Source organism: [Flexibacter] sp. ATCC 35208, from assembly GCF_001975825.1.
Taxonomy (GTDB): domain Bacteria; phylum Bacteroidota; class Bacteroidia; order Chitinophagales; family Chitinophagaceae; genus Chitinophaga.
The window spans coordinates 10,158-67,828 of the sequence record NZ_MTKN01000040.1 but is presented as its reverse complement, the minus strand read 5'-3'; the positions used below and the strand labels follow the sequence as shown (position 1 = coordinate 67,828).

General features: G+C 44.5%; 46 protein-coding genes (1 of these 46 only partly in view). 32 read left to right on the top strand and 14 right to left on the bottom strand.

Annotated elements, in window-relative coordinates; genetic code table 11:
* Positions 1-1,198: the 3' portion of a citrate (Si)-synthase, eukaryotic gene (locus BW716_RS22725; protein ID WP_083726305.1), read on the top strand. The gene continues 122 nt to the left of window position 1, outside the view; the window shows 1,198 of its 1,320 coding nt (coding positions 123-1,320); its start codon lies off the left edge, out of view; it ends in the stop codon at positions 1,196-1,198.
* Positions 1,199-1,281: 83 nt separating this feature from the next.
* Here the strand turns inward: BW716_RS22725 and BW716_RS36225 are convergent, their stop codons facing one another.
* A complete protein-coding gene (locus BW716_RS36225; RefSeq protein WP_179091231.1) occupies positions 1,282-1,485 on the bottom strand; it encodes a hypothetical protein in 204 nt (67 codons plus the stop codon).
* On the opposite strand from BW716_RS36225, the gene recG reads away from it, so the two are divergent.
* From recG to BW716_RS22675, 10 genes are all read left to right on the top strand, one after another.
* Complete coding sequence (recG, locus tag BW716_RS22720) at positions 1,472-3,589, top strand: ATP-dependent DNA helicase RecG (RefSeq protein WP_143708977.1); 2,118 nt, start codon at positions 1,472-1,474, stop codon at positions 3,587-3,589. The genes BW716_RS36225 and recG overlap by 14 nt on opposite strands.
* A gap of 299 nt (positions 3,590-3,888) precedes the next feature.
* The gene (locus BW716_RS22715; protein WP_143708976.1) at positions 3,889-7,557 is read left to right on the top strand and encodes a PKD domain-containing protein; all 3,669 of its coding nucleotides are present in this window, start codon (positions 3,889-3,891) and stop codon (positions 7,555-7,557) included.
* A gap of 5 nt (positions 7,558-7,562) precedes the next feature.
* On the top strand, positions 7,563-8,585 hold the full coding sequence (locus BW716_RS22710) for a PorP/SprF family type IX secretion system membrane protein (RefSeq protein WP_083726333.1): 1,023 nt from the start codon (positions 7,563-7,565) through the stop codon (positions 8,583-8,585).
* A gap of 140 nt (positions 8,586-8,725) precedes the next feature.
* Entirely contained in the window at positions 8,726-9,301 is a 576-nt protein-coding gene (locus tag BW716_RS22705) for a hypothetical protein (protein WP_143708975.1), read from the top strand.
* A gap of 773 nt (positions 9,302-10,074) precedes the next feature.
* Entirely contained in the window at positions 10,075-10,773 is a 699-nt protein-coding gene (locus BW716_RS22700; protein WP_083726297.1) for a TIGR00730 family Rossman fold protein, read from the top strand.
* Positions 10,774-10,824: 51 nt separating this feature from the next.
* A complete protein-coding gene (locus BW716_RS22695) occupies positions 10,825-11,469 on the top strand; it encodes an O-methyltransferase (protein WP_083726295.1) in 645 nt (214 codons plus the stop codon).
* Between the two features lie 64 nt (positions 11,470-11,533).
* Positions 11,534-13,495, top strand: coding sequence for a glucosaminidase domain-containing protein (locus BW716_RS22690; protein WP_083726293.1), 1,962 nt, complete (start codon positions 11,534-11,536; stop codon positions 13,493-13,495).
* A 22-nt stretch (positions 13,496-13,517) separates the two neighbouring features.
* The gene (hpt, locus tag BW716_RS22685; protein ID WP_083726291.1) at positions 13,518-14,060 is read left to right on the top strand and encodes a hypoxanthine phosphoribosyltransferase; all 543 of its coding nucleotides are present in this window, start codon (positions 13,518-13,520) and stop codon (positions 14,058-14,060) included.
* Positions 14,061-14,268: 208 nt separating this feature from the next.
* Positions 14,269-16,239 (top strand): von Willebrand factor type A domain-containing protein, encoded by a 1,971-nt coding sequence (locus tag BW716_RS22680; RefSeq protein ID WP_083726289.1) that lies wholly within the window; start codon positions 14,269-14,271, stop codon positions 16,237-16,239.
* Positions 16,240-16,426: 187 nt separating this feature from the next.
* Complete coding sequence (locus BW716_RS22675; RefSeq protein ID WP_083726287.1) at positions 16,427-17,548, top strand: glycosyltransferase family 4 protein; 1,122 nt, start codon at positions 16,427-16,429, stop codon at positions 17,546-17,548.
* Between the two features lie 228 nt (positions 17,549-17,776).
* Here BW716_RS22675 and BW716_RS22670 read toward each other — a convergent pair whose 3' ends face one another.
* The 4 genes from BW716_RS22670 to BW716_RS22655 all read right to left on the bottom strand — a co-directional run bounded on the left by BW716_RS22670 (position 17,777) and on the right by BW716_RS22655 (position 21,645).
* Complete coding sequence (locus BW716_RS22670) at positions 17,777-18,817, bottom strand: glycosyltransferase (protein WP_083726285.1); 1,041 nt, start codon at positions 18,815-18,817, stop codon at positions 17,777-17,779.
* Complete coding sequence (locus BW716_RS22665; RefSeq protein WP_083726283.1) at positions 18,814-19,758, bottom strand: class I SAM-dependent methyltransferase; 945 nt, start codon at positions 19,756-19,758, stop codon at positions 18,814-18,816. Before BW716_RS22665 ends, BW716_RS22670 begins: the two co-directional genes overlap by 4 nt.
* Positions 19,759-19,857: 99 nt before the next feature.
* On the bottom strand, positions 19,858-21,021 hold the full coding sequence (gene dnaJ, locus BW716_RS22660; protein ID WP_083726281.1) for a molecular chaperone DnaJ: 1,164 nt from the start codon (positions 21,019-21,021) through the stop codon (positions 19,858-19,860).
* Between the two features lie 66 nt (positions 21,022-21,087).
* A complete protein-coding gene (locus tag BW716_RS22655; protein WP_083726279.1) occupies positions 21,088-21,645 on the bottom strand; it encodes a nucleotide exchange factor GrpE in 558 nt (185 codons plus the stop codon).
* Positions 21,646-21,844: 199 nt separating this feature from the next.
* On the opposite strand from BW716_RS22655, the gene BW716_RS22650 reads away from it, so the two are divergent.
* On the top strand, positions 21,845-23,017 hold the full coding sequence (locus BW716_RS22650) for a class I SAM-dependent rRNA methyltransferase (RefSeq protein ID WP_083726277.1): 1,173 nt from the start codon (positions 21,845-21,847) through the stop codon (positions 23,015-23,017).
* Positions 23,018-23,064: 47 nt separating this feature from the next.
* Here BW716_RS22650 and BW716_RS22645 read toward each other — a convergent pair whose 3' ends face one another.
* From BW716_RS22645 to BW716_RS38085, 4 genes are all read right to left on the bottom strand, one after another.
* A complete protein-coding gene (locus BW716_RS22645) occupies positions 23,065-23,418 on the bottom strand; it encodes a T9SS type A sorting domain-containing protein (RefSeq protein WP_083726275.1) in 354 nt (117 codons plus the stop codon).
* Between the two features lie 215 nt (positions 23,419-23,633).
* Positions 23,634-24,104, bottom strand: coding sequence for a redoxin domain-containing protein (locus BW716_RS22640; RefSeq protein WP_083726273.1), 471 nt, complete (start codon positions 24,102-24,104; stop codon positions 23,634-23,636).
* Between the two features lie 47 nt (positions 24,105-24,151).
* Positions 24,152-25,183, bottom strand: a complete 1,032-nt coding sequence (locus tag BW716_RS22635) for a PorP/SprF family type IX secretion system membrane protein (RefSeq protein ID WP_083726271.1) — start codon at positions 25,181-25,183, stop codon at positions 24,152-24,154.
* Between the two features lie 38 nt (positions 25,184-25,221).
* Entirely contained in the window at positions 25,222-30,093 is a 4,872-nt protein-coding gene (locus BW716_RS38085) for a PKD domain-containing protein (RefSeq protein ID WP_083726269.1), read from the bottom strand.
* A 248-nt stretch (positions 30,094-30,341) separates the two neighbouring features.
* Here BW716_RS38085 and BW716_RS22625 point away from each other — a divergent pair, with 248 nt between their 5' ends.
* Complete coding sequence (locus BW716_RS22625; protein WP_179091230.1) at positions 30,342-30,968, top strand: rhodanese-like domain-containing protein; 627 nt, start codon at positions 30,342-30,344, stop codon at positions 30,966-30,968.
* A 181-nt stretch (positions 30,969-31,149) separates the two neighbouring features.
* Here BW716_RS22625 and BW716_RS22620 read toward each other — a convergent pair whose 3' ends face one another.
* The gene (locus tag BW716_RS22620) at positions 31,150-32,658 is read right to left on the bottom strand and encodes a carboxypeptidase M32 (RefSeq protein WP_083726265.1); all 1,509 of its coding nucleotides are present in this window, start codon (positions 32,656-32,658) and stop codon (positions 31,150-31,152) included.
* 50 nt (positions 32,659-32,708) lie between these two features.
* Here BW716_RS22620 and BW716_RS22615 point away from each other — a divergent pair, with 50 nt between their 5' ends.
* The 5 genes from BW716_RS22615 (at position 32,709) to BW716_RS22595 (ending at position 38,774) form a co-directional block, all read left to right on the top strand.
* Positions 32,709-33,803: a Nif3-like dinuclear metal center hexameric protein gene (locus BW716_RS22615; RefSeq protein WP_083726263.1), complete on the top strand. Its 1,095-nt coding sequence runs from the start codon at positions 32,709-32,711 to the stop codon at positions 33,801-33,803.
* 9 nt (positions 33,804-33,812) lie between these two features.
* Positions 33,813-34,568: a zinc ribbon domain-containing protein gene (locus BW716_RS22610; protein WP_083726261.1), complete on the top strand. Its 756-nt coding sequence runs from the start codon at positions 33,813-33,815 to the stop codon at positions 34,566-34,568.
* 45 nt (positions 34,569-34,613) lie between these two features.
* Positions 34,614-36,182: a lipopolysaccharide assembly protein LapB gene (locus BW716_RS22605; protein ID WP_083726259.1), complete on the top strand. Its 1,569-nt coding sequence runs from the start codon at positions 34,614-34,616 to the stop codon at positions 36,180-36,182.
* Positions 36,183-36,243: 61 nt separating this feature from the next.
* Positions 36,244-37,893 (top strand): DNA repair protein RecN, encoded by a 1,650-nt coding sequence (gene recN, locus BW716_RS22600; RefSeq protein ID WP_083726257.1) that lies wholly within the window; start codon positions 36,244-36,246, stop codon positions 37,891-37,893.
* Between the two features lie 68 nt (positions 37,894-37,961).
* Positions 37,962-38,774 (top strand): enoyl-ACP reductase, encoded by an 813-nt coding sequence (locus BW716_RS22595; RefSeq protein ID WP_083726255.1) that lies wholly within the window; start codon positions 37,962-37,964, stop codon positions 38,772-38,774.
* Positions 38,775-39,061: 287 nt separating this feature from the next.
* Here BW716_RS22595 and BW716_RS22590 read toward each other — a convergent pair whose 3' ends face one another.
* Positions 39,062-39,283 (bottom strand): DUF2795 domain-containing protein, encoded by a 222-nt coding sequence (locus tag BW716_RS22590; protein WP_012794455.1) that lies wholly within the window; start codon positions 39,281-39,283, stop codon positions 39,062-39,064.
* A 100-nt stretch (positions 39,284-39,383) separates the two neighbouring features.
* Here BW716_RS22590 and BW716_RS22585 point away from each other — a divergent pair, with 100 nt between their 5' ends.
* Positions 39,384-40,034: an ABC transporter ATP-binding protein gene (locus tag BW716_RS22585; protein ID WP_083726253.1), complete on the top strand. Its 651-nt coding sequence runs from the start codon at positions 39,384-39,386 to the stop codon at positions 40,032-40,034.
* A 10-nt stretch (positions 40,035-40,044) separates the two neighbouring features.
* The gene (locus BW716_RS22580; protein ID WP_083726251.1) at positions 40,045-40,608 is read left to right on the top strand and encodes a cob(I)yrinic acid a,c-diamide adenosyltransferase; all 564 of its coding nucleotides are present in this window, start codon (positions 40,045-40,047) and stop codon (positions 40,606-40,608) included.
* 168 nt (positions 40,609-40,776) lie between these two features.
* Here BW716_RS22580 and BW716_RS22575 read toward each other — a convergent pair whose 3' ends face one another.
* Together BW716_RS22575 and gatC are read right to left on the bottom strand one after the other, a co-directional pair.
* A complete protein-coding gene (locus tag BW716_RS22575; protein WP_083726249.1) occupies positions 40,777-41,490 on the bottom strand; it encodes an ABC transporter ATP-binding protein in 714 nt (237 codons plus the stop codon).
* Between the two features lie 57 nt (positions 41,491-41,547).
* Positions 41,548-41,838, bottom strand: coding sequence for an Asp-tRNA(Asn)/Glu-tRNA(Gln) amidotransferase subunit GatC (gatC, locus tag BW716_RS22570; RefSeq protein WP_083726247.1), 291 nt, complete (start codon positions 41,836-41,838; stop codon positions 41,548-41,550).
* 138 nt (positions 41,839-41,976) lie between these two features.
* Here gatC and trpS point away from each other — a divergent pair, with 138 nt between their 5' ends.
* The 10 genes from trpS to BW716_RS22520 all read left to right on the top strand — a co-directional run bounded on the left by trpS (position 41,977) and on the right by BW716_RS22520 (position 55,777).
* Complete coding sequence (gene trpS / locus BW716_RS22565; RefSeq protein ID WP_083726245.1) at positions 41,977-42,975, top strand: tryptophan--tRNA ligase; 999 nt, start codon at positions 41,977-41,979, stop codon at positions 42,973-42,975.
* Positions 42,976-43,097: 122 nt separating this feature from the next.
* Complete coding sequence (locus BW716_RS22560; protein ID WP_083726243.1) at positions 43,098-43,733, top strand: deoxynucleoside kinase; 636 nt, start codon at positions 43,098-43,100, stop codon at positions 43,731-43,733.
* Between the two features lie 103 nt (positions 43,734-43,836).
* Positions 43,837-44,595, top strand: a complete 759-nt coding sequence (locus BW716_RS22555) for a hypothetical protein (protein WP_143708974.1) — start codon at positions 43,837-43,839, stop codon at positions 44,593-44,595.
* Positions 44,596-44,618: 23 nt separating this feature from the next.
* Positions 44,619-46,142 carry a helix-hairpin-helix domain-containing protein gene (locus BW716_RS22550; RefSeq protein WP_179091229.1) on the top strand — a complete coding sequence of 508 codons (1,524 nt, stop codon included), beginning with the start codon at positions 44,619-44,621 and terminating at the stop codon, positions 46,140-46,142.
* A 637-nt stretch (positions 46,143-46,779) separates the two neighbouring features.
* Positions 46,780-49,977, top strand: coding sequence for a SusC/RagA family TonB-linked outer membrane protein (locus BW716_RS22545; protein ID WP_083726237.1), 3,198 nt, complete (start codon positions 46,780-46,782; stop codon positions 49,975-49,977).
* A gap of 40 nt (positions 49,978-50,017) precedes the next feature.
* The gene (locus tag BW716_RS22540; RefSeq protein ID WP_083726331.1) at positions 50,018-51,454 is read left to right on the top strand and encodes a SusD/RagB family nutrient-binding outer membrane lipoprotein; all 1,437 of its coding nucleotides are present in this window, start codon (positions 50,018-50,020) and stop codon (positions 51,452-51,454) included.
* Positions 51,455-51,830: 376 nt separating this feature from the next.
* A complete protein-coding gene (locus BW716_RS22535) occupies positions 51,831-52,145 on the top strand; it encodes a DUF3467 domain-containing protein (protein WP_083726236.1) in 315 nt (104 codons plus the stop codon).
* A gap of 49 nt (positions 52,146-52,194) precedes the next feature.
* Entirely contained in the window at positions 52,195-53,268 is a 1,074-nt protein-coding gene (locus BW716_RS22530; protein WP_083726234.1) for an Ldh family oxidoreductase, read from the top strand.
* A gap of 69 nt (positions 53,269-53,337) precedes the next feature.
* Positions 53,338-54,660, top strand: a complete 1,323-nt coding sequence (locus BW716_RS22525; RefSeq protein WP_083726232.1) for an aspartate kinase — start codon at positions 53,338-53,340, stop codon at positions 54,658-54,660.
* A 442-nt stretch (positions 54,661-55,102) separates the two neighbouring features.
* A complete protein-coding gene (locus tag BW716_RS22520; RefSeq protein ID WP_179091228.1) occupies positions 55,103-55,777 on the top strand; it encodes an SdpI family protein in 675 nt (224 codons plus the stop codon).
* 80 nt (positions 55,778-55,857) lie between these two features.
* Here the strand turns inward: BW716_RS22520 and BW716_RS22515 are convergent, their stop codons facing one another.
* Complete coding sequence (locus BW716_RS22515; protein WP_083726229.1) at positions 55,858-56,322, bottom strand: hypothetical protein; 465 nt, start codon at positions 56,320-56,322, stop codon at positions 55,858-55,860.
* Between the two features lie 113 nt (positions 56,323-56,435).
* Between BW716_RS22515 and BW716_RS22510 the strand changes: the two genes are divergently transcribed.
* Positions 56,436-57,188: a LexA family transcriptional regulator gene (locus BW716_RS22510; protein WP_083726227.1), complete on the top strand. Its 753-nt coding sequence runs from the start codon at positions 56,436-56,438 to the stop codon at positions 57,186-57,188.
* Positions 57,189-57,381: 193 nt separating this feature from the next.
* The coding region (locus BW716_RS22505; RefSeq protein ID WP_083726225.1) for a cupin domain-containing protein at positions 57,382-57,671 on the top strand (290 nt) is incomplete at its 3' end.

Below are 57,671 nucleotides of genomic sequence, written 5' to 3'. Positions count from 1 at the left end.
GGGACAACGCGGTATTACCGGTTTGGTTACAGAAACTTCGTTACTGGATGCAAATGAAGGTATCCGCTTCCGCGGCTTCAGCATTCCTGAGCTGCGCGAAAAACTGCCGAAAGTGAAAGGCGGAGAGGAGCCATTACCGGAGGGACTGTTTTATTTGATGTTAATAGGAGAGTTGCCCACCGAAGCAGATGTACAGTATTTATCCGCCCAGTTTGCACGTCGTTCGCATGTGCCGACGCACGTATTTGCTGCGATCGATGCATTGCCTGTGAGTACCCACCCAATGACCATGTTCACTGTAGGGGTGATGGCGTTGCAGACAGAATCTGCTTTTGCCAAAGCTTATGCAGAAGGTATCAATAAAAAAGATTACTGGAGCTATATGTATGACGATACAATGGATCTCATTGCCCGTCTGCCTCGTATAGCTGCTTATATATACCGTCGTAAATACAAGAACAATTTACATATTCAGCCAAATGGTCTGTTGGACTGGGCTGGTAACTTCGCACACATGCTGGGTTATGAAGATGAGGCCTTCCGTGAGCTGATGCGTTTGTACATGGTGATTCACGCTGACCACGAAGGTGGTAACGTAAGTGCGCATACCACTCACCTGGTAGGTTCTGCACTGAGCGATGCATATCTGTCATTTGCTGCAGGTATGAATGGTCTGGCAGGTCCATTGCATGGCCTGGCTAACCAGGAAGTGATTAAGTGGATCCTGAAGATGCGTGAGGAACTGGGTGTATCAAATCCTTCAAAACAACAGATTGAAGAATATGTACGCAAAACCCTTGCAGATGGTAAGGTAGTACCAGGTTATGGTCACGCCGTACTCCGTAAAACAGATCCTCGTTTCACAGCACAGATGGAGTTTGCAAAGAAACATCTGGCTGATGATGAACTGGTGAATATTGTATGGAATGTATATGAAACTGTACCACCGATCCTGGAAGATCTGGGTAAGGTAAAGAACCCATGGCCTAACGTAGATGCACATTCTGGTGCACTGTTGGTACATTATGGTTTGGTAGAGTATGAATTCTATACAGTATTGTTTGGTGTATCCCGCGCATTGGGAGTTTTAGCCTCGCTTTGTTGGGATCGTGCACTTGGTTTCTCACTCGAAAGACCAAAGAGTGTTACTACTGAGTGGATGAAGCAGTTTGTAGAAGGGAAGGTGGAAGCGGAGTAATTCTTTAATAAAAATAAATTTTAAAGAGCGAACTAAAAGAACCTGCGAAGGGACTTTAGTTCGCTCTTTTGTATTTCCGGCATTTACCAGTCTTTTTCAGTCTTTTCAGGCAATTGAATTTTGCCAGAGGCAAAATTCAATTGCCTGCTCGCGAAAATCGAGGATTTGCTGAAAGCAAATCCTCGATTTTCGCCAATTGGATAAACAGCTTTTCCGCCAATTGTATAAATGGCTTTTTTAAAGGCGCGACTTCCGCTATTTTTGTATTTCATCATGGAAGCCTCCATTCGAACTGCCATATTATCCAATCCAATAGAGTACCTGAAAGGCGTCGGCCCTCAACGGGGAGAACTCCTGCGCAAAGAAGCCGGTATCCACACCTTCAGGGATCTGCTGAGTTATTTCCCCTTCCGCTACGTAGACCGTACCAAAGTGGAAAAAATCATCAGCCTCCATGCTCAAATGGATTTCGTGCAGATCAGAGGCCGCATCACCAGCATTGAAACCGTCGGCGAAAAACGTGCAAAACGCCTCGTCGCCACTTTGCGCGACGACACCGGCGAAATACCTCTCGTCTGGTTTCAGGGACATCAATGGATGGAAAAATCCCTCCAGCAACACACCAACTACCTTGTATTCGGACGCCTCTCCGTATTCAACGGCTACCTGCAAATGTCCCACCCGGAAATGGACCTGGTCACAGAAGAAACCGTCACCGGTAAACCAACGCTGGAACCAGTCTATTCCACCACCGAAAAATTAAAAGCCAGGGGATTAACTGCAAAGGCTATTGGCAAGCTCACTAAAAATCTGCTTGAACAACTGTCTCCGCACGAGATCCCTGAAAATATCCCACTCCCGGTCATTCACCAATACCGGCTGATGGAAAGATCAAAATCCTTCTTCAAAATTCACTTCCCTGCCAGCGAAGAGGATGCAGCACAGGCCAGAAGAAGACTGAAATTTGAAGAACTGTTCCTGGCCCAGATCCGCATCTGCCGGCTCAAGATCAGAAGGCAAGCGGCCTCACACGGATTTTTGTTCACAAGCGTAGGTGATACGTTTAATACTTTTTACAACGAACACCTCCCGTTCTCTCTGACCGGCGCACAAAAAAGAGTACTGAAGGAAATCAGGCAGGACACCGCCACCGGCCGTCAGATGAACCGGTTAGTGCAGGGAGATGTAGGTAGCGGCAAAACCATGGTAGCCCTGCTTACTATGCTCCTCGCCATCGACAACGGATTTCAGGCCTGCCTTATGGCACCCACCGAAATCCTCTCACAGCAGCACTACAAAAGCATTGCCGAACTCCTTGAAAAAATGGACCTGAAAGTCGCACTGCTCACCGGCAATGTAAAAGGCAAAGCTCGCAAACAGATCTTAAAAGATACAGAAGAAGGAAACATACAAATTCTCATCGGCACCCACGCCCTGCTGGAAAATCAGGTGGTTTTCCGCAACCTGGGCCTCGCCATCGTAGATGAACAACACCGTTTTGGGGTAGCGCAGCGCGCAAGGTTATGGCAAAAAAACACCATGCCTCCGCACATCCTTGTTATGACAGCAACACCCATCCCCCGTACACTGGCCATGACCGTTTACGGTGACCTGGATGTGTCTGTCATCGATGAACTACCTCCCGGCCGTAAGCCTATCACCACAGTACACCGTACAGAATGGCAGCGCCCTTCAGTAATGAATTTTATCAAAGATGAAATCAAAAAGGGCCGCCAGGCATACATTGTGTACCCATTGATCGAAGACTCTGAAACCCTTGATTATGAGAATCTCATGAAAGGGTATGAAGAGGTCAAGGCTTTCTTCCCGGAACCACAGTACTTTATCAGCATGGTACATGGCAAGCAACCGGTGGATATGAAGGAAACCAATATGCATCGTTTCGTAACCGGCGACACCCAGATCATGGTGGCTACTACTGTGATAGAGGTAGGGGTAAACGTACCCAATGCCTCTGTAATGGTGATAGAAAGTACGGAAAGATTCGGCCTTTCCCAGCTGCACCAGCTCAGAGGCCGCGTGGGTAGGGGCGCAGAGCAGTCCTACTGTATCCTCATGACAGGCAACAAACTGGGGGCTGACTCAAAAGAACGTATCAATGTAATGGTACAAACCAACGATGGATTCCTTATTTCAGAAAAAGATATGGAACTGAGAGGTCCCGGTGATATAGAAGGTACCCGCCAAAGTGGGATACTGGATTTAAAACTGGCTGATATCGTGGCCGACAAAGCCATTCTCGAAGCCGCCCGTGCCAGCGCAGAGAAAATTTTACAGGAAGATCCCGATCTTACATTGCCTGAAAATCAGGCGTTACAGCATTATCTGGCCGTGCAGCAAGGGAAATCACAGTGGAGCAAAATCTCCTGACCCGTTACCCAGGAAAATAACTTGAGAATGCAAAATTTACTGCCGGGTTTTTACGTTTATCTATAAATGAGCCCCGGTTTACTGGTATAATAGAAAGTTTAACTTAAACTCCCCCGGGGGGGGCTATCTAAATTCCCGTAGCTGGAAGGTTGGGATAATACTATACTAAAGGTTGGCGCTGTTATTGCGGTAACATATGTACCGACGTCTGCGTTAAAGCTTAGAGACATTGATCAGAAACAAAATACTCCTTATCCATTGATATCCCAGTGGATAAAAACAAGAAATATACAATACGGATGAAATGTAGTTTCCCTATAGGCTGCTTAGCTTTTATAATTTCGCTTTTTGTAGGCGAACGTGTAATGGCACAGACGGCGACAGCGCAGGAAATGTATTATAGCAGAGCCCTGCAATTCACAGAGAATAAAGGGCAATGGACAGGCGATTTCCTATACAAAGCAGATATGGGTGGTGGCGCCGTATTCCTGAAGCGCACCAGTTTTATGTTCTTATTACAGAACAAAGACGACATGTTTGCACTGGCTGAAAAAATGCACGGTCATGCCCGCACCAACGATACCACGTGGCAATTCGTTCCGGGTACAGTGACCACCAGCACCAGCTCTGTATCCCGTTCTTCATCCTCTTCCACCAGCAATACTTCCGATTCCCTCCCTGTGATCAGAAGCCATGCTTACGAAGTGACCTTCTTAAATGCCAACAATCCTGAGATCTCCGCAGATAAAGCAGCAGACAGCTACTCCAATTACCTGATCGGAAATGATAAGTCTAAATGGGCCTCTCATGTAAAATCTTATGGATTGGTCAATTACAAATCACTGTACACCGGTATTGATATGCAGGTGTATTCAGATGCAGGTGTTTTGAAATATGACCTGATTGTACAACCCGGTGCAGATCCATCACAGGTACAGTTACAATATTCCGGCGCCAATAAAGTGGAAGTGAAGAAAGGAAACCTGATCATCACTACCTCAGTAGGTACGGTGACAGAACAGATGCCGCTGGCTTATCAGTATATCGACAACGAACGTGTAACAGTAAAAGTATCCTACTCCCTGAGTGGCGATAAACTGAAATATAAAGTTAGCGGTGATTACAACAAGGCATATCCGCTCATCATTGATCCGAGTTATATCTTCTCTACCGTATCCGGTTCTACAGCTGACAACTGGGGCTTTACCGCTACCTACGATGGTGCGGGTAATTTTTATGGAGGCGGTATCGTGTTCGGCACAGGTTATCCTGTTACTACCGGTGCTTTTCAGACACAGTACAACCACAGTGGTACATTCGATATCGGCATCAGTAAATTCAGTTCCAATGGCCGTCAGTTAATTTATGCCACATATCTTGGTGGTAGCGGCAAGGAACAACCACATAGCTTATTCGTAGATGCAAATAATAACCTCGTTATATCAGGCAGAACGACCTCAACCGACTATCCTTATTCCAAATTGATTGGTACACAGGGTGGCTGGGATATCGTCGTGACAAAACTGAATGCAGATGGTTCAGCTTATATCGGTTCTTTGATGATTGGGTCCTCTTCTGATGATGGGGTGAATATTCGTGAAGACAGAACGCAGGGTTCAAGTTTACTACTCCGCAACTATGGCGATGATGCACGTAGTGAAGTGGTGATTGACGATGCCGGTTATATCTACGTAGCCAGCTGTACCCGCGGTAGTAATTTTCCGGTGACAACAGGCGTACTCCAACCCACTTTTGGTGGTAAACAGGATGGCGTGATTATGAAATTGAATCCTACCTGTACAGATATGGTATGGGCTACATTTATAGGTGGCAGCAATGAAGATGCAGCATTTGTATTAGCATTGAATGGCACCAGCAGTCTGTATGTAGCAGGGGGTACTGCCAGTACCGATTTTCCTATCAAAGGAAGTACACTTTATACATCCTACAAAGGTGGTGCATGTGATGGCTGGATAGCACACATCACAACAGACGGTAAGACCATCACGCAAAGTACCTACATGGGTGCTTCTACTGCCGCTGCCGATCAGGTATATGGCATACAGATGGATGACAAAGGTTTTGTGTACATCATGGGTACAACAGAAGGCACCTGGCCGGTGGTACAACCTACAGGTACGACCTCTTTCTACAATGATAATTCCAGGCAGTTCATTGCAAAACTGCAACCTGACTTGTCTGCATTTGTATACAGTACCACATTTGGTAAATCCGCTTCCACGCCTAGTATTTCGCCGGTAGCCTTTCTGGTAGATCGTTGCGAGAATGTGTATGTATCCGGATGGGGTGGTGGTATTGATGTGAGTCTGCGTTATCCTAACTCGAATACGAGTGGAATGCCGATCAAAAATCCATTGCAACGTACCACGGATAGTCAGGATTTTTACTTCTTCGTGTTGCAAAAAGATGCAACGGATATCCTCTTTGGTAGCTACTTTGGAGGAAATGGTACATACGAACACGTGGATGGTGGTACCAGCCGTTTCGACAGAAATGGGGTGATCTACCAGGGTATTTGTGCATGGTGTGGAACAGGTACCAGCTACAGGCCAAGGTACCCCACTACACCCGGAGCATATGCTACGACAGCACCACCTGATGATAAGTGTAACCTGGGTTGTTTGAAGATTGCATTCAATCTCGATGGGGTAAGAGCAGGTATCAAAACAGAAGATAGAAAAACAAATTATTGTGTGCCCGCCACCATAACATTCATAGATACAACGGGTACAAGTGCAGTGACCTGGACTTGGAACTTTGGTGATGGAACAACCGTTACCGGTACTGATGATACAGTGACACATACTTACAATAATTCAGGGAACTATACAGTGACCCTGATCAAATGTGATCCGGCCAGTTGTAATGGTTGTGATACGTCTACACTGGAACTGCGTATCAGAACAGACGAAGCGGTATTCGACATGACAGCGGCCAGACAACCACCATGTGAATCGCTGAGTTACCTTTTTGACCTGGTGAGCACACCACCCAAACCTTATCAGAGCAATTCATTCACATTGAATTTTGGTGATGGTACTGCACCAGTGACAGTAGGCCCATCTGACTTCCCATATGCACATTCATTTGCTGCAGAAGGTGTGTACAATGTAACGCTGACACTCGTAGATACAAACTATTGTAATGCCCCGGATGTAGATACAGTGACACTGCGCGTAGCGGCAAATGTGAAAGCATCGTTCATTGTGGCAGACAGTAGTTGTGTACCTGCAACACTGGACTTTAATAACACAACATCTGGTGGTGAAACATTTACCTGGGACTTTGGTGATGGCGGTACATCGACAGATGTAAATCCAACACACACTTACTATACAGCAGGTGAGTATACCATCAGTCTGCATGTGGTAGATAACAACACCTGTAACAAGGAGGATGATACCACCGTTACAATACATGTATTCGATGCACCAACAGCGGACTTTACATATTCGCCGGTGACACCGATAGAGAATACACCGGTTACATTTACGAATCAATCTTCTGCAGATGCGATCAGTTTCGACTGGGAATATGGAGATGGCAATGGTTCTACAACAACGAACCCGGTGTATCAGTATAATTCAACAGGCGTGTATGATGTATCACTGATAGCTGTAAATGCAGCAGGATGTAAGGATACAGCTGTGAAGCAGGTAAGTGCGATCGTGATACCATTGTTCGATATTCCTTCCGCTTTCTCTCCGAATGGAGATGGGGTGAATGATGTGTTCCTTGTGAAAGGATTTGGTATCTCTAAGTTCAACATGAAAATTTATAACCGCGTAGGCCGGTTGGTATTCGAAACGAATGATGCGAATATTGGCTGGAACGGGGTATACGCTGGATCCATTCAGCCAATGGATGCCTATGCCTTTGTCATCAATGTACAGTTCAATGATGGCACTTCGGCGACAAAGAACGGTAGTGTAACCTTGTTAAGATGATGTACATGAAGCAGTTTGTAAAATTTATCGCGGGTTGTATAATGCTGTTGGGAACAGCATTACAGGGAAATGCGCAGGACATGCATTTCTCGCAGTACTTCAATGCACCATTGCTGACTAACCCGGCCAATACAGGTTTTATACCCGATGGTAACTACCGGTTGGGAGTTACTTACCGCGATCAGTGGGCGAGTATACCTGTGCCCTATAGAACCATGTCTGCATTTGGCGATTTTCAGTTGTTTCGCGACAAGCTGGAATATGGCTGGGTAGGCGTGGGAGGTGTGCTGTTGCGTGATGTAGCAGGTTCGGGCAATCTGACTTCTACAAAGGCGTATGCGTCTGTCGCATATCACCAGTTGTTGGGCCAGAGTAGTTTGTTGTCATTAGGGTTTAATGTGGGTAGTGCAAACAAGAGAGTGGATGTAACCAAACTGACATTTGGCGATCAGTGGAATGGAAAATTCTTTGATGCCCAGGTGCCGACATCAGAGCCTTTCAGTGCAACGAGTGTGACTTACTATGATATGCAGGTGGGTATGAACTATGCATATTTCCCAACAGAAAATATTTACATCAATGCAGGTGTATCCGCACAGCATGTGAATAAGCCACGTGAGACTTTTTATGAAGGCAATACCATCATTCCAAGGCTCTATACAGGTTTTATCAATGCCAGCATAAAGATGAGTGATAAGGTGATTATTAACCCTTCGGCTTATTATGCAAGACAGGCGGGATCGAATGAGGTAGTGATGGGTGGTCACCTGGCGTATAATCTTTCAGAGCATGGGGAGACACAGTTGTATGGTGGGGCGTATTATCGGGTAAAAGATGCGGCAGTATTGCTGGTGGGATATCAGTTGAAAGGAGTGAAGATGATGTTTAGTTACGATGCAACGATGTCGTCGCTTGCTGCTGCAAATAGCCACAGGGGCGCTTATGAGATAGGGATTGTATATACAGGATTGTATACGAACAGGTCATTTAGCAATGCAAAACGCATGACGATTTGTCCTAGTTTCTAATGATATTTTAATGTTGAAAAACCGTTTTTACCACAGGTAAAAGCGGTTTTTTCATTATATCCAAATGCAGTAACTTGCTGCTTATCACCATCGTTAAACTATTGGTGGTTTCAACAATCAAATAATACTCAAAGTATACTATGAAACGATTATTATTTTGCTTATTCCTGTTAGTTACCGTGCAACTTACGCAGGCACAGTACTACAAAACAGACACCGCAAGAAAGAAAGAATTCGACGCATCCCGTCTTATGATTGGTGGGTCAGTAGGTCTTGCTTTTGGGGATTATACCAATATTGATTTTTCTCCATTGATAGGTCTGCGTATTAATCAAATGTTTGCAGCAGGTGTGGCACTCAATGCACAGTACGGTTCGGAGCGCTTCCGTTACTATGATGGTACCACCTCTCAGCGTAACCAGTATTCAATATTAGGTGGCGGGCTCTGGGGGCGTTTTTATCCTTTTGATTTCATGTTTATCCATATACAGCCTGAATATAACTTTATCAATGTAAAGACAACGTTGTATGATCCAAAGGAGACGTATTCAGATCATTATGGGGTACCGAGTTTGCTGATGGGTGGAGGTTATGTACAACCGATCAGTGACAAGGCGGCTATCAATATCATGGCATTGTATGATGTAATACAGGATAGCAGATCACCTTATTCGAATGGATTGATCCTGCGGGTAGGAGCTACGTTAGGGTTGTAATCCTATTAAATTCGTAAGAAGGGCTGACTGGTTTTCTGGTTGGCCCTTTTTTATTTCCCTTTACCAGCTGTATTTTAGCGTAGATAAATTGTAGGATTGACACGGTTATTTAATTTGTTATCACAGCTGTCATGATTATTTCAGCGTCATAATTGTTTTTATGGGTTATTATCAGTAATTTTTGTAGAAATTGGCCTTCCACGTTGCCTGGCCAAAAGGATAAACCACGTTAGGATGAAGGCATTGTACTGTACACAAAGCTGCTGCGGCAGAGAGCATATTATTATTTGAGGAAAAACCCGAAGTGACCAGCACCTGTGCTGTTTTTTGTTATGCTATATACTTAGTGATTGTGTCAATCCAGCATAAAGATATTTAAGGTAGTGCGGTAGGCCTTATGGCTGCTGCATGTTCATAACGTGTTAAATGTTAAGCGGGTTTCTTTCAAGTTACCTGCTTCCTTAAGCTTATTGTTATTATAGTTCAAATGGAATTAACTATTTAGGGTAATATAAGGCCCCTTTCCTCCTCTTTCTCTTCAGTCCTTTAGATTCAAAAACGCCTCTTCCTGCTCCTGGAATCAGCCTGAGGATTGTCTTTTCCTTTCTCTTCAGTCCTTTAGATTCAAAAACGCCTCTTCTATGCTGCCGCAGGCCAATTCCCCTTATTCATATTACTCATATGAGAAAAACCCACTTTTAGCCTGTCCCATATCACACCCCTAATCCCCAATTCTCCGTATTTTAGCTTATATAAAAAAATCCATAGCTATAATGAACGATCGTTTAATGAATTTGAAAGAAAGGGACTGGACAGAAACCAAAGCACATTCCAGCTGGCAGATTTTTAAGATCATGGCCGAATTCGTAGAAGGCTTCGAGGCCATGGCCAAAATGGGTCCTTGCATCTCCATTTTCGGTTCTGCCAGAACCAAGCCTGGCAATAAATATTACGAACTCGCCCACGAAATAGGCCGTCGCCTGGCCGACGAAGGTTTCGGTATCATCACCGGCGGTGGCCCCGGCGTTATGGAAGCTGCCAACCGCGGTGCCCAGGAAGCAAAGGGTAAATCAGTAGGTGCAAACATCACCTTGCCACACGAGCAGTTCCCCAATCCATACGTAGACCACGACAAAAACCTCCATTTCGACTACTTCTTTATTCGTAAAGTCATGTTTACCAAGTACTCCCAGGGCTTTATCATGATGCCAGGTGGTTTCGGTACCATGGATGAATTCTTTGAAGTAGCCACCCTCATCCAGACCAAGAAGATGACAGAAACGCCGATGGTACTGGTAGGCAAGGAATATTGGAGTGGCTTGCTGGAATGGATCCGCACCACCATGATGGAAAAGGAAAGCAATATAGCACCTGAAGACCTGGGACTCTTAAAGTTATTCGATACTGCTGACGAGGTAGTAGAGTATTTTAGGGTATTCTACACCACCAACAAGCTGCGGCCGAACTTCTAAAACCGCATTCCTTCCCGGTATTTTCTGTAGGTTTGCAAAAATTAAGCGTAAATGGATATAATTCCAACCAACGTGGAAGCGTTTGCAGAGAAGTACACCACCCCGGAAAGCGAGGTGTTGCGACAGTTGAACAGGGAAACAAATCTGAAGGTAGAGCAGCCACATATGCTGAGTGGTCACCTGCAGGGGCAGTTCCTTAGCCTGGTTAGCCATATGCTGCGCCCGGAAAGGATATTGGAACTAGGGACATATACAGGATATTCCGCCATTTGCCTGGCGCAGGGCCTCACGCCTACAGGTGTATTGCATACGATAGACATTAACGAAGAAAGGGAAGATATGTGCCTGCGTTACTTTGAGAAAGCAGGCCTTTCAGATAAGATCAAAATGCATATTGGCAAAGCAGCGGATATTATTGCGCAGTTTGACGAGGTATTTGATCTGGTATTTATTGATGCAGACAAAGTAGGGTATGAGAAATATTATGATCTCGTGTGGGAAAAATTACGTCCCGGCGGGATCATTTTAGCAGATAATGTGATGTTTCATGGAGAGACTTTGCTGGAGAGTTCACAGCAGAGCAATAACGCGAAGGCGATGGTAAGGTTTTGTGAGAAAGTGGCTGCAGATGGGCGTTCCGAACAGTTATTGCTCACCCTGAGAGACGGATTGCTGATGATCAGGAAAAAGAGTTGAGGCAAATTCACCAACACGCAGAAAATGCAGTTAAAACAAAGACTAACCCATCAAATTCATATACATGCAACTAAGGAGAGCCTTTTTCACGGTCAGTTTTCTAATTGGCTGCATGCCACTGGTGAAAGCGCAGACCACGTCGACACCGCAGTACATTGCGATGTATAAGGATATCGCGATCGATGAAATGAAGCGGAGTGGAATTCCTGCTTCCATCACCCTTGCACAGGGGGTCCTGGAAACACAGTCAGGTAATAGCTGGCTGGTACAGAATTCCAATAATCACTTTGGTATCAAATGTAAAAACAACTGGACAGGCGCTACCGTGAATTATGATGACGACGCCCGCCAGGAATGCTTTCGCAAATACACCACAGCTGCTGATTCTTACAAGGATCACTCTGACTTCCTGAAGAATAACCCACGCTATAGTTTTCTCTTCTCCTTTCAGCTGGAAGATTATAAATCATGGGCATATGGTTTAAAACAGGCGGGTTATGCAACAAGCAAAACATATCCTCAGCAGCTGATTAAGGTTATTGAAGATTATAACTTACAGCAATATACAAAGGAAGGAGAGGGCCTGGTACCAAGGTCTACGCCATCAACTTCCGCTTCCACCACCACAAAACCTTCCACCACTACTACCGGAAAAGGCAATACAGCAACTGCTGATAAGCCTATTCCAACTGGCATATTTGAAATCAATGGTCGTAAAGTAATTTATGCACAGGCAGGTACTGCATTGATTCAATTAGCGAGTGAAAAGGATGTGAAGCTGCGTAATCTCGTGAAGTATAATGACCTGGAAAATGATGATCCTTTGCCAAAGAGTAATTATATCTTTTTGGAGAAAAAAGGGAAGTCAGGGAAGAATGATTTTCATGTAGTGAAACAGGGTGAAACCATGTACGATATTTCTCAGGCAGAAGGTATACAGTTACGTTGGTTACGCCGTCGTAACAAAATGAAGGAAGGTGAGGAGCCGGCAGCAGGCCAGAAACTGGCGCTGCAGGGATTTGCAAGCGTAAAACCTGAACTGGCGAAGAATGCACCGGTAGAAGATCCGACAGAAGGAGATCTGAATCCAAAGGAGATAGTGGATGATGTGAAGACAGAAATGGAACGTCAGCAACAGTTGGCGCAACAGCAACAGGTACAGCAACAACAGGCACAATCACAACAGCAGGTGAATAAATTGCCTGATGGGATGGTGGATGATTTGAAGAAGATAGGAGAGGTGACACCAGCTGGTACAAGCACTTCTGCAAAACCTGCGGCAACAGCCACTAAAACAACACCAACTTATAATCCGGCACCGGCTGCAACAGGAACAGTTACTGCAACAGCGCCAACAGCTCCTGTAGTAAATGCATCTGCAAGCGTAGGTACATCCGCCTCAACACCAGCTAAAGCAACACCAACCTACAATCCGGCACCGCCAGTAACAACAGGAACAGTTACAGCAACAGCTCCAGCAGCTCCTGTAGTAAATGCATCTGCAAGTGTAGGTACATCCGCGGCTGCACCAACTGCTCAGGCATCAACACCTACCTACAATCCGGCACCACCGGTAGCAACAGGTACGGTTACTGCTACCACACCAGCATCACCAGTAATAAATGCATCTGCAAGTGTAGGTACATCCGCGGCTGCACCAACCGCTCAGGTATCAACACCTACCTACAATCCGGCACCACCGGTAGCAACAGGTACAGTTACTGCTACCACACCAGCAGCTCCTGTAGCACCATCACCGGCTACACCAACAGAGGCACCAGCCACGCAGTCACCTGCTCAGCCAGTAGCCACCACACCCAATACCCCACCTCCTCCTGCATCCAACGGATTGCCTGAGGGAACTATTCAGGTAGGTAATTTGTTGTACCACGACGTCACTTCCAAAGAAACATTATATGGCATAGCCAAACGCTATAACGTAACCGTAGAGCAGTTACGGGAATGGAATCATCTGGAAGCCTACGACATTAAAATCGGTCAAAGGCTTTTAGTAGGAAAAATTTAAACAATCGTAAATAAGGAAACACATGTCTGTTATACAGGTTCATGACAAGCAATTCACACCCTACATCAACGCAGATAAGCTGCAGGCGCGTATTCAGGAACTGGCAGCTGCTATCAGCAACGACCTGAAAGGTGAGAAACCATTATTCATTGCCATCCTCAACGGCTCCTTTATGTTTGCCGCTGATATTTTTAAATACCTGACCATAGAAGCGGAGATCTCGTTTATCAAACTCGCTTCTTACAAAGGCATGAAGTCGACTGGAAATGTAGTGCAGGCGATTGGTCTGGATGAAGATCTGTTTGGCCGTACGGTAGTGATCCTGGAGGATATTGTGGATACAGGAAAGACATTGAGTCAGTTCCTCCCACAGTTAGAACATCAGCAACCAAAGAGACTGTTGGTGACTTCTCTGCTTACTAAACCAGAAGCGATGAAGTACCCGATCAAGATTGATTATTTAGGTTTTAGTGTGCCTAACAAGTTCCTCCTTGGTTATGGTTTAGACTATGATGGATTAGGAAGGAATTTACCGGAAATTTATCAGTTAGTAGAACAGGCTTAAGGCAATTCAAAGGAGCAGAATTCCTTGCAGCAGAAAAGTCCCCCTCTCCAGGCATCAGCCTAAAAAGAGAAAGCTTCCATGCTGCCGCAGGTCACCTTCGAGGACATCCCTCCATCTGGTGTCAGTCAAATAATAAAGCAAAAATCTCTTCTGCCTAAAAAGCAGAAGAGATTTTTGCTTATATTACACTAACTGATGCAAAACCCACATGGTAAAGCTTCTCATGCTGCTCGCCAGCCTGCTACTCCTTGTACCTGCGAATGCACAGAAAATTTACATCACCGGAGCCGTAGAGGACAGTATTTCACACAATCCCTTACCCGGTGTATTAATCTCAGTGATCAATGATACCGTAAAAGTCGCTACCAATCAGTACGGTCTTTTTCGGATTGCGGTGCCTTCTCAGGACGCTATACTACTCTTTCAACTGGACAAATACCGTCCTAAAAGAATTCCTATAGGTGTGTACAACCGCATCCTCGTTCAACTCGACGCCCTCGACAACCCCCAGGACGCCATCGCCAAAGCCAAAGCCATTGCCCGCAACCGCTCTTCCAGCGGTTCCAACCCAAACTATGGCAACACCAGCATGGGCACCCGTGTCTTCTTCGATGAAACCTACGGCGCCCTCTACGAAAATCAATTCATGAAAACCCTCATCCGCAGCCATTCTACTTTCGCTGTAGATGTAGACAGAGCTGCCTATAGCAATATCCGCCGTTTCATCCACCTCAAAGAAAAGATTCCTGTCGATGCCGTACGCATTGAAGAAATGCTCAACTATTTCAACTACCATTATCCTCCTCCGAAAAAAGGTCAGACCCTCGCCCTCTACAGCAGTTACGCCACCTGCCCCTGGAAACCTGAACACCGGTTACTGCAAATTGTGGTAAGGGGTGAAGTCATGGATACAGATAGTCTGCCTCCCAGCAATCTCGTATTCCTGATTGATGCCTCCGGCTCAATGGCTCCCGCCAATAAACTACCATTACTACAAGCTGCCTTCCGCATCCTTGTCAATAACTTAAGAAAGAACGACCATGTCGCCATCGTTGCTTACGCTGGTGCCCCAGGCATCATTTTGCCAAGTACCCCTGGCGATCAGAAAGATAAAATCCTCAATGCTATCGACAACCTCAGTGCTGGTGGCGCCACTGCCGGCGAAGCGGCTATCAAACTCGCTTACCAGCTGGCACAGGATAACTTTATTAAAGATGGCAACAATCGCGTCATCATGGCTACTGATGGGGATTTCAATGTAGGTCAGACCAGCGATCTGGATATGGAACAACTCATTGTCAGCAAAAAGGAGAGTGGGGTACTGCTCACCTGCCTGGGTTTCGGCATGCGTGATTATAAAGATAGCAAACTCCAAACCCTATCCAGTAAAGGCAACGGCAACTTTGCCTATATCGACAACCTGGAAGAAGCCAGTAAAATTTTCGCTAAAGAATTTGGGGGTACCTTGTTCACTGTTGCCAAAGATGTACAGGCAGAAGTTTACTTCAACCCTGCTATGGTCAAGTCTTACCGCCTGATTGGATATGAAAATAAAGTGATCAGCAATGCAGATACAACTGGTGGGCGTGTTTCCGGAGGGATTGTGGGTGCAGGGCATTGTGCGATTGCGATGTATGAAATAGTGCCAGGTACTGAACTTCGCAATCTATCTGGCAGTGAAGGTCACTTTCTCACTGGCAGTAAAGAAGGGCAATCCCTTCCCGGTACGAAAGAAGGCCAATCCCTTCCCAATACTGAAGACCTCTCTCTCCCTGGCTCTAAAGAAAGCCAATCTCTTCCCAATCCCGAAACTCACTCCTTCCCCAATTCCGGCACCCACCCCCGTCCCGACACCGATGCCGTATTTAACTCCCACGACACCCTATTAGCCCAAATCCGAATCAACTACCAACTCCCCACAGACTCCTCCTCCCACACCATCTGGCACCAGATACACAATTTCTGTATAGACTTCCAGGATGCAGACGTCGATTTCCGTTTTGCAACCTCCGTTGCATTATGTGGCATGCTTTTAAGACATTCTGCCTACAAAGGAGATGGAGATAGCAAAATGGTATTAGAAATTGCAAAAACAGCATTGGGAGACGATCCGGGTAATTACAGAAAAGAATTTATCAAGCTGGTAAAAGACCTGAAAAAAAATAAAAGCATCAATTAGTATTATTATTCTAGGGATATATACTTGATTTATAGTCAATTAATACGCAATATGAATAGGGGAATTCTTGCCTCAACTGTTATTTATTGTTAAAAGTTTACCTTGCTAATTAAACTTTGCATTATTTGTGCATCTAACCTTTCGTCAATTCAACCTATTGTGTAAGAACTAAAAACTTGGGAAACCTATGCATGGCAAGTCAGTAATGATTCTTGAACTAAACTTCGAGCGTGGATGGCGTGGTGGAGAACGGCAAACTATGTATACCATGTCCGGTTTCAAAGAAGCCGGTCTTAATGTAGAACTACTCTGTAGAAAAAACTACCCGCTGGAAAAAAAGGCAAATGAGAAGGGGTTTAAAACGCAATCATTTGCAAACATTTTTGGCGTACTCTTCTTCCTGATCTTCAAGGGAAGCCGTTATGATGTGCTTCATGCGCAATCTTCCCACATCCTCACTTATGCTATTCTTTCCAAGCCCTTCCACAGGGCTAAGATCATTTTTACCCGTCGCGTGGATTTTGTTCCCCACGGAAAGATGACGTTAATCAAATATAAACTCACTGACCAGGTCGTTGCTATCAGCCACGCCATCAAACGTATATTGACAGACTTTGGTGCTAAAGATGTCCGTTTGATATCCAGTGCTATTATGGCAAAGAAACTGGATAAGTCCAGGGCAGAAAAGATACTCACTGATGCCGGCGTTGATCCGTCATTACACCTGATCGGCACCACGGCTGCACTTGTACAACACAAAGATCCACTCACTATGATCGAAGCCATCCGTGAACTGGCAACTGTACGTCGTGATTTTGTATTCCTGCACTTTGGAAAAGGGGAGCTGGAACAACAAATGCGTGATAAAATAGCTGAATACGGTTTGGATGATGTGTATAAACTGATGGGCTTTTATGATAATGTAGAGGATATTTTCTCTGTGTTAGACATCTTCACCATGAGTTCAGAACAGGAAGGATTAGGTAGTAGCGTACTGGATGCCTTTATGTATCGCGTACCTGTAGTTTCTACAAATGCAGGTGGCTTGTCAGATCTGGTACAGGGTGGGAGAGCAGTTTCCTGCGAAGTACATCAACCGCAACAACTGGCTGCCGGTATACAGTCGTTACTGGAAGAACCTTTGAAAAGAGAGTCAGTGGCCAGACGTGCATTTGCCTACACAACTGAAAGACATAGCCTCAATTGTATTACACGTTCTTACCTGGAATTGCTGCATGAAATGGGCACCCGGATTGATCTGAATATTGTTGAAAAATTAGCACATACAATGCAGCCTACGCAGGCATAATGGATCTTAGTATAAAGGGGATAATGGATCAATGTAAATGCTTTACCTGTAATCACGCACGCTTAATTTCGAGAGCCAGAAAAATGCAGCCTGCGCAGGCATAATGGATCTTAGTATAAAGGGGATAATGGATCAATGTAAATGCTTACCTGTAATCACGCATGCTTAATTTCGAGAGCCAGAAAAATGCAGCCTACGCAGGCATAATACACCTTAATATAATCACACCTACTGAATTTCCAGTGCCAGATTATATACCAGCTGCCCAATTGCACGATGATTATACTTCGTGCAAATAGCCTCGGATGCACCTTGCGCCAGTTGCGCCCTCAGCACCACATTCTCCTTCAATAACAAAATCTTTTCTGCAATCGCCGATGGTGTATTTGCTGTCAATAAAATGCTTTTCCCATTTTCAAACACCTCCTTTATCGCAGGAGACTCTTTACTAATGATCGCCTTCTTCAACGCAGCATAATGAAATATCTTATTCGGTATCACTAAATCCGCTTTCAGCGTCTCTCCAAATATCCCCAAACAAATATCAAAATTATTCATCTCCCCTGCCAATTGATCATAAGCTACCCAACCCGGTAAACTAATATTACTCAATTGATATTGCGCTACTAATTGCTGTATTACTTTATACTCAAAACCATTTCCAATCAACCGGAAATGAATATCTGCATGATCCTTTAAAACATTCGCCGCCTCCACAATCATACGTGTGCCCTGCAAAGGAATAAAACCACCATAAAACCCCACTACAAAAGTATCCCGTAATCCAATAGCAGGTGCCGGTGGAAATTCATCTGTATTCACCCCCACTGGCACTACCCGCAATTTCCGCAAAGGAATACTAAAAGTCCTATGATAATAATCCCGATGCCCTTCTGTATCGCAAATAACAAGGTCCGCCATGCGCATAGAAAGCTTATCCTTCAGATAATTTTTCAATGCTCTCGGAGAATACCTGTTCACCTTCTTATAATCAAACACTTTAGACAGATACCTTGAGATCAATGGATCAAACAACACCGGCTTGCCGGAAAGCATCTTAATCATCGCCACATCCTGGTGTGTAAATGCAGGCAAAAAGATCACATCCGCATCCCCACACGCTTTGCGCAGGGCCGCGAAATTCCATTTACGTTGCTCCTTATAATTGTAAAAAGAAAGCGACACAGCAGGAATAGTACGTAAACCATCCAGGATAATTTTCGTACGATTATAATCAGCTTCAAAATCTCCGGCTACCAGTATTCTCATTTGATGATCTTATAACATTTCCTGATCAGCTTCTGCTGAAAATCAAACGGCATCGTCTGCCCGGTAATATCCTTGATCGTACCCGCCTGAATCTGTTCCGTATCCAGCTGAAACTTACGATAGTTATTACTAAAATACACCACCCCCCCAGGTTTGGTCGCATGCAATACCTTATTCAAAATAACCACATGATCTCTCTGTATATCGAGGAATTCCTTCATGCGCTTGCTATTAGAAAAAGTGGGAGGATCAAGCACTACCAGATCGAAATAATCAGCAGGCAATGTATCCAGGTATTGCAATACATCTGCATGTACAAACTGAAAATTACCTTTCAGATCATTCAGCTGCATATTCTCTTCCGCCCATGCCAAATAGGTCTTAGACAAATCTACAGACACCACTTCGCTGGCACCACCTGCAGCAGCATACACAGAAAAGGAACCTGTATAACAGAAGAGGTTCAGCACTTTCATATCCTTCGCACTCTCCCGGACCATGCCCCTTGTAATACGGTGATCCAAAAAGAGACCTGTATCCAGGTAATCAGAAAGATTGACTTTGAATTTCAGCCCTGCTTCATGCACCACCACCTCATGGCTTTCAAAAGAAAGCTTCTCATACTGTTCCTGCCTGCTGGCTTTTCGCTGTCTTTGCTTCACCCATATCTTGTTCAGTGGCACATCCAGTACCTTGCCTACTACTTCCAGAGAGCTATCCAGCCACGTCTCATGGGTCTCCTCATCCATACCATGTGGGCGATCGTATTCTGCCACATAGATATGATCGTCATAGCGATCCACACTGAATGGAAATTCATTGATATCATCATCATACACCCTGTAACAGGTGATGTTCTGGCGGCGGGCAATTTTACCAATATGGCGATAAACCTTTACCAACCGGTTTTCTAGCATTTGTAATTTGGAAGGATCGAACATGGGGAGTAAAATTATGGCTAAAAAGCGAAAAATCCGTTGATCACATAGCGATCAACGGATTTTTCGGGCCGGGCAGGTCACCTGCCACAAGCTATAACCTTAGCTAAAAATGTCTCTTACTTTTTCAAAGAAGCCTTTCTCAGACTTATCCGGCTTCGGCTGGAAGTTGTCTGAACTCTGTACCTTTTCCAGGAAAGTTTTCTCCTCACTGTTCACCTGCTGAGGTGTCCATACATTCACATGGATCAGCTGATCGCCTTTCTCATAAGAATTCACGGAAGGGAAACCTTTACCTTTTAACCTGAATACCTTACCGGATTGTGTACCAGCCGGGATCTTGATCTTTGCCTTACCATCGATGGTCGGCACCTCTACCGAAGTACCAAACACCGCATCAGGGAAGGAAATGTACAGGTCAAAGGCTACATTCAGCCCATCCCTTTGCAGTTCCGGATGTGGTTCCTCTTCAATGAGGATCAGCAGATCCCCGGGAGCACCCCCTCTTTCACCGGCATTACCTTTACCGCTCATGCTCAGCTGCATACCTTCCTGTACACCTGCCGGAATGTCGATGCTTACCATTTCTTCACCATACATACGGCCTTCACCTTTACAGTGTCCGCATTTGCTGGTAATGATCTGGCCTTCGCCATGACAGGTTGGACAGGTAGCTACTGTCTGCATCTGACCCAGGAAAGTCTGGGTTACTTTTCTTACCTGACCGGACCCATGACAGGTATTACAGGTCTGGAAAGCGTTTTTATCTTTCGCACCCAATCCGCCACAATGCTGACAGGGTACATGTTTTTTAACCTTGATCTTTTTATTGGCACCTTTGGCGATCTCTTCATAGGTCATGCGGATCTTAATACGAAGATTGGAACCACGTGTACCTCTGCCACGTCTGCCAGCACCGCCGCCGGCACGGTTACCACCGAAGAAGCTGCCAAAGATATCGTCTCCGAAAATGTCTCCGAAATTGGAGAAGATATCATCCATGTTCATGTTACCGCCACCGTAACCGCCACCGCGATTACCCATACCCGCGTGACCAAAACGGTCATACTGGGCACGCTTGTCCGCATCGCTCAATGCCTCGTAGGCTTCAGCTGCCTCTTTAAATTTTTCTTCTGCTTCCTTATTGTTGGGATTGCGGTCAGGATGGTACTGCATAGCTACCTTACGGTATGCCTTTTTAATTTCATCCTGGGAGGCAGACTTGGCGACGCCCAGTATTTCGTAATAATCTCGTTTGGTAGACATATATCGCACTATAGCCGGCGTTTCGCCGGCATGGTTAAAGAAAAACTATTCTGTCAGAAAGTCACTTTATTTCCCTACAATAACCTTTGCATGACGGATCAATTTGTCATTCAGCATGTAGCCTTTTTGCAACTCATCCAGTACTTTCCCTTTCAGTTCTTCTGTAGGTGCAGGTATTTCTGTGATAGCGTCGTGAAGATCTGCATTGAATTCAGTGTGCAAATTCTCCATAGGTTTCAGGCCTTTGGCTTGTAGTGTTGATTTCAATTTATTGAAAACCAGCATAACGCCTTCTTTAATGGCAGTAATGTCGGTGGTGTTTTCCAGCTGTTTGGTGGCGCGTTCACTGTCATCCAGTACATCCAGCAGGGAAATGATCGTTTCCTTGTTGGCAGTCTGCATCAACTCGATCCTTTCTTTGGCAGTGCGTTTTCTAAAGTTGTCAAACTCAGCAACCAGACGGAGATACTTGTCCTTCATCTCATCCAGCTCCTGTTGTTTCTTGTCGAATTCGCTTTCATCCGCCAAGGCATCGTTAAGGTGGGAAGTGCCGGCCATGTTCTCATCTGCATTAATATCTGGCATACCTTTACCGTTTTCGGTGTCCTGTCCGTTTGTCTGCATATGGTAGTGTTTTCGTTTATTAACTTAAAATGTACAAAGGTACGTTAGACAATTTACTTGCCAAGCGCTCAAATGCCGCCAAAATGACAAACATCTTATATAAAGGTGTCATTTTGAAAGTTGAGTTCGTTCTCCATTCTATATTAACCATGTAAGATGCCTTCCTTTTCTTTACCTTTGCGCCTTCGAACTATTGATAATGACCAAAGTTTTTTTAAAGAAAAAAATACAGAATCGCGTACTGCAGGGACATCCATGGATTTTTGGCAACGAAGTCGGAGAGATCCAGGGACCGGTAGATGCCGGCGATATTGTGGATGTATTCACGCATCAGGGCCACTTTCTGGGTAGAGGGTATATAAACCCACAATCTCAGATCCTGGTTCGCCTGCTAACCCGTGACAAAAACGAGATGATCGATGCCGGGTTCTTCTACCGCCGATTGCTCAAGGCATGGAAATACCGCCAGCAGCTGGGCTATGTGGAAAACTGTCGTTTAGTGTTTGGAGAAGCTGACGAAATGCCGGCGCTTGTCATAGATAAGTTCAATGATTACTTCGTATTACAAACCCTGGCATTGGGTATGGAAAAGTGGAAAGGTGCAATCGTCGATGCCCTGAACAGAATTTTCTCTCCAAAAGGAATCTATGAGCGTAACGATGTGCCGGTAAGAGAACTGGAAGGTATGCAACAGCAGAAAGGTTTCCTGAGTGCTCCTTTTGATACGAACATCATTATTAATGAGAATGGATTAAAGTTCCATGTAGATATCGAAAATGGCCAGAAAACCGGCTACTTCCTGGATCAGCAGGATAACCGCAGAGCTATACAACATATTGTAAAAGATGCAGATGTACTCGAAGCGTTCTGTTATACAGGTACTTTCTCCTGTCATGCAGGCCACTATGGTGCAAAGAGCGTATTAGGCCTGGATATTTCTGAGCATGCAGTGAATACCGCCCGCAAAAATGCCCAGCTGAATAACCTCGAAGATAAATGTAAGTTCCAGGCAGTCAACGCATTTGACGTGCTGAAACAATGGACAAAGGAAGAGAAGAAGTTTGATGTGGTGATCCTGGATCCACCGGCATTTACCAAAAGCCGTGAGAATATCCAGAAGGCAATTACGGGTTACAAAGAGATCAACCTGAGAGGAATGAAGCTGCTGAAACCGGGTGGTTTCCTGGTTACAGCGTCTTGTACAAACCTGGTACCGCCATCTATGTTCCTGGAAATCATTGATATGGCTGCGAAAGATGCGAAGAAGAAACTGAGACAGGTGACCTTCCAGACACAGGCGCAGGATCACCCGATATTATGGAATATTGAGAATACAACTTATCTGAAGTTCTTAATAGTAGAAGTACAATGAAAAAAGGCTGTCTTACGACAGCCTTTTTTCATATAATATCTTTAAAATTACTTGACGACATTGAACTTTCCAGACTCTATCAGGTTCCCCTGCCTATCTCTCAACTGGAAAATATACAACCCACTATAATAGTTATCCAGCTCCACCGTAGTCTTGTTACTCACATTCTTTACCTGCCCTACCATCTTTCCGAGAAAATTGAATACAATAAGATCATAAACCTGCTCGTTATTATGCTGTAATTCAAAATTAATTCTCGAGGATGCAGGATTAGGGTACAACTTCACAATTTTACTCACTCCATCAGTACCTGATGAAGCAGGTTTATACGTCTGCGCCTTAGAAACTAAGGTCGTCAGGAGTATAAAGCATGTAAGTAAAAGAGTAAAGGTTTTCCACATACCCGTAAAGATAAAGATTTTTTCGAATATCTATTAATTTTCGTTCTGAAATAGCGGGTGATGACACAATAAAAATTATCTTTTATATTAGATATATTTATTATCACATCGGAACCCACTTTACCAATTCTATCATTGTAAAAATAACAAATGGCAGGCCAAAAAGGAAGCACTGCCATTAGTTTTTAACAAAAATTAACGCTTTTGGGCAATTTTTATTGCAACTCAGCCAGTGTTTTCTTTATTGCTTCAAAATCTGGCAGATCACCAGCAGACTCGAGCACCTGTGCATACTTCACAGTACCTTCTTTGTCTACTACGAAAGCCGCTCTCTTGGATACCCCTTTCAGGTCCAGTACAAAGTTGTCATAATAAGCACCATAAGCCTGGGATGCCTCCTTATTGAAGTCAGACAGCAATGGGAAGTTCAGGTTCTGCTCTGCCTTAAATTTACCCAGGGTGAACGGAGAGTCTACAGAAATACCTACTACCGCAGTATTCAAACTGTTATAAGTAGCCAGGGTATCTCTTACACTGCACAGTTCTGCTGTACATACACTGGTAAATGCCAATGGAAAGAAAAGGATAACCAGATTCTGTCCTTTGAAATCTTCCAGGGTTACTTTTTTCTTCTCAGTATCATTCAGAGAAAAAGCTGGTGCTTTTGTGCCGATTGCAATGCTCATTTTATATTTTTTAGACTGGCAAATATAGTAAAGGATTAATAAGGGAATTAAAATCTTGGACAATGCACTGCATCCAACGTACTGTTCCTGCTATTCAGGAACCCTTTGAATACCAGTGCCAGCTCAAATCCCCCAAAACTCTGACTCGCCGTTTTCAGTTTTGAAATATTACAGTCGTATGTCATACTGATCTCGTACTTGTCCATATCCAGGCGCATGGTAGGAATGATCGCATCTCCCCACCGCACAAACAATCCGCCGTATATACCCCTTGTACTTTCCAGACCCTCGTCATATAACATATAACCCAGAATGGCACCTCCATTATACTCCGAATACGACCCTTCATGAATCTGGTTGTACTGCGCAATCAGTTTCAACCTGTCTTCCATTGGAATGGTAATACCCGCATTGAAGGTATACTTTGGATCCATCACAATACTATTGTCCTTATAAAAGGACACCCTTGGACGTGTAAAGTGAAACATGGCCGCACCTATATAATAATTGACGTCTTCACCAATTGTACTGTTGAAACTAATACCTGCACCGGCATCCCAGTAACCATATCCACGCAGTGCCAGTCTGCCTTCTTCACCACTGGCTACAGAGGGATCATAGCGACCATTGGTATACTGGTTATTGAAAGTGAGCTTGGTGGCATCGAACTGTCTTTGCACAAAACCTCCCATGAAACCAACTGAGAGGAACATGTTCTTCACATCACTCATTGACTTATGGTAGTTGATGGCTGGCAAAATCTGCACAGACTGTAATCGTGCCGTACCAGCTCTGTCATAAGTGAATTGCGCACCTGTGGTGAGAAAATCCTCTCCACGGCCTACCGGAAATTTCAGTTCCCCGCTCACTGCCCCTGTCTGGTAGGGAATAGTCACACTGTTCCACTGGTTCCTGTACACTGCCTGTACGCGGTAGTCTCCGTTAAAGATGCCTATCAGCGCAGGGTTACGCAGAATGGGGGTTTCATAAAATTGCGACAGGTGAATATCCTGTGCCATCAGTCTGGAACTCAGACATAAACAAAGTGCCACAAACAGCTTTCTACAAGTCCTTCTCATGCTTGGCAAATTTTAAATAGGAATCTGGTAATCGCCGTTTAACGTAACAGCATCACGTTACCTTTCAGGGTAAAGTCTTCATTTGTATCGCACACTACCTCGGCTACATATACAAACACATCCGGGTTCACAAGTACGCCTTTCACTTTTCCATCCCATCCACTTGTAATGTCTTCTACGCTAAAGTTTGTCCGCTCAAATACAAGTTGTCCCCAACGGTTATATATTCTCCATGATTTTACGGTTTTGATCCCCTTACCTCTGATGTAGAAGATATCATTCTGTCCATCGCCATTAGGTGTAAAGGTATTTGGCAGCCAGGTATTGCCTGATTCACATACCATCTTGATGGTAATATCATCCACACCCTTACAGCCATATGTATTCGTCGCCGTTACAGTATAAGTCGTCGTCGTCTTTGGTGTAGCTGTAGGTTGCAGACAGTCTACACAATCCAGGTAATTCACCGGCCACCATTCAATGTTAGTAATATCAGCACTACCTGTAGTCGGAATCAGGTAACTGTTACCTGTAGCCAATGTCAGATCCGGACCTGCATTCACTACCGGCAACGCATGTACAGTTACCAACGCTGTCGCCTGCGAAGTAAAGCAGGCGTCCTTACCATATCCTGTCACCGTATAAGTAGTGGTCGTATCCGGGTAAGCCATCGGGTTCTGACCCGCAGCATTGCTCAACCCTGTAGCAGGAGACCAGGAATAAGAAGTCGCACCTGATGCATGCAGTTGTGCAGAACCACCTTTACAGATAAAGGTATCTGTAACAGTTACCTGGAATGGTTGAGATACCATAACCGGTACATCTCCTTCCACCTTACAACCTGCTGCATTTACCACTGATACATGATAGGTCGTATCTATTTCCGGACTGACTACCGGACTTGCACTATGAATGTCATTGATCTTATAATCTGTCCAGTTGATAGTCACACCGGCATCTGTATTTGCATTGAGTGTGATAGAAGCACCACGGCAAATGCTGGCGCTCGCCGGGTTCGGATTCAGTGCAGGATAATCTAATACACTCACCGTTCTCGTAGCTGTGCTGCTACAAATACCGCTGGCAGTAGTGATCGTCAGTGTAATTAACTGATCTCCTGCCTGGTTAAAGGTGGTAGCAGGTGGTGTTTGTACTAAATAGTTTTGTCCCAGTATCTGCCAGCTCCATTTGGTATCAGGTATATTCTTAGTTTCATGACCCACTAGCTGCATAGTCGCACCTGTACACAATGGCCCCAGTGTATCGATCACCGCTACTGGTTTAGGTTCTACCACAATCGCTTTTTCGATAGTGCTCACACAACCATAAAAACTGGTCGTTGTCAGTTTCACATTGTAAGTACCTGGCGCATCATATATATAAGAAGGTGTCTGATCTGTACTCACATCATCAGTTTTGGTAGTGACACCAAAATCCCATGCATAGGTCATAGCCATACCCAGTTCTGAAGAAACGCTGCTGGATGAATCGGTGAAGAATACAGTACCACCATCACAAGCCTGGGTAACATCCGTACCAAAGTTAGCCGCCACTTTATCAGCAATTACTTTTGAATCACCATCTGCCGCTACGCGACAACCTCTGTCATCTTCCAGCAATACAACCGGGTAATACACACCTTCCTGTGGATAAGTGTAAGATGGAGAAGTCGGTGTAGTGGTGGTGGCTGAATGACCATCGCCAAAGTCCCAGATATATTTAATAGCCGCAGTAGAATTGGCATTCATCGTCACCGTCAGTGGATAACATCCTGTTTCAGGTGCAACAGTGAAGCTACCATTTGGTCCGGCGATAGAAATAGTTTTTGGTCCTGCTACCGCGCTCGCACAACCACCCTGTGAATAAACTGTGAGTGTGATATCAAATGTACCTGGCTTAATATAGTTATGCAGCGGATCCTGTTCTGTAGAACTACTCACGTCTCCAAAGCTCCATGCAGAACTTACATAATCAGAGGAGAGGTTGGTAAACTGAATTTTTACTGGCGGACATACATCAGCCGCTACCGGCGGGAAGCTGAAGTCAGCAATCGGGTCAGGTACACGCAGGTAGTCAACAGTAGTGATCGTATCGCTACAACCAGTAGTGTTAGCTATGATCAGCGATACCGTATACTTGCCTGGCAATGTATAAGTATGTGCAGGAGTCGCATCTGTACTGGTCGTGCCATCACCAAAGTCCCACTGGTAAGTGAGTGGTGTTGTAATGGATGAGTTAGAGAACTGATATGGAGTATTCAGACATGCAATGCTGTCCGGACCACCAAATGCCGCAATCATATTTGCAATACGTACAGTTGCTGTATAACTGTCTTCACAACCGGTATTGTCTTTTACGGTCAGTGTAACAGGGTAGTCATTGATCGCTGAATAAGTATGTGTGATATTGGTAGGTGCAGTAGTGTAAGTCTCCGGAGTGCTGCCATCTCCATAATCCCATGTCCAGGATACAATGGTATTACCTGTCTTGGTAGTAGATTGATCAGTAAAGCTCACCGGAACATTTCTACACTGTTTGGTATCAATGCTGAATTTCGCATTTGCGCCATTCACAGAAATCGGAATCGTATTGGAAGTGTGCAGACAACCGTATACATCTGTCAGCACCAGGCTGGCCGTATAATCGCCAGGTGTGGGATATACATAACCGATAGGGCCCTGTGCCGGTGCATTGTAAGTATTACCATCGCCAAAGTTCCACAGGTAGCTGGCGAAATGGCTGGCCGTTACGGGATCCATGGCGAAATTCACGGTACCATTTTTACAAATGGTAGTGACATCTGAATAGATCTTGGGTGTTTCATCAATGATGGTCACTGTCGTTTTGTATACTGACTGACAGCTACCATTATCGACTGTGAGCGTCACAGTATATGTACCACCTGCAGTATACACATGTGTTGGACTCTGGGCGGTAGAAGACGTACCATCGCCGAAATCCCAGTTCCATAATTTAGTCGTACTTGTACCAAAGTCAGATTTATCGGTGAAAGTACGGGAGTAGATATTCGCACAATTCACTGTTTGTACAAGGAATGCAGCAGATGGCGGATAGATAGTGATCAGATCCGTTTTGGTGAGTGTCTGCCGGCAACCATTATTGATAACCGTTAGTATCACCGTATGTGTACCGATGCTTGTCCATACATAAGTCGGATCTTCCAGAGAAGAAGAACCATTGCCGGTATTGCCTGATTCCTCGAAAGTCCATTCCCATGCAGTACCCGCAGGAACAGATGTATTAGTGAAATGGAAAATAGTTGGTTGACAACCAGTTGTTTGATCTACTGTGAAATCTACTGCCACTGGTGTGCCCACCTGCACCGGGAAAGTAGCGGTCTGCGTACAACCACCCTGTGTAGTAATCGTTAAGGTAACGATATAATCACCTTGTGCGGTGAAAGTATGTGTCGGTATCTTTGCTGTAGAAGTGCTGCCATCGCCAAAATCCCATGACCAGCTGACTACCGGATCGGCAGTAGCCACGATAGGAGTGAAGGTATCATCCAACGGCACACAACCATTTGGTAAACCATCTATACTCAGAATTGGTTTCTGTACAGAGATGGTTTGGTAGGTGGTTGTTGTACAACCCGCAGCATTGCTGGCTTGCAGGGAAACGGTATAACTGCCTTCGGCAGTATAAGTATGTGTAAGATTTTGTACAGTAGAAGAAGTACCATCGTTAAAATCCCATTCCCAGCTGGTAGCACCGGTGGTTACACCCGTAAAGCTCACATTGGCAGGAACGGCACATGCGGTAATGGGTGCTGCGGTAATCGTAGCTGTAGGAATATCCGAGATGGTGAAAGTCTTTGTCACATTTGCCTGACAACCATCCTGTGTCAGTGCCTGTAATGTGACCGTATAGGTACCAGTAGTATTAAAAGTCTTGACTGCGTCAATTGTATTTTGCACATCGCCATCTGAAAAAGTCCAGGTAGCGGTCTGCGGAGCTGGCTGAGTAGTATTGGTAAAATGGAGAGTCGTTCCCTTACAAAGACTCTCTGCTATAGTAAAGTCCGCTGCGATCGTAGCGATCTGGATATACTCCGTTTGTGTGAGCGTTTGTGAACATCCATCCGCGGAAGTAGCCGTTAGCGTAACGGTGTATTTTCCTTCTGCCGTGTACGTATGAATCGGGTTCATGTCGCTGCTGGTACTACCGTCTCCAAAGTTCCAGAGGTACGTAATGCCCGGATTTCCAGTGGTATTGATCGTCGTATTGTTAGTAAAAGTAACGTTCAGCGGCGCTTTACAGCTACCCTGGGTATTGCTGGTAAATGCTGTCTGAGGGGTAGCGTTCGCATGAATAATCTGTGAATAGCTATTGGTACAACCATAGCTATTGGTCACGATAGTCGTAGCAGAATAGTCGCCTCCTACATTATAAGTATAGTTAGCAGTACTACCCGTAGCTCCGTTACCATCCCCAAAATCCCAGTTCACACTACTAATCGTACCATCACCTGCGGTAGACTGGTCTGTAAATTTAACAGGTAAAGGTGTACAACCACTGGTAACATCAGTAGTAAACTGTGCTGTTGGTTTTTTATATACATTTACAGTATGGGTAGCGGTCCCTTTAGTACCGTCTGCAAACGTAACTGTAAGAGTTACAGTGTATGTACCAGGTTTAGTAAAGGATCGGGTTGGGTTCCAGAGTATCGATTTGGCTCCTCCATCCCCAAAATCCCAGGAAGCTGTGCCTCCTGTAGTAGACTGATTAATAAATTGTACATAGGCAGTCCCACATCCTGTAAAATTATCAGCAGTAAATGCTGCTGTGTTTTGTGCCTGGACGCTGAAGGCAGAGAGCAGGACCATTACACACGTGTATGCAACAGCATACCAGGTGCGGACAAAAAGGCTTAGGCGTTGGTGTTTCATTCTCCGGATATGGCTAGTGTCGTTCGGCTTCCGACAGTAGCATAGGTTTTTAAAAAATAAAGGTTCAATTTTTTAACGTTATACCCGTATAAGTCTAACGTTAAGTAAACGTAAACAAATTGTTAATGGTTCAGAGTAGAAAAGAAAATCACACAAAAGTTATTCCAGCTTTAACTGTTGGCACGAGCTCAACAATATACAGCAAATTTACGATGTGTAAGTATATAATATGCTTTTTCATTTTATGTGTGAGTACTGCTGTATATGCGCAGAATAACAATGTGGTAAAACCTGACGTATTTCAGACAGGAATTAAACAATCGGGTGTACAGGTATTTGATGTACGTACCTTGGCAGAGTACAGTAGTGGGCACCTCCCGCATGCTATGCAGGCTGACTTTACACATGACGAAGAATTTAATGAGAGAATAAAATACTTGAATAAGGAGCAGCCTGTATATGTGTATTGCCTGAGTGGACCGCGTAGTAATGCCGCCGCAAAGAAAATGCGCGAAGCCGGATTCGCAAATGTTGTAGAACTGGACGGTGGTCTGACTGCCTGGAAACAGGCGGGTCTTGCAGTTGAAGGAGGCGTAAATACCCCTCAGCTTACACTGATCGACTTTACCGGTAAGGTCTCTGAAGGAGATGTATTAATCTATATAAGCGCTGATTGGTGTCCTCCCTGTCAAAAGATGGAGCCAGTAGTAGCTGCTTATTTAAAAGCAAATGCAGGTGTAAAGCTGTTAAAAGTAGACGGTAGTAAAGACACGAACGTGATTAAAACACTAGGTGCTACTACCTTACCTACATTTATCCTGTACAAAGAAGGACAGGAAGTCTGGAGAAAAACAGGCATCGTAGAATTAAACTAACGTCATCTATGGCAAGCCGAGGCCAATTGAATTTATTTTATTGCTATTAGCTGGACCGTATCCCTATACCAGCAAGCCATTATCCAAACAAAAGAGGTGATATCAACCTCCTGAGAATTGTTTAAACACCTGCGTGAATAAAAGATGGTGTATCATACTAATGATACACCATCTTTTTGTTTTATACATTATAAATGTGGTGATACTTTTCTGTAGCGTAATCCAGGAAGTATTTAAACGCCAGTGGTTCTCCCGTTACTTTTTCACACAATTCATTGCTGGTGTAATACCTGCCGTGGTGGTGGATTTCATCACGTAACCATGTGAGTAACTGCTTATAATCTCCTTTTGTAATCTGCTCAATCAATCCCGGTATCTGCTTTTGGGCAGCGATGAAAAACTGTGCGGCATACAAACTACCCAGTGAATAAGTGGGGAAGTAACCGAAGCTACCATGTGACCAGTGAATATCCTGCAATACACCTTGATTATCATCAGGTACATCTACATGCAGGTATTCCTTGTAGTATTTATTCCAGACCTCATCCAGGTCTTTGGTAGAATAAGTGCCATCCAGTAATCCCTTTTCAATTTCATACCGGATCATTACATGGAAATGATAAGTCAGTTCATCGGCTTCGGTACGTATCAGGGAAGGTCGTACCTGGTTGATGGCTTTATAGAAATCATCCAGCGATACTTTTTGCAGGTTGTCCGGAAAGCGCGCCTGCAAAGCTGCATAGTGATGCTGCCAGAAAGGAAGGCTGCGACCTACATTGTTCTCCCACAGCCTTGACTGTGATTCGTGGATACCTAAACTCGCAGCTTCGCCGGATGGTAGTCCATAGCCATCTACAGGCAACCCCTGTTCGTACAGGGCATGGCCACCTTCGTGGATACAGCTCCAGGTCATGTTCCCAAAATCCTTTTCATCGATACGGGTAGTGACCCTTACATCCTGTGGGTTGAAGCTGGTGGTAAACGGATGTTCTGAAATATCCTGTCTGCCGGCGTTCATATCATACCCCATGGCTTTCAGGAGTTCAATCCCAAATGCCCATTGTGCATTACGGTCGTAGTGCAGGTGCAGGAAGTCTTTATTGACTTGTGGTTTTGATTCGATGTGCTTTAATAAAGGGGCCAGTGCCGCTTTTACATCAGCAAAGATGGTATCCAGCATGGAGGTATTCGCCCCTTTTTCATATTCATTCAGCAGTGCATTGTAGGGATGCCCGTTATACCCCAGTATGTCTGCTTCCTGCTTTTTGAGCGCAACCATTTTCGCCAGCACGGGTTCAAAGATCTTGTAGTCGTTTGCTTTTCTTGCCTTGATCCATGCATGGTAGCACTCATTGGTCGTGGTAGATAACTCAGCTACAAAACTGGCTGGGTACTTTTTATTCTTTTCATAGTCCTCGAGGGAGAGGGCGATATTCTTAGTAGCAATGATGTCCATATCCTGACGGGCATGCAGGGTGGTCAGTAATTCACCCAGTTTATCTTCAGTAAATAGCTCGTGCGCCATAGAACTGAGAGTGGTGATCTGTTGCCCGCGAAAGGCGGCTCCTTTTTCAGGCAGGTAAGTTTCCTGATCCCATCCCAACACAGCAATCGCATTGCGTATATCGGCGATCTGCTGCATTTTCGTTTTGTACGAGGCGTACAATTCACCCGAAGATTGTGTCGTCATGCCAGTTAGTTTTTTGCAATTTTAAATAATTCCCATCATATTTGCTTGTCATGAAAATTAAAGATATCACAGCGGCCATCGCCGCATTTGCACCATTACAATACCAGGAAAGCTATGACAATGCCGGTTTACTCTTCGGCAGTGGCGACTGGGAGGTAACCGGGGTACTGCTCTCCCTGGATACGACAGAAGCGGTGGTAGACGAGGCGATCAGCAAGGGATGCAACCTGATCGTGGCCCATCATCCCATTGTATTTGGTGGCCTGAAAAAGATAAATGGCAATAATTACGTAGAGCGGGTGGCTATCAAAGCTATCAAACATGACATCGCTATATATGCAGCTCATACCAACCTGGACAATGTGAGAAACGGGGTCTGCGGGATGATGGGGCAGCGGTTGAGCCTGAAAAATACCCGGGTATTAGCGCCTAAAAAGGAGTTATTAAGAAAATTATACACTTTTGTACCGCATGAATCTGCCGAAAATGTCAGGTCTGCATTATTTGCAGCTGGTGCCGGACATATTGGCGCATACAGTGAATGTAGCTTTAATGGGGCAGGAGAGGGAACTTTTAAAGCCGGAGCGGGCACCCAGCCTTATGTTGGGGAGGTCGGAAGCCGCCATTTAGAAGCAGAAACGAAGATCGAGGTTATTTTTCCCTTATATTTGGAACAATATGTGATCAAGGCTCTTTTAGCCAGCCATCCTTATGAAGAAGTGGCCTACGATGTGGTGAAACTCGAAAACGAGTACGCACAGGTTGGGTCCGGTCTGATAGGAGAGCTGGAAGCGCCGATGGACGAGATGACATTTTTAAAGTTCGTGAAGCAGCAGTTCGATACCGGTTGCGTCCGGTATACCCCACTCAGGAACAAGCCAATTAAAAGGGTGGCACTCTGCGGAGGAGCCGGAAGTTTCCTCCTGAAAAGGGCAATTGGAGCTGGCGCCGATGCATATATTTCGGCTGACTTTAAATATCATGAGTTTTTTGACGCTGAAAATCAAATAGTTATAGCGGATGTTGGACATTTCGAGAGCGAGCAGTTTACGGTTGACTTATTTTTTCATATATTGACTGAAAAATTCCCTAATTTTGCGCCTCTTAAATCTACCATTCGAACAAACCCGGTAAATTATTTATAAACACATTACATGGCTACTGTAAATAAAGATTACTCCGTAGAGGAAAAATTGGTGTCTGTACTTAGACTACAGAAGATGGACTCCAGACTGGATGAGATCCAGGTGTTGAAGGGGGAGTTGCCGATGGAAGTTAAAGATCTGGAAGACGAGATCGAAGGGTTAAACACACGTCTGGCCCATGTTGAAGACGAAATCCGTGGCATTCAGGACTTCATAACCAACAAGAAGAACCAGATTAAGGAGTCAGAAGCGCTGATTAAGAAATACGAGAAGCAACAGGATAACGTAAAGAATAACCGTGAGTTCGAAGCTATCACCAAGGAACTGGAAATGCAGTCCCTGGAAATCAAGCTGGCTGAGAAACACATTCGCGATGCAAATGATGAGGTAAAGGACAAGAGCCGTAACCTGGAATCTGCAAAGAAAGCGATTGCTGATAAAGAATCGAACCTGAAACACAAGAAAGGTGAGCTGGAAAAGATCATCGGTGAAACTGAAAAAGAAGAGAAAGCTTTCTACAAACAAAGCGAAGATGCGCGTGCAAAAGTAGAACCCCGCCTGCTGGCAGCTTACGAAAAAATCCGTAAGAACTACCGTAACGGTCTGGCAGTAGCTACTGTAGTTCGTGATTCCTGCGGTGGTTGCTTTAATGCAATTCCTCCTCAGCGTCAGGCGGAAATCCGTCAGCGCAAGAAGATCATCATCTGCGAACATTGCGGTCGCGTGCTGGTAGACAATGATCTGGAAGCAACTGTGACTATTTAATTTAATATTGTTCCAGGAATAATTTTGAAAAAGGTTGTATCGTTTATGATACAACCTTTTTTCATTGCAGGCGTTTTTGGTTTGGAATTTGACGTAAAGCCGGCAGTTGTAAATATATTTGTGTTCATGCGTACCGTATTCCTGTTGGGATTGTTCCTCTCTCTTTTTTTTCCTGCTGTAGCCCGGCAAAAAGTATATGACTTTAATCCCCGCTGCCAGCAAGCCTATGATGCCATTATGCAATTGAAGGTCACCACGGGCACCGCTCTACTGGAAGCCGAAAAAAAAGAACATCCCGATAACCTGATACCTTACTTTCTCGAAAATTATATCGACTTTTTCAATCTATTTTTCAACGAAGATCCTGCTGTTTATGCCAGGCGAAAGGACCTGCGGGACCAGCGGCTGGATATGATGGCTTCGGGTCCTGAGAATAGTCCTTACTACCTGTATACCCAGGCAGCCATTCGTTTTCAGTGGGCCCTGATCCGCATCAAGTTCAACGAAAAGTGGGATGCCGTGTGGGAAATCAGGAAAGCATTTGTGCAGTTCAAAGACAACCAGCGCAAGTTTCCGCAGTTTCAGCCAAACACGATGATGATTGGTGCATTGCAGGCCGTATTCGGTACTATCCCCGAAGGCTATCGCTGGATTTCCAATATTCTGGGCATGAAAGGCAATATCCGTGAAGGTATGCGGCAGGTACAGCAGTCGGCCGAGAGCAATAATGACGTAGCGTTAATATTCCGGGCCGAAGCTTCTTATTACTTTTGCTACCTGAAACTGTTCATTGAAAATAGACCTGAAGAAGTATGGGCATTCATTCAGAAACATCAGCTGGACACAAAAAATAATTACCTCTTTGCCCTCATGGTAGCGAATATCGCTATGAACAACCAGAAAGCAGCACTGGGTATCAAAACCCTGTCTGACAGAAGTGACAGTGGCGGATACCTGGATATCAAATACAATAATTACCTGCTCGGGGTATTGAAACTGGACAGACAGGATGAAGATGCAAATGTGTACCTGCAGCGATTCACCGACAACTTCAGGGGAAAATTTTATCTCAAAGAATGTCTGCAACGTTTAAGCTGGTACCATTACCTGCATGGAAATATGGATGCTGCCAATAAATACCGGGCACAGATCCTGACCCGGGGCAATACAGAAACCGATGCAGATAAGCAGGCCCTCAAAGATGCAAAAGGTGGTAAATGGCCGGATGCTGTACTGCTAAAAGCACGATTACTGAGCGATGGCGGTTTCTTTAGCGATGCCCTGAAATTGTTGCAAACGAAAAAGGCGGCAGACTATACCCGCATGGAAGATAAACTGGAATATGCCTATCGCCTGGGAAGGATATATGATGAAATGGGAATGGATGATAGTGCAATTGCCATGTACGAAGTGACCATAAAAGCAGGGACAAACAGACCTGAATATTTTGCTGCAAGAGCATCCCTGCAAATGGGTTATATTTATGAAAAGAGGAATGACAAGGTGAAAGCACAACAATGTTATCAGACTTGTCTGGATATGAAAGGGCATGATTATAAGAACTCACTGGATCAGCGGGCAAAGGCCGGAATTCAGCGATTGAACGGAGGTTGAGGTAATCGCTACGCAGATACAGTTCGTACCGAGAAATTTAATTTGCGGAATATTTTCCCATATGCTACAAAAACTAACAATTAAGAACTACGCCATTATTGAACAGCTGGAAGTAGACTTTTCCGGGAACCTGAACGTCATCACGGGCGAAACAGGTGCAGGTAAATCTATTCTGCTGGGCGCATTGTCATTGATACTTGGGGAGCGTGCAGATCCGGGGGTATTGCACAGCAAGGATAAGAAATGTGTGATAGAGGGGAATTTTAAGGTGAAGAAGTCGCAGGTGGCAGATTTTTTCCAGCAGCATGAACTGGACCTGGAAGATCAGCTGATCATCCGGCGTGAAATCAGCACCGCCGGTAAGTCCCGTGCTTTTATCAATGATACTCCTGTGAACCTGTCCCAGCTACACGAACTGAGTCAGTACCTGGTAGATCTGCATCAGCAGTTCGATACCCTGGAACTGGAAAAGTCCGATTTTCAGCGCGAAGTACTGGATGCCCTGGTCAACCAGCCAACAGCCCTGCAGCAATACCAGCAGGGATATGGCAGATATGTAGCCGTACAGCGGGAGCTGAAGCAGCTACATGACCTGCGTAACAATGCGAACAAAGAACTGGATTATAATAAATTCCTGCTGGACGAACTGACAGAGGCCAGCTTCAGGGATCATGAAATAGAGGAGCTGGATGCGGAGCTGAAAGTGCTGAGCCATGCAGAGGAAATCAGGAATACCCTGAGCAAAGTGTACTTCCAGTTAAAAGAAGATGAACAACCTTTATTACAACAATTAAAGCAGATACAATCATCTGTACAGGGGCTGGCTAATTTTCATAAAGAGGCGCCGGCCATCGCAGCGCGTTTGCAATCAGCATATGTAGAGTTACAGGATATAACAGGAGAGATCGGACATATGAATGACCAGGTACAAACAGATGGTGCCAGATTAGAACAGCTGAACGAACGTTTATCACTCGGGTACAGATTGCTGAAGAAGCACGCCGCACAGAATACGACCGAGCTGCTGAAGATCCAGGAAGAACTAACGGGCAAGGTAGAAGGAGTGCTGAACCTGGATGAAAAACTGGAAGGGTTAGAGAAAGAGCTGGAAACTTTACAGGGTAAGTTACAAACACAGGCAGCTGGTATTACAGCAGGCCGTGAAAAAGCGGCAGGTCCGTTCGAAAAATCTGTGAATGCTTTGCTGGCACAGGTAGGTATGCCAAATGCAAGGTTGAAAGCATCGATTGTAAAAGGTGCATTGAACCAATTTGGACAGGATGTCATAGAGTTCTTATTCGATGCGAATAAGAGCGGCAACTTCGCACCTCTCCGGAAAGTGGCGTCTGGTGGTGAGTTGAGCAGACTGATGCTGTGTATCAAATCCCTGGTTGCACAGTCAGTAGCCTTGCCAACGCTGATCTTCGATGAGATAGATACAGGTATCTCAGGTGAAGCGGCCCGCCAGGTAAGCTTTATCATGGAAGGCATGGCCAAAGGGCACCAGATTATCTGTATCACGCACCAGCCGCAGATTGCGGGTAAGGCCGATGCGCATTATTTTGTGTTTAAAGATATGAAGTCAGGAAAGGTGCAGACGAATGTAAGGTTGCTGACAAGGGAGGAGAGGATCAATCATATTGCACAGATGATGAGTGGGGAAAAGCCGACGGCTGCAGCCCTGGAAAATGCGAGAGAGTTGGTAAAATAGGGCCTTATCAATTAATGTTTTTTTTTCAACTATAACGCCTATTTTTGCCCAAAATAATTATCAACCCAATGGCTTATAACTTATTAAAAGGAAAGAAGGGTATCATATTTGGTGCATTGGATGAAAATTCCATTGCCTGGGCAACCGCACTTCGCTGTGTGGAAGAGGGCGCTGAAATCGTGTTGACAAATGCACCTATCGCTTTACGTATGGGAGAGATCAACAAATTGGCAGAAATTACCAATGCTCCTGTAATACCAGCAGATGTGACCAGCCTTGATGACCTGAACAATCTGTTCACTAAATCCATGGAGCATTTTGGCGGTAAAATAGACTTCGTACTGCACTCTGTAGGTATGAGCCTCAATGTGCGTAAAGGAAAGCCTTATACTGACCTCGATTACGATTTCTCCCATAAAACTTTCGATATTTCAGCCATGTCCCTTCACCGGGTGTTGCAAACAGCTTATAAGCTGGATGCACTGAATGAGTGGGCTTCTGTAGTAGCACTGACTTACATCGCTGCACAGCGTGTATTTCCAGACTACAGCGAAATGGCTGATGCAAAATCCCTGCTGGAATCAATAGCACGTAGCTTCGGTTACCACTATGGAATCAGCAGGAAGGTACGTATCAACACAATTTCTCAGTCACCTACCCGTACAACTGCTGGTAGCGGTGTAAAAGGTTTTGATGGTTTCATCAACTATGCTGAGAAAATGAGCCCATTGGGTAATGCAACGGCAAAACAATGTGCTGACTATACCGTATCCCTGTTCTCTGACCTGACAAGGATGGTGACCATGCAGAACCTGTTCCATGACGGTGGTTTCTCCTCTACCGGTGTAACGATGGATGTGATGCTGCAGATGGAAAAATAAGATAGTACGATCCAAAAATAATAGCCGTGAAAGTGAATATTAACTATTCATTTTCACGGCTTAATTTTTAATGCAGTCATTCATTTCGGTTTTAAAGCCGACCACCCCTTTCCGCTAATGATTGCTATCCCACAAAAATGGCAGCTGCTTTATCTGGCGTGGATTTGCGCCGAATTCTGCCGGCAATTTTACTACAAAAAAAGCCGGTCCTTCAATGAAGGAGCGGCTTGGAAATTTTTTAGCATAGGCGAATTTGCTGAGGCAACAATAAATGGAATATCTATGCGCTAATATTCGTCTTCATTAAAGAAGAAGTCATCCTGTGACGGATAATCAGACCAGATATCTTCTATTCCCTCATAAATTTCACCTTCGTCTTCCAGTTCCTGAAGATTCTCAATCACTTCAATCGGTGCACCGGAACGGATGGCGTAATCAATTAATTCGTCTTTAGTAGCTGGCCATGGAGCATCCTCCAGGTATGAAGCTAATTCTAAGGTCCAGTACATGTTATTGAAATTTTTACTGTCTTAAATTTTGGCAAAAGTATTATTTAATTTGAAATAAACAACTATTACTATCTTAACGGTGAATTACTTTTATTCAAGTATGCTGACCGCACGCAATCTTACCAAAAATTATTCCAACTTACCTGTTTTGAAGGGAGTGGATGTAACTGTGAACAAAGGAGAGATCGTTACGATAGTAGGATCTTCCGGAGCTGGGAAAAGCACCCTGCTGCACATTCTGGGTACCCTGGATACGCCTACCTCCGGAGAGGTCTGGCTGAATGATGTGAACCTGACAGCACTCAAAGGCAATGCACTGGCTGATTTCCGTAACCGGCATATGGGATTTATTTTTCAGTTCCATCATCTTTTACCGGAATTTAACGCGATAGAAAACGTTTGTGTACCGGGTTTTATAGCCGGTCACAATAAGAATGAAGTCAAAAAAAGGGCCGCTTTTTTGTTGGAAACTTTAGGCCTGGCTGACAGAATGGATCATAAACCCAACGAATTGTCAGGAGGAGAGCAACAAAGAGTGGCAGTCGCCAGGGCGCTGATCAATAACCCGGATATCGTGATGGCCGATGAGCCCACCGGTAACCTGGATTCGCACAATGCCCGGGAGCTGCACCAGCTGTTTTTCCAGCTAAGAGACCAGTTTAAGCAAACATTTATCATCGTTACCCACAATGAGGAACTGGCGCCGTTAAGTGACAGGCAACTGGTCATGAAGGATGGGAAAATGCTCTAAAATCTTTCTTATGTCATTTAAGATTTACACCAAAACCGGCGACAAAGGACAGACCTCCCTGATCGGAGGTACTAAAGTTTCCAAGAGCAACCCTCGCATTGATGCTTATGGCACGGTAGACGAGCTCAATTCTTATATTGGACTGGTGGGTGATTATATTTCTTTTGATGGAAATATGGTCGCTTTTCTGCGCGAAATACAGGATCGCTTGTTTACAGTGGGAGCCTCACTGGCCTGTGATCCTGAAAAAGATATAAAAATGCGTATTCCGGACCTTTATGAGAAAGATGTACAGGTGCTGGAAGCCAGCATTGATGCCATGAACGAGGAACTGCCGGAAATGAAATCATTTATTCTGCCCGGTGGGCATGTGGCGGTGTCTACAGCCCATGTAGCCCGTTGTGTATGCCGGAGGGCAGAGCGCATATGTGTTGGGTTGCAGGAAAATGAGGAGTTTATAGCACCATTGGTACTACAATATTTAAACCGGCTGAGCGATCATCTTTTCGTATTAGCAAGATGGATAGGTCACCGGTTGAAGGTGGAGGAGATTAAGTGGACGCCGAGGGTGTGAGCGTAGGTTGGATGGAATGACCCGGCGTAGGCTTTTTTGAATGATTAGCCTGGCCTTCATGGAATGACCAGCTTAGGTTTGTTGAAATGATCAACTAAGGCTTCATGGAATGACCCGGCGTAGGCATTTTTGAATGACCAGCCAGACTTGCCGGAATGGCTCCCTTTTTTACGCTTTGACCAGCATACTATCCTCTACAGATCTGTCTGATTCAATCAGACCATCCCTGAGACGGACAATTCTTTTGGCGTGGGCAGCAATGTCTTCTTCATGTGTAACGAGTACAACCGTATTGCCGGAGGCATGGATCTGTCCAAAGATCTCCATGATTTCCACGGAAGTTTTACTATCGAGGTTACCAGTAGGCTCATCCGCCAGAATAATGGAAGGATCATTTACCAGGGCGCGGGCAATAGCCACACGCTGACACTGACCACCGGAGAGCTCATTGGGTTTATGTTTATAACGCTCTCCCAGGCCTACTTTTTCCAGCATATAGATGGCTTTTTCCTCTCTTTCCTTTTTGCCGATGCCTGCATAGATCAGTGGCACGGCCACATTTTCGTACGCGGTGAGGCGGGGCATGAGGTTAAATTGCTGGAATACAAAGCCAATTTCCTTATTCCGTACCCTGGCCAGGTCATCATCTTCCATTGTGCTCACATCATGTCCATTCAGGATATATTTTCCGCTGGTAGGGGTATCGAGTGCCCCGAGCATATTCATTAAGGTAGACTTTCCGGAACCGGAAGGGCCCATGAGGGCAACATATTCATTTTTGAAAATGTCCATGTTAATACCTTTCAGCACGGGTAGTTCATTAGAACCCATGTAATAGCTTTTACGGATATCTTCTAAATGGATGACGGATTGTGGGCGCATTTGCTAACAGTATTAGATACAAGATGATTTCCTGAGTTGTGCCAGGTGATATAAGGATTACTTTTTGATCACTTTAGGAACTTTAAAGTATTGATCATTGGCTGCGGGTGCATTTTGTAAGCCTTCTTCCCGGGTGATGGAAGGAACCACTTTATCCTCACGGTACACATTACGATCAGCAGTCATGTGCAATAATGGCTTAACCTCTGTGGTATCCAGTTCATTCAGTTTTTCCACAAAGGTGATCATTCTCTGTAAATCTCCCTGGATGGATGTTTTTTCCGCCGGGGTAAATTCAAGCCTTGCCAGGTCTGCTAATTGATCTACCAGCTGTTCGTTCACTTCCATAAGTCAAATTAAATGAAAAGATAATAAAATATTTATTAAACCGGCGCTAAAGTTACTAAATACTAAAGAGAGTGTTACCTGAAAAATGCGCTCCTCCGGCAGGGTAGCTCCTAAGAATTTCCTAAATTGCACCCCATTATGGCAAACAAAGAGATAGTAGTAAGCGGTATCCGCTCTACCGGTTTTTTACACTTAGGTAATTATTTCGGCGCAATCCGCAATTATGTAAAGATGCAGGAGGCCTATAACTGTTATTTTTTCGTAGCAGACTGGCATTCCCTGACGACCCATCCTGATCCAAAAGACCTGCGTGGCAATGTTTACCGCGTACTGGCTGAAAATATAGCTTCGGGCCTCGACCCGGAAAAGGTAGCACTCTATGTACAAAGCGATATTCCTGAGATCGCAGAATTGTACCTGTTGCTCAATATGTTAGCATACAAAGGCGAACTGGAAAAAGTGCCTACTTTTAAAGATAAGGTACGTCTGAACCCTGACAATGTCAATGCCGGCCTGCTCACTTACCCAGTACTCATGAGTGCCGATATCCTCGTGCACCGCGGTGTAAAAGTACCAGTTGGTAAGGACCAGGAGCAACATCTGGAAATGGCCCGTAATTATGCACAGCGTTTTAACAAACGCTATGGCCAGTTATTTCCTGAGCCGGTGCCATTTAACTTCGGCGATGACCTGATCAGAATTCCAAGTCTGGATGGCAATGGTAAAATGAGTAAGAGTGAGAACCAGATGGCTACTTTGTACCTGTCTGACAGCGATGAGCTGATCATGAAGAAACTGAAGGGTGCTAAGTCTGCCACAGGTACAGATGAAGGTGAGGGTATGCCTGAAGCGGTCGCAAACCTCTTTAGCCTCATGGAGCAGGTTTCTACCCCGGATGTAATTGCGCATTTTATGAAAACTTTCGAGGACGGTACCATCCGTTACGGAGACATGAAGAAGCAATTGGGAGAGGACATGGTGAAATTTATTGCACCTATCCGCGAAAAAGCCAAATCATTGCAGGAAGATCCGGCCTACCTGAACAAAATTATGCGCCATGGAGCTGAGAAAGCAAGGGAAAGTGCGGCACAGACTTTGCAGCAAGCGAGAAAACTTATCGGAATTAACTACTACTGATCATAAGAAGTACGCAACATTTTTAGGCTGATAACCGGATAAAATTGTAAATTAATGGGATGTCATCTAATGGTAGTTGCTGCTCGCTGCTTCAAATTAATGATTAGTGACCTCGATACATCATGGCAAAAAATAACAAGCTCAAACACATCGCGATAGCCGGGAACATTGGTGCCGGTAAGACCACACTTACTGAACTGCTGGCAAAGCATTACAAATGGGATCCCCAGTTTGAAGATGTAGAGCACAATCCATATCTTAATGATTTCTATGAGGATATGCCACGCTGGTCCTTCAACCTGCAAGTGTATTTCCTACATGGAAGATTGAAACAACTGCTGGAAATTCAGAATGGCAATGACATTGTGATTCAGGATCGTACCATCTATGAAGATGCGCACATCTTTGCTCCCAACCTGTATGAGATGGGATTGATGACAAAGCGCGACTTTGACAACTACTTTAATTTCTTTGAGACGCTGAAGTCAATGGTGAAACCACCGGACCTGCTCATCTATCTCAAGGCTTCTGTACCTACCCTGGTCGCACAGATTCAGAAGAGAGGAAGAGAGTATGAAGAGAATATCCGACTGGACTATCTGAAGCGACTGAATGAATATTATAATAACTGGATAGAGAGATATACGGAAGGACCTTTGCTGATCATCGATATCGATAAGAATAAGTTTCCGGAGAGTGATGAAGATTTAGGAGAGATTATTTCAAAGATTGATTCACAGCTGTACGGGCTGTTTTGATAGGAAAAATGCAGGCTGATTTAAAATGTCAGCGCCGCAGGCTATACAAAAAAAAAGTCTCCCACCGTTTCGGTGGGAGACTTTTTTTTTGTAACTTCTATATATGAAATCCATTGTTGTTACCATTGTTTGCACCTGGTGCATGCTCACCATTTGTGCCCAACCTACTGCAGGTACCTATACGAAACACCATCAATACCTCTTCACCGCATTACAAAATCAAGCCGGCCTTACCTGGCTGAAAGGCCCTGCTATCGGTGTAAATACAGAAAGACGTTTTCTACTGAACGCACTCAGTATCCACACCCTTGCTATTGCATGGCCTACACATTCCGGCACCTTCGCTGGTATGCTTAAACAAACAGGATTCCGTGCCTGGCATGAACAATTATTTGGCCTGGCCTACAGCCATAACATGGGAGAGAAATGTAGCGTAGGTATGCAGGTAAACTACCTGAATACGATGACCATGGGATATGGTAGTACCCATGCCCTGACAGCGGAAGCAGGTACCCTGGTACAAATCACCCCGGTGTTATTTGCAGGACTACATGCATTTAATCCTGTCAACACACCGGATGTGCCCGTGACCTTCTCAGCAGGATTGGGATATGAAGCCAGTGAGAGTTTCTTACTAAGTACCGCATTGATCCAACAGGAAGGCTTGCCACCTGCTTTCAAAGTTATGTGTGAATACGCATTCATCCCTCAATTCCTCATGGAATTAGATTGGTGTAATGATCCTATGCAAAGAAATATGGCGGTGTCATTTGGACTAAAGAAACTATTTGTAAAAGTATATGCAGCCCACCATCCACAATTAGGTTTCTCACCCGGAACAACGATTATATGGCAAGTGTAAAACTGATAATAATAATAGTGTGCATGCCATTATTAGTACACGCAAGACAGGAAGATGATATTGTCAATGATGATATGCAATGGCAACAGCTGGAAGTATACAGAAAACATCCTTTATCACTGAACAAGGCAGACATTGCTGAACTGACTTCATTAGGGCTGTTAACTTCATTACAAATTGATGAATTGATCAATTATAAAAAGCAATTCGGAAACCTGATAAGTATCTATGAATTGCAGGCTGTACCTGGGTTTGATGAAACAACTATTCAGTTAATATTACCTTATGTAACAGTCGCAGAAAGTATCAAAACAGGCAAAAGTCCAATCACCTTACTAGCGAGAAATGACCTGTTACGATATCGTAGTTCCACCATAGGCATGCAGCTGAAAAAAGATAATTATAGTGCTTACTATTTTATCAAAAACCACAGGAAAATAAAAGCCTTAGCGATCGGAGATTTTACTGTAAACATGGGACAAGGTTTGATTAACTGGCAGGCATATGCAATGGGTAAAAACAGCATGATCACACACATCAAAAGAGAAGGAGAGATCATAAGAGGTTCCAATACCACTGGTGTCAATAGAGGCGCCGCCATTACTTTACAACAAGGTCATTGGGAAACCACCGCCATTGTATCTCTACATCAGTTGGGTGCAAATATCTCTTACAAATTACCACAGGCACACATTGGCATCAACTGGCTGGAACATAGTGTGAGCATGGATTACGCCATCTCTCTCCGTAACTATCATCTATTCGGCGAGCTGGCTGTCAATCATCGCACAGCTACCATCCTTGGTATGCTCACAAGTGTTGGTAAGAGCGCAGACCTTGCCCTGTTTTACAGAAAATTCAACACAAACTATGAACCCATTCATGCAAATGCAATGGGAGAAAATTCACGTCCTGTCAATGAAGAAGGATTATACACCGGCATTAGTCTACACACTATCAAACACTGGCAACTGGATGCCTATGCAGACATCTTCCACTTCCCATGGTTGCAATATAAAACCAATTCACCTACAGACGGACAGGAATTATTTGCATCGCTGACCTACACACCTGATAAAGAAACACGACTCTACTTCAGGTATCAATACAAACAAAAATTCCAGCAATCAAAAGGGAATGAATTTATTCCACCGATGATTGAAACCCGCCATGAAAATTATAGGTTTCAACTCACATTATCCCCAGCCAAAGGCTGGACCTGGAAAACACGTGTAGAAGCAAACACCTGGCAGGATGATAGCGGCAACCAGTATGGAGGCCTATACCAGCAGGAACTGGCCTGGCAGCTCCCAAAATGGCCACTGCGCTGTACGCTTAACTACATCTGGTATAGCACAGGAGGTACAGCTACCCGCTTTTATATTCCAGACAGAAGCGTGCTATACGATTATAATTTGGCTCAATTATATGGCAAAGGAGCGAAGCAAAGTTGTACACTCCGATGGAAGCAAAAGAAACATTGGCAGGCCTGGGCGAGAATTGAAATAAAAGGAACTTTGACAATCCAGGTAGTCTATTCTGTGTAGCATTAAGCATTCCCATTAAGTGACATATGTCAGCTGGTGAGAACAAAAAACCATCACCTTCTTATCAAGGAAAAAGTTTCATAATGTTTTAAAAAACGGTCAAAATCTGATTATAAAATCAACATAACTGTTTAAAAATGCTGAAATATTGCAGAAAGTGAATTGTTATTGAATGTTAAATTTCCCTTTATAGAATATTGCAAATAATTTGTATACATATGAAAAAAAATTGCACTCTTAAAAAAAGGTTAAATTTTTCTTGGTGGTGAGTAATATTTTTCTATAAATTGTGCTCTTCAACCAAAATCTAAATCGTAATCATGAAAGAGGCCAGTTACTCTTTATCCTGTTTATATTTCGGAATAATTTGTCAACCTGTGTACAGCGGTGTAGCAGCAGTACGCTTTTGCTTATGAACAAAGGATAAGATTATACTGTGCTTCAAACTACCATCCAGGTTCTTGCCGCCTTCATCCCGGATGGTAACTTTTTAAAACAACAACTAAATCGAATAACAACTAAATCGTAATAAGACCAGCAAAACTGTGTTCTGAAAACTTATTGACCAGAGAAAAACTATTGGAATTAGGGGAACCTATATTAAAACTTTTATTGTCAACTAAAATCTAAATCGTTTATGAAAAGAGCGTTACTCTTTTTCACCATGCTCATGGTGAGTGTAACCCTGACGTATGCGCAACAGCGCCAGGTTACAGGGAAAGTCACCGGCCCGGACGGTTCACCTGTACCTTTTGCTACTGTACAAATCAAAGGAACAAACACTGGGACAACCACAGATCAGGATGGATTTTTCAAACTGAACGCAAAACCAGATGCCGTATTGATTATTCGCAGCGTAGGATATTTAGCACAGAACATTCCGGTGGGTTCATCCGGTACTGTCAACATCGCATTGAAATCTGATGACCAAAACCTCCAGGAAGTAGTAGTAACCGCTCTGAACGTAAAGAGAAATAAAAATGAACTGCCTTACTCTGCACAGATAGTGGCTCCTGAGGACTTAAACAGAACAAGAGATGTGAACATTACTACCTCACTCGCTGGTAAAGTTTCAGGTCTTGAAATCCGTAAAAATAATACCCTGGGTGGTTCCACGAATATCGTACTGCGTGGCGCCAAATCTCTGACAGGCAATAACCAGGCACTCTTCGTAGTAGATGGTGTACCTATCGATAACTCTAACACCAACACCAAAGATCAGACAGAAGGTGTAGGTGGTTATGATTATGGTAACGCTGCTGCAGATATCAACCCGGACGATGTAGAATCAGTGAGTGTACTGAAAGGTGCTGCTGCTACTGCATTGTACGGTTCCCGTGCTTCAAATGGTGTGGTAATGATCACGACCAAAAAAGGTGCAAGAGGATTTGGTGTTACCTTCAACACTGGTGTGAATGTAGGTAAGTACGATCCTTCTACCTTTGCAAAATATCAAAACAAATATGGAGCTGGTTATGGCTCTGGTTACGGTTCTCCGGATGGTTACTTCTACTACACCGATGTAAATGGTGATGGCGTGGATGACCGCGTAGTACCAGTTACAGAAGATGCTTCCTATGGTGGTAAGTTCGATCCTACCTTGCAGGTATACCACTGGGATGCTTTCTATGACAAGTCACCCTACTACATGAAAACCCGTCCATGGGTTGCTGCCAGCAACAATCCAGGTGCAATGTTCGAAACTGCTATAGGTACCAACAACAGCATTTCAATAGATGGTGCCAGCGATAAAGGTTATTTCAAACTGGGCTATACCAAATTTATCGACAAAGGTATTATGCCAAACAGCCGTATTGCAAAGGATCTCATCAACTTCGGCGCTTCTTACAACATCTCCAACAAGTTAACCGCAAGTGCATCTGTCAACTCTTCTATCATCGATGGTCTGGGCCGTTACGGTACAGGCTATGACTCCAAAAACCTCATGACAAATGTGAGAGAATGGTGGCAAACCAACGTAGATGTGAAGGAACAGAAAGACATGTACTTTGTTGAAAAGCGTAACATCACCTGGAACCAGTCAGATGTTGGTGCCCTGAACCCTATCTTCTGGGATAACCCTTACTGGACAAGATATGAGAACTATGAAACTGATGGCCGTACCCGTCACTTCGGCAACATCAGTCTGAACTATAAAGCAGCTGACTGGTTAGACATCGTAGGCCGTGTATCATTGGATAATTACAATGAACACCAGGAAGAAAGATCCGCAATCGGTTCTATCGATGTATCAAAATTCAGCGAATTCAAACGTTCCTTCAGCGAGTATAACTACGACCTGATGCTGAACTTCAATAAAAACATTACCCAGGACCTGACCTTCAAAGGTATTCTGGGTGGTAACGTAAGACAGACTAATATTAGCTCTATCTTATCTTCGACTAACGGCGGTCTCCTCATCCCTCGTCTGTATGCCCTGCTGAACACAGCAAACCCAATGGAAGCACCTACCGAAATCGCTACCAGAGAAGAAGTAGATGGTATCTATGCTGCAGCCAATTTCGGCCTGAAAGAATTATTATACCTGGACCTGACCCTGAGAAGGGATCAGTCTTCCACACTTCCTAAAGGCAACAATAGTTACTATTATCCCTCTGCCTCTCTTGGTTTTGTATTCTCTAAGCTGATACCGGAAGCTACCTGGTTATCCAATGGTAAAGTAAGAGTAAACTGGGCAGAAGTAGGTAACACCGCACCTCCACTGTATACTAAAAACTATTACGATGTGCCAACAGGTATCGATGGCGTAGCATTAGGTTCAGTCGGTGGTACCAAGTACAATCCTGATCTGAAACCAGAAAAAACAAAGAGCTTCGAAGCCGGTCTGGAAATGTCTTTCCTGAATAACCGTTTAGGTTTCGATGCGACTTACTACAAACAAAATACAGTTGACCAGATCGTACCATTACCAGTATCCACATCAACTGGTTACGATTACAAGGTGATCAACGCTGGTAACATCCAGAACCAGGGTATTGAATTGTCTGTATTCGGTACACCTGTAAAAACAAAAGACTTCTCCTGGACAATTAATGTAAACTGGTCCCGCAACCGCAATAAGGTGGTATCATTACCAGGTATCGACAAACTGCAGATTGGTGATTTCCAGGGTGGTATTACTGTAAATGCAGTAGTAGGTCAGCCTTACGGAACTATTACTGGTTCTGACTACATCTACAAAGATGGTCAGAAGGTGGTAGATGCAGATGGTTACTATGAAATCACTGGTACCTCCAACCACACTATTGGTAATGTAAACCCTGACTGGATTGGTAGTATCTCCAACACAGTTAAATATAAAAACCTGGCGCTGAGCTTCCTGATCGATGTACGTCATGGTGGCGATATGTTCAACATGGATATGTACTATGGTCTGGCTACAGGTCTCTTCCCTGAAACAGCACTTGTCAATGATCTGGGCAATGAGTCGAGAGCACCTCTCAGCGAAGGCGGTGGTGTAATCCTGCCTGGTGTAACAGAAGATGGTAAACCCAATGCTACACGTATTGCCAACGATTATGGTGTATATGGTTACTACTACAATGCTGACAAAGCATTCGTATACGATGCGGGCTATGTAAAACTGCGTGAAGTATCGCTGACATACTCTTTACCAACATCTTTGATCAGACACATCAATCCTTTCAAAGGCATAGATCTTTCACTGACAGGTCGTAACCTATGGATCATACATAAGAACATGCCTTATGCAGATCCTGATGATGCAATGAGCTCCGGTAACGCACAGGGCTTTATGGTGGGTAGCTACCCTTCTGTAAGAACTTTTGGTGCTAACCTGAGATTACGTTTCTAAAAGTGCTGATCAGATGTTTAAAAAAAGTAAAAAAGCAATCATGAAAAAATATATCATATACGGTTCCTTTGCTGCAATGGGTATACTGTCTACGGTATCCTGTACAAAGAACATTACCGACTTAAATACAAATCCGAATAAACCCAGCTCCGTAAGTGCGGCTTCACTGTATGCCAGTGCAACAAAAGAAATGGCAGATGCGATCACCAGCACAAACGTAAACCTGGGTATCTTCAGGTTGATCGTACAGCAATGGACGGAGACCACTTACATCGATGAGAGCAATTATAATCTCGTGACCAGGACCATTCCTGATAACTTCTGGGATGCTTTTTACACAGATGCACTGATGGATCTGAAAGAAGCAAAAACAGTACTGGAAGCAGATGAAAGCACCGATGCAACTGTGAAGAAAAATATGCTGGCACAGATCGATGTGATGTCAGTATATGGTACCTCTGTATTGGTAAATACCTTTGGTAATGTGCCTTATTCACAATCTCTGAATTCTGACAATCTGTTCAACAAATACGATGATGCGCATACCATCTACACCGACCTGATCGCCCGTCTGGATGCAGATCTGGCTGCATTCGATGAAAGCGCAACAGGTATGGGTACCTCCAACATGCTGTTTAGTAGTGATGAGATCGTAAACTGGAAAAAGTTTACCAACTCTCTGAAATTACGCCTGGGTATTTTGCTGGCAGATTTTGATCCGGCTACAGCACAAACCATTGTAACAGCAGCATCTGCGGGTGCATTTGATACACAGGGTGAATATGCGAAATTCCCTTACTCAACCGTTCCTCCAAATACCAACCCACTGTGGGAAGATCTGGTACAGAGCGGGCGTCAGGATTTCGTAGGATCTAATACATTTGTTGATTACATCAACTCAGTAGAAGACCCAAGAAGACCTTATTATTTCACTACTATCGGTGGTATATATAAAGGTGGTACCAATGGCGTAAAGAGCCCTTATGCAAACTATTCACATCCCGGCGAACTGTTGGAGCAGAAAGACCTGCCCGGTGTGTTCATCGATTATTCTGAAGTGGAATTTATTCGTGCAGAAGCAATAGAAAGAGGCTGGGCTGTAGGTGGTACAGCAATTACACACTATAACAATGCAATTACAAATTCTATTCTTTACTGGGGTGGTACAGAAGAGGATGCTGTGACTTACCTGGCAAGAACAGATGTAAATTATCTGACTGCTGATGGTGACTGGAAACAGAAGATTGGTATGCAGGAATGGATTGCATTATACAATCGTGGGTTTGATGCATGGACGGCACAGCGTCATTTGGATTATCCTCAGTTGACGCCTCCTCCAAAGGCCCAGTCTGGATATCCCGTGCGTTTCACTTATCCGATTGCAGAACAGAACCTGAATACTACTAATTACAATGAAGCATCTTCAGCTATTGGTGGAGATGCGGTAGAGACGAAGTTGTTCTGGGATATTTATTAATAAGCAATACGCTAACAATAATTAATAAGCAATACTCTAATAATGAAAAAGGTTGCCGGTTTTTACCGGTAACCTTTTTTCGTTGAAGAGACCTGCTGCAGTAAGCACGCATTTCTATTTTTTTTCTTATGTGGCTACTTCTAAAACAGTAAGGACTTGTTTGCCCGGGGAAAATCAAAAGATTCTACCATGCTGTGCAGGCTAATCTCTATCCAGGCAGTGAGGTGAGGTATAATACGAATACCCCATCCAACACTACTTTGACGAGAAGGGTCTGGTGGGATGCCCAGTAATTCTAAAAAAGAAATGGCCATTTCTTTTTTAGAATTTATTTTACATCCTCTTTTTTACATTTGTACCGAAAATATAACAGAACATGGAAAATCAGCAGGACGAACAAGCCCAGCTCAATATAGAATTGACCGAGGAAATTGCAGAAGGTGTATACGCTAACCTGGCGATCATCACCCACTCCAATGCAGAATTTGTAGTCGATTTTGTGAATGTAATGCCCGGAATGCCCAAAGCAAAGGTAAAATCCCGCATTATCCTTACTCCTCAGCACGCAAAGCGCTTCATGAAGGCAATGTTGGACAATATCAAGAAATTTGAATCGATTCACGGAACTATTCAGGACCAGGAACCGGTATCCCTCCCCATGAACTTTGGAGGACCTACCGCTCAGGCCTAAAACAGAACCAGATCAACTGATACAAAAATCAATAGCACGGAAATCCATCATGAGCCAGATTTTCTCCTATCCTCATTTAAGGGAATTTACCCAGGAAGTTTTTAAACGCATGGGCTGTTCAGACGAACATGCGGCAACAGCCAGTGAAGTTTTATTATCAGCAGATCTCAGAGGGATTGATTCTCATGGGGTAGCGCGCCTTATTGGCTATGTACGTCTCTGGGAAAACGGTCGTGTAAATGCCACTCCGAACATCCGCGTAGTGCATGAAACCCCCAGTACAGCTGTAGTAGACGGTGATCGTGGCCTTGGCCTGGTCGTAGCTCCTTATGCCATGCAGGTAGCAATAGCAAAAGCTGCTAACGTGGGTAGTGGCTGGGTGAGCGTAAAGAACTCCAACCATTTCGGCATTGCCGGCCAGCATGCCATGATGGCGCTGGATAAGGATATGATCGGTATGGCCATGACCAATGCCAGTCCACTGGTAGCGCCAACCTTTGCCACAGAGCGTATGCTGGGTACCAACCCTATTGCAGTAGCGATTCCTGCCAAAACACAACCAGCCTTTGTAGCGGATTTTGCTACAACTACGGCTGCCAACGGTAAATTGGAGATCCTGCAGCGTAAAAGTGAGGAAGCTCCTACCGGATGGATCCAGGACAAAGAAGGTCATTCCAGCACCAACCCACATGAACTCAAAGATGGCGGCGCCCTGTTGCCACTGGGTGGCGACCGTGAACACGGTAGTCATAAGGGATATTGCCTGGGAGCGATCGTCGATATATTTTCAGCAGTGTTGTCAGGAGCCAATTATGGTCCCTGGGCACCACCGTTCGTAAGTTTCCTGCCATTGGCACCCGATCCTGTAGGAGAAGGACTGGGCCACTTTCTGGGAGCCATGCGTATAGACGCCTTCCGCCCTGCAGATGAGTTCAAGGAGCATATGGACAAGTGGATCACCCGCTTCAGAAATGCAACACCGGTAGCAGGAGAGCAGGTATTGATACCTGGTGATCCCGAGCGTGAAATGGAAGCACATCGCCGTCAGGGAGGTATTCCATTACTGGACCCGGTGATAAAAGATCTGAGAGAAGTTGGGGAGAAATTTAAATTGAGCTTTTAAAGTCAGGAATTAAGCGCGAACTTGCGCTTTTTATAAGAGTTACGTCAAACACATAACAATACAACAGTAATGAAGATCTTAAAATTTGGCGGCACGTCGGTAGGTAAACCTGAACGCATGCATGCCGTGGCCCAGCTGGTGACTGCTGATGACGCTCCAAAAATCGTCGTGTTGTCTGCATTATCCGGTACCACCAATTCCTTGGTTGAGATAGGACAATCCTTGTCTGAAGGTAAAAAGGAGCAGGCTAAGGGGCAGATAGATAAGCTGGAAGCTCACTACCGCTCATTTATTGAGGCGCTGGTGAAGCAGCCTGAAGCACGTGAAAAGGCTGGTGCTGTTATTGACGAGCATTTTGAATTTCTGAACATCATCCTGAAAATTAGCTTCAACGAAGCTTTGAACAAGGATATTTTGGCCCAGGGTGAATTACTCTCTACTAAACTCTTCAGTGTGTACCTGGAAGAAGCGGGTGTCCATTCTGAATTGATATCAGCCCTGGATTTCATGAGCATTGACGAGTACGAAGAGCCGGAAATTCCAAAGATAAAGATCCGCCTGGGCAACCTGTTGGATAAACATAAGGATAATAAGATTTTCGTTACGCAGGGGTATATCTGCCGCAATCACAGGGGAGAGATAGACAACCTGAAACGTGGTGGTAGTGATTATTCTGCATCCCTGATCGGTGCAGCTATTCAGGCTGAAGAAGTACAGATCTGGACAGATATCGACGGTATGCACAACAACGATCCCCGGGTAGTAAAGAAAACATTCCCGATCGATCAGCTGTCATTTGACGAGGCTGCGGAACTGGCGTACTTTGGCGCTAAGATTCTGCATCCTGCATCCATCTGGCCAGCACAGCACTTCAACATTCCGGTGAAGTTGCTGAACACGATGCAGCCTGAGGCACATGGTACCATTATCACAGAAATGCCAAGTGGCGATGGCGTGAAAGCGGTAGCTGCCAAGGATGGCATTATCGCAATCAAGATCAAATCCAGCCGTATGTTGCTGGCATATGGTTTCCTGCGTAAGATCTTCGAAGTATTTGAAAAATACCGTGTACCTATTGATATGATCACTACTTCAGAAGTAGCGGTTTCCCTGACAATAGAAAATACACCACAGCTGGATCAGCTGCTGAAAGAACTGCAGCCATTTGGTTCAGTAGAACTGGATCATCATCAGACCATCGTTTCAATCGTGGGTAACGAAGTAGCGGCAACACCTTCTATCCTGAAGAAACTGTTTGAAGCGCTGAATGAAGTGCCTTTGAGAATGATTTCTTATGGCGGTAGCCGTCATAATATTTCTATCCTGATCGGTGGTCAGCATAAGGAGAAAACGCTCCAGTTACTGAACAAAGGGTTGTTTGATCTGGAATAGTCTTTAAAATGAATTATAAAGGAACAGGTCGTCTCCAATAAAGGGGACGACCTGTTTTTTTTATGGTGATTGTGAGGGAAAGGCTCGGGTTGTAAAAATACTAATATTATTAGTAAATACTAAAATAATTAGCATAATAACAACTTAATAACAAACCTTCGAATTCCATCCATTTTTGCACTTCGCCCTTATCGCGGTTTGTCTCTTCCGGCGGTTTGTCGCGCTTTATTGCGGTTTATCCCTTCCGGCTATTTATCCCTTCACACGGATAGTTCCGCCGAGGCATCGGCGGAACTATCCGCTCCCAAACAAAAAACGGATTTGCCGAAAGGCAAATCCGTTTTTTGTTTGCAATTAAACCAATCACCCTTCACAATTGTAATATATGTATGCCAACGGTATAGTATTTGTCACCTTTCATGTACACCAAATCCATGTTGTTATGAAAAAGACGGATTTAGGACAAGAACTATTATTGTTGCTTTTATTATTGATGCCGATGGCATACCTGGGAATCATCTGGCCTTCTATGCCAGACATCTTCCCAAACAACTACAGCATCACAGGCATACCGGAACGGGTCGGCACCAAAAGTGATTTCTTATTACTCATGACCTTCCTATTCCTCACCAACCTCATGTTATATTTCCTCTTCCGCTACCTTCCTCACGTAGACCATGTGGATTTCCCGGAAGCAAACGAGCGCCTGCAGCGCCAGCAATACTATCGTATCCGCTTCTCCATTCACATATACCTCGCCGTATTCACCGGCGCAATTATCTGGATGGTAAGCCAGGGCCGCGCTTTAATGATGGAGCGTTGGGTATTTACAGGAGTGGGCACATTAATCGCAATGATCGGGATCTATTTACGCAGATTACAACCGAATTATTTTGTGGGGGTACGTACACCGTGGACGTTGCAAAGCACGGAAATATGGCAGCAAACGCATCTGATGGCAGGCAATCTATGGATGTGGACGGGAATCGCCACATTCATTGGAGGTTTCTTTTTACCCGTAATGACGGGAGTATTTTTATTGATTTTTACAGGAGCTATACTGGCAGCATTGCCGTATATCTATTCATTCCGTTTATATCATACGGATAAGGGGTAACAATGATGAAAAAACGACGAAAGTAAAAGGGGCTGATGTGATCACAGCAGCCCCTCTGTATTTTTGAATAATCGTATCGATTAATACAACCACCCTCTGCCCAAACCTGCCTGACGGAAAGGCCATGGAGTCAGCAGCAATACCAGCACCAAAACAATACCGAAGAAGATCAGTCCCTTCTTATGTTTTAATGCATCAGTCGGTGCTTTCTTCACTTTTGCACGACCAATGTGTACCAGGATAAATGCTAAAACTGCCAATGTAATGTGTTCTACAGCATAGAAGCGCAGTACGCCATCTTTCATGGCAGCACCCATGTCAGACAGGGCTGTTTTCACCAGTGGACTGGCTACAAAGTACAATAACAGACCTACCAGCAATTGCAGGTCAAAGAAAATCATAAAGAATAAACCAGCCTTGTTGTCTGCACCGGTAAAAGGTGTTTTGTCACTAACGCCTTTCCATGAACGGTAAACGGCCCAAATGCCAGCTAGTAAAATTGCCCACCTTAACAGGGAGTGAATAATCAGCAACGGAGTATACATAAATCTTTGAGTTGGATTTCCTGACAAAAATAAGTGAGAATCACCGGATTTATTTGGTTATTCCAAAAATTATATACTAAATTTGTTAGTAATTCTACTAAATAATTTAGATTATGTCAGTTGTATGCCGCAATTTAAAGTTTCTGCGTAAGCAGAAAGGATGGACGCAGCAGGAGTTTGCTGATAAACTAGGGATCAAACGTTCCCTCCTGGGAGCTTATGAAGAAGAGCGTGCAGAGCCCCGTACAGAAGTGCTGGAACTGGTCAGCGATATGTTCAGGGTTTCTATTGACGATCTACTTCGCCGTGATGTAGGTTCCCAAAAAGATACTTTCCTCGAAAAGCGCCGCCAGCAAAAGCTCGGCAATAGCCGCCAGTCCATAGAATTTGTACCCGTAAAAGCTGCCGCCGGTTACCTCGCAGGTTATAACGATGATGAATTCATCGAAGAACTGAACACCTTTACCCTCCCTATGATGGGCGCTGGTAGTTACAGAGCTTTCGAAATCGCCGGTGACTCTATGTTACCTACACCATCCGGTTCTGTAATCGTATGCCACAAAGTTGACGGTTGGGAAGATATTCGTAACAACGAAGCCTATGTCGTGGTGACAAGCAGAGAAGGAATTGTGTATAAACGTTTGTTGAAAAGTAACCGCACAAAAGGAAAACTGACATTGGTATCTGATAACCCTCAGTTCGAACCTTATTCCGTCGGTATGGATGAAGTGCTGGAACTCTGGCAGTCTGATGCTGTGATCAGCAAAGCCGCTCCACAAAGCCGGATGAGTGTGAACCACCTCGCAGATATGGTGAGCCACCTCCAGGATCAGGTAAATATGCTGAAGAAAAAGACCAGGAATTAATTACACAACCTCAATTACTTTTTCAAAAAATAAAATGCATAGACTTCTAAGCATTGGGAAGACTGTGCACAGGGAGGCGCATGTCGCCTCCAAATCAATCAACCTTTAAAAACGAATATCAAAGTAACCATCAGAATAAATTAATAAAGCTACTTACTCCAACCCCTTTTTTAATAATCTCAAAGATTGAACTATGCGTATCGCATTCGTTGACGCATTGCGCCAGCTGGAAAACAGTGGAGAAGCAGCCGTGACCCTATGGGAACACAATACAATGAGGGTAATATTGTTATGTCCCGAGGATGTTTACACACAGGAGCCGGATTCACAAAATGAAACGTACATCGTAATGTCAGGATGTGGAGAGGTACAGTACAAGGATAGAGTCATAGATATTGATTCAGGTGATTATCTTTTTGTACCAGCAGGAACGTGGCATAAGTTTATTAATGTCACAGAAGATTTTATGCTCTGGAAGATCAT

Bases quoted from the DNA above. Each gene is read 5' to 3' on its own strand.
- recG (WP_143708977.1), top strand. From the start codon at position 1,472: ATGGAAGCCTCCATTCGAACTGCCATATTATCCAATCCAATAGAGTAC.
- BW716_RS36225 (WP_179091231.1), bottom strand. From the start codon at position 1,485: ATGGAGGCTTCCATGATGAAATACAAAAATAGCGGAAGTCGCGCCTTT.
- BW716_RS22715 (WP_143708976.1), top strand. From the start codon at position 3,889: ATGAAATGTAGTTTCCCTATAGGCTGCTTAGCTTTTATAATTTCGCTT.
- BW716_RS22710 (WP_083726333.1), top strand. From the start codon at position 7,563: ATGAAGCAGTTTGTAAAATTTATCGCGGGTTGTATAATGCTGTTGGGA.
- BW716_RS22705 (WP_143708975.1), top strand. From the start codon at position 8,726: ATGAAACGATTATTATTTTGCTTATTCCTGTTAGTTACCGTGCAACTT.
- BW716_RS22700 (WP_083726297.1), top strand. From the start codon at position 10,075: ATGAACGATCGTTTAATGAATTTGAAAGAAAGGGACTGGACAGAAACC.
- BW716_RS22695 (WP_083726295.1), top strand. From the start codon at position 10,825: ATGGATATAATTCCAACCAACGTGGAAGCGTTTGCAGAGAAGTACACC.
- BW716_RS22690 (WP_083726293.1), top strand. From the start codon at position 11,534: ATGCAACTAAGGAGAGCCTTTTTCACGGTCAGTTTTCTAATTGGCTGC.
- hpt (WP_083726291.1), top strand. From the start codon at position 13,518: ATGTCTGTTATACAGGTTCATGACAAGCAATTCACACCCTACATCAAC.
- BW716_RS22680 (WP_083726289.1), top strand. From the start codon at position 14,269: ATGGTAAAGCTTCTCATGCTGCTCGCCAGCCTGCTACTCCTTGTACCT.
- BW716_RS22675 (WP_083726287.1), top strand. From the start codon at position 16,427: ATGCATGGCAAGTCAGTAATGATTCTTGAACTAAACTTCGAGCGTGGA.
- BW716_RS22670 (WP_083726285.1), bottom strand. From the start codon at position 18,817: ATGAGAATACTGGTAGCCGGAGATTTTGAAGCTGATTATAATCGTACG.
- BW716_RS22665 (WP_083726283.1), bottom strand. From the start codon at position 19,758: ATGTTCGATCCTTCCAAATTACAAATGCTAGAAAACCGGTTGGTAAAG.
- dnaJ (WP_083726281.1), bottom strand. From the start codon at position 21,021: ATGTCTACCAAACGAGATTATTACGAAATACTGGGCGTCGCCAAGTCT.
- BW716_RS22655 (WP_083726279.1), bottom strand. From the start codon at position 21,645: ATGCAGACAAACGGACAGGACACCGAAAACGGTAAAGGTATGCCAGAT.
- BW716_RS22650 (WP_083726277.1), top strand. From the start codon at position 21,845: ATGACCAAAGTTTTTTTAAAGAAAAAAATACAGAATCGCGTACTGCAG.
- BW716_RS22645 (WP_083726275.1), bottom strand. From the start codon at position 23,418: ATGTGGAAAACCTTTACTCTTTTACTTACATGCTTTATACTCCTGACG.
- BW716_RS22640 (WP_083726273.1), bottom strand. From the start codon at position 24,104: ATGAGCATTGCAATCGGCACAAAAGCACCAGCTTTTTCTCTGAATGAT.
- BW716_RS22635 (WP_083726271.1), bottom strand. From the start codon at position 25,183: ATGAGAAGGACTTGTAGAAAGCTGTTTGTGGCACTTTGTTTATGTCTG.
- BW716_RS38085 (WP_083726269.1), bottom strand. From the start codon at position 30,093: ATGAAACACCAACGCCTAAGCCTTTTTGTCCGCACCTGGTATGCTGTT.
- BW716_RS22620 (WP_083726265.1), bottom strand. From the start codon at position 32,658: ATGACGACACAATCTTCGGGTGAATTGTACGCCTCGTACAAAACGAAA.
- BW716_RS22615 (WP_083726263.1), top strand. From the start codon at position 32,709: ATGAAAATTAAAGATATCACAGCGGCCATCGCCGCATTTGCACCATTA.
- BW716_RS22610 (WP_083726261.1), top strand. From the start codon at position 33,813: ATGGCTACTGTAAATAAAGATTACTCCGTAGAGGAAAAATTGGTGTCT.
- BW716_RS22605 (WP_083726259.1), top strand. From the start codon at position 34,614: ATGATACAACCTTTTTTCATTGCAGGCGTTTTTGGTTTGGAATTTGAC.
- recN (WP_083726257.1), top strand. From the start codon at position 36,244: ATGCTACAAAAACTAACAATTAAGAACTACGCCATTATTGAACAGCTG.
- BW716_RS22595 (WP_083726255.1), top strand. From the start codon at position 37,962: ATGGCTTATAACTTATTAAAAGGAAAGAAGGGTATCATATTTGGTGCA.
- BW716_RS22590 (WP_012794455.1), bottom strand. From the start codon at position 39,283: ATGTACTGGACCTTAGAATTAGCTTCATACCTGGAGGATGCTCCATGG.
- BW716_RS22585 (WP_083726253.1), top strand. From the start codon at position 39,384: ATGCTGACCGCACGCAATCTTACCAAAAATTATTCCAACTTACCTGTT.
- BW716_RS22580 (WP_083726251.1), top strand. From the start codon at position 40,045: ATGTCATTTAAGATTTACACCAAAACCGGCGACAAAGGACAGACCTCC.
- BW716_RS22575 (WP_083726249.1), bottom strand. From the start codon at position 41,490: ATGCGCCCACAATCCGTCATCCATTTAGAAGATATCCGTAAAAGCTAT.
- gatC (WP_083726247.1), bottom strand. From the start codon at position 41,838: ATGGAAGTGAACGAACAGCTGGTAGATCAATTAGCAGACCTGGCAAGG.
- trpS (WP_083726245.1), top strand. From the start codon at position 41,977: ATGGCAAACAAAGAGATAGTAGTAAGCGGTATCCGCTCTACCGGTTTT.
- BW716_RS22560 (WP_083726243.1), top strand. From the start codon at position 43,098: ATGGCAAAAAATAACAAGCTCAAACACATCGCGATAGCCGGGAACATT.
- BW716_RS22555 (WP_143708974.1), top strand. From the start codon at position 43,837: ATGAAATCCATTGTTGTTACCATTGTTTGCACCTGGTGCATGCTCACC.
- BW716_RS22550 (WP_179091229.1), top strand. From the start codon at position 44,619: ATGCCATTATTAGTACACGCAAGACAGGAAGATGATATTGTCAATGAT.
- BW716_RS22545 (WP_083726237.1), top strand. From the start codon at position 46,780: ATGAAAAGAGCGTTACTCTTTTTCACCATGCTCATGGTGAGTGTAACC.
- BW716_RS22540 (WP_083726331.1), top strand. From the start codon at position 50,018: ATGAAAAAATATATCATATACGGTTCCTTTGCTGCAATGGGTATACTG.
- BW716_RS22535 (WP_083726236.1), top strand. From the start codon at position 51,831: ATGGAAAATCAGCAGGACGAACAAGCCCAGCTCAATATAGAATTGACC.
- BW716_RS22530 (WP_083726234.1), top strand. From the start codon at position 52,195: ATGAGCCAGATTTTCTCCTATCCTCATTTAAGGGAATTTACCCAGGAA.
- BW716_RS22525 (WP_083726232.1), top strand. From the start codon at position 53,338: ATGAAGATCTTAAAATTTGGCGGCACGTCGGTAGGTAAACCTGAACGC.
- BW716_RS22520 (WP_179091228.1), top strand. From the start codon at position 55,103: ATGAAAAAGACGGATTTAGGACAAGAACTATTATTGTTGCTTTTATTA.
- BW716_RS22515 (WP_083726229.1), bottom strand. From the start codon at position 56,322: ATGTATACTCCGTTGCTGATTATTCACTCCCTGTTAAGGTGGGCAATT.
- BW716_RS22510 (WP_083726227.1), top strand. From the start codon at position 56,436: ATGTCAGTTGTATGCCGCAATTTAAAGTTTCTGCGTAAGCAGAAAGGA.